This window comes from Kitasatospora sp. NPDC017646, assembly GCF_044329365.1.
Classification (GTDB): domain Bacteria; phylum Actinomycetota; class Actinomycetes; order Streptomycetales; family Streptomycetaceae; genus Kitasatospora.
Window position 1 is genome coordinate 57,162 of the sequence record NZ_JBIRJC010000006.1, and the last position, 57,671, is coordinate 114,832.

The 57,671-nt window shown below is 72.5% G+C and carries 45 protein-coding genes (2 of these 45 cut by a window edge); 22 read left to right on the forward strand and 23 right to left on the reverse strand.

Annotation, left to right across the window (positions count from 1 at the left end):
* Window positions 1-783 carry the 3' portion of an alpha/beta fold hydrolase gene (locus tag ACH4J0_RS12415; RefSeq protein ID WP_396239055.1) on the forward strand. 531 nt of this gene lie to the left of the window's left edge, so the window shows 783 of its 1,314 coding nt (coding positions 532-1,314); its start codon lies beyond the left edge, outside the window; its stop codon occupies window positions 781-783.
* Between the two features lie 31 nt (window positions 784-814).
* On the opposite strand, the gene ACH4J0_RS12420 is transcribed toward ACH4J0_RS12415, so the two are convergent.
* Complete coding sequence (locus ACH4J0_RS12420) at window positions 815-2,332, reverse strand: DUF4192 domain-containing protein (RefSeq protein WP_396239057.1); 1,518 nt, start codon at window positions 2,330-2,332, stop codon at window positions 815-817.
* Window positions 2,333-2,562: 230 nt separating this feature from the next.
* Here ACH4J0_RS12420 and ACH4J0_RS12425 point away from each other — a divergent pair, with 230 nt between their 5' ends.
* The gene (locus ACH4J0_RS12425) at window positions 2,563-4,758 is read left to right on the forward strand and encodes a RecQ family ATP-dependent DNA helicase (protein ID WP_396239059.1); all 2,196 of its coding nucleotides are present in this window, start codon (window positions 2,563-2,565) and stop codon (window positions 4,756-4,758) included.
* Between the two features lie 366 nt (window positions 4,759-5,124).
* Window positions 5,125-5,844: a hypothetical protein gene (locus tag ACH4J0_RS12430; protein ID WP_396239061.1), complete on the forward strand. Its 720-nt coding sequence runs from the start codon at window positions 5,125-5,127 to the stop codon at window positions 5,842-5,844.
* Window positions 5,845-5,970: 126 nt separating this feature from the next.
* On the opposite strand, the gene ACH4J0_RS12435 is transcribed toward ACH4J0_RS12430, so the two are convergent.
* The 3 genes from ACH4J0_RS12435 to ACH4J0_RS12445 form a co-directional block, all read right to left on the reverse strand.
* Window positions 5,971-6,645 carry a hypothetical protein gene (locus ACH4J0_RS12435; RefSeq protein ID WP_396239063.1) on the reverse strand — a complete coding sequence of 225 codons (675 nt, stop codon included), beginning with the start codon at window positions 6,643-6,645 and terminating at the stop codon, window positions 5,971-5,973.
* A gap of 100 nt (window positions 6,646-6,745) precedes the next feature.
* Window positions 6,746-7,444, reverse strand: coding sequence for a ribonuclease HII (locus tag ACH4J0_RS12440; RefSeq protein ID WP_396239065.1), 699 nt, complete (start codon window positions 7,442-7,444; stop codon window positions 6,746-6,748).
* A 219-nt stretch (window positions 7,445-7,663) separates the two neighbouring features.
* Entirely contained in the window at window positions 7,664-8,305 is a 642-nt protein-coding gene (locus ACH4J0_RS12445) for a TetR-like C-terminal domain-containing protein (protein WP_396239067.1), read from the reverse strand.
* Window positions 8,306-8,750: 445 nt separating this feature from the next.
* Here ACH4J0_RS12445 and ACH4J0_RS12450 point away from each other — a divergent pair, with 445 nt between their 5' ends.
* A complete protein-coding gene (locus tag ACH4J0_RS12450; RefSeq protein WP_396239485.1) occupies window positions 8,751-10,301 on the forward strand; it encodes an MFS transporter in 1,551 nt (516 codons plus the stop codon).
* 185 nt (window positions 10,302-10,486) lie between these two features.
* Here ACH4J0_RS12450 and ACH4J0_RS12455 read toward each other — a convergent pair whose 3' ends face one another.
* The 8 genes from ACH4J0_RS12455 to ACH4J0_RS12490 form a co-directional block, all read right to left on the reverse strand.
* Window positions 10,487-12,016 (reverse strand): DUF4153 domain-containing protein, encoded by a 1,530-nt coding sequence (locus ACH4J0_RS12455; protein ID WP_396239069.1) that lies wholly within the window; start codon window positions 12,014-12,016, stop codon window positions 10,487-10,489.
* 384 nt (window positions 12,017-12,400) lie between these two features.
* Complete coding sequence (locus ACH4J0_RS12460) at window positions 12,401-13,291, reverse strand: carbohydrate ABC transporter permease (RefSeq protein WP_396239071.1); 891 nt, start codon at window positions 13,289-13,291, stop codon at window positions 12,401-12,403.
* A gap of 140 nt (window positions 13,292-13,431) precedes the next feature.
* Window positions 13,432-14,454, reverse strand: a complete 1,023-nt coding sequence (locus ACH4J0_RS12465; protein ID WP_396239073.1) for a carbohydrate ABC transporter permease — start codon at window positions 14,452-14,454, stop codon at window positions 13,432-13,434.
* Window positions 14,455-14,594: 140 nt separating this feature from the next.
* Window positions 14,595-15,257: an O-methyltransferase gene (locus ACH4J0_RS12470; protein ID WP_396239075.1), complete on the reverse strand. Its 663-nt coding sequence runs from the start codon at window positions 15,255-15,257 to the stop codon at window positions 14,595-14,597.
* Window positions 15,258-15,264: 7 nt separating this feature from the next.
* A complete protein-coding gene (locus tag ACH4J0_RS12475) occupies window positions 15,265-16,080 on the reverse strand; it encodes a class I SAM-dependent methyltransferase (protein WP_396239077.1) in 816 nt (271 codons plus the stop codon).
* Window positions 16,077-17,414: a LuxR C-terminal-related transcriptional regulator gene (locus ACH4J0_RS12480; RefSeq protein WP_396239079.1), complete on the reverse strand. Its 1,338-nt coding sequence runs from the start codon at window positions 17,412-17,414 to the stop codon at window positions 16,077-16,079. Before ACH4J0_RS12480 ends, ACH4J0_RS12475 begins: the two co-directional genes overlap by 4 nt.
* A 396-nt stretch (window positions 17,415-17,810) precedes the next feature.
* Window positions 17,811-18,482: an SDR family oxidoreductase gene (locus ACH4J0_RS12485; RefSeq protein ID WP_396239081.1), complete on the reverse strand. Its 672-nt coding sequence runs from the start codon at window positions 18,480-18,482 to the stop codon at window positions 17,811-17,813.
* Between the two features lie 236 nt (window positions 18,483-18,718).
* Window positions 18,719-19,261 (reverse strand): transcriptional regulator, encoded by a 543-nt coding sequence (locus tag ACH4J0_RS12490; protein WP_043481043.1) that lies wholly within the window; start codon window positions 19,259-19,261, stop codon window positions 18,719-18,721.
* 83 nt (window positions 19,262-19,344) lie between these two features.
* On the opposite strand from ACH4J0_RS12490, the gene ACH4J0_RS12495 reads away from it, so the two are divergent.
* The 4 genes from ACH4J0_RS12495 to ACH4J0_RS12510 all read left to right on the forward strand — a co-directional run bounded on the left by ACH4J0_RS12495 (window position 19,345) and on the right by ACH4J0_RS12510 (window position 25,180).
* The gene (locus ACH4J0_RS12495) at window positions 19,345-20,670 is read left to right on the forward strand and encodes a M20/M25/M40 family metallo-hydrolase (RefSeq protein WP_396239083.1); all 1,326 of its coding nucleotides are present in this window, start codon (window positions 19,345-19,347) and stop codon (window positions 20,668-20,670) included.
* Entirely contained in the window at window positions 20,667-22,442 is a 1,776-nt protein-coding gene (locus tag ACH4J0_RS12500; protein ID WP_396239085.1) for a S9 family peptidase, read from the forward strand. Before ACH4J0_RS12495 ends, ACH4J0_RS12500 begins: the two co-directional genes overlap by 4 nt.
* A gap of 476 nt (window positions 22,443-22,918) precedes the next feature.
* Window positions 22,919-24,391, forward strand: coding sequence for an MFS transporter (locus ACH4J0_RS12505; protein WP_396239087.1), 1,473 nt, complete (start codon window positions 22,919-22,921; stop codon window positions 24,389-24,391).
* 195 nt (window positions 24,392-24,586) lie between these two features.
* Window positions 24,587-25,180, forward strand: a complete 594-nt coding sequence (locus ACH4J0_RS12510) for an NADPH-dependent FMN reductase (protein WP_396239089.1) — start codon at window positions 24,587-24,589, stop codon at window positions 25,178-25,180.
* 524 nt (window positions 25,181-25,704) lie between these two features.
* Here ACH4J0_RS12510 and ACH4J0_RS12515 read toward each other — a convergent pair.
* Window positions 25,705-25,905: a peptidoglycan-binding protein gene (locus ACH4J0_RS12515; protein WP_396239091.1), complete on the reverse strand. Its 201-nt coding sequence runs from the start codon at window positions 25,903-25,905 to the stop codon at window positions 25,705-25,707.
* A 60-nt stretch (window positions 25,906-25,965) separates the two neighbouring features.
* Window positions 25,966-26,115 (reverse strand): hypothetical protein, encoded by a 150-nt coding sequence (locus ACH4J0_RS12520; RefSeq protein ID WP_396239093.1) that lies wholly within the window; start codon window positions 26,113-26,115, stop codon window positions 25,966-25,968.
* A 438-nt stretch (window positions 26,116-26,553) separates the two neighbouring features.
* On the opposite strand from ACH4J0_RS12520, the gene ACH4J0_RS12525 reads away from it, so the two are divergent.
* From ACH4J0_RS12525 to ACH4J0_RS12540, 4 genes are all read left to right on the forward strand, one after another.
* On the forward strand, window positions 26,554-28,851 hold the full coding sequence (locus tag ACH4J0_RS12525; protein WP_396239095.1) for a heavy metal translocating P-type ATPase: 2,298 nt from the start codon (window positions 26,554-26,556) through the stop codon (window positions 28,849-28,851).
* Between the two features lie 336 nt (window positions 28,852-29,187).
* On the forward strand, window positions 29,188-30,252 hold the full coding sequence (locus ACH4J0_RS12530; RefSeq protein ID WP_396239097.1) for an iron ABC transporter substrate-binding protein: 1,065 nt from the start codon (window positions 29,188-29,190) through the stop codon (window positions 30,250-30,252).
* A 23-nt stretch (window positions 30,253-30,275) separates the two neighbouring features.
* The gene (locus ACH4J0_RS12535) at window positions 30,276-31,817 is read left to right on the forward strand and encodes an ABC transporter permease (protein ID WP_396239099.1); all 1,542 of its coding nucleotides are present in this window, start codon (window positions 30,276-30,278) and stop codon (window positions 31,815-31,817) included.
* A complete protein-coding gene (locus ACH4J0_RS12540; protein WP_396239101.1) occupies window positions 31,814-32,848 on the forward strand; it encodes an ABC transporter ATP-binding protein in 1,035 nt (344 codons plus the stop codon). Before ACH4J0_RS12535 ends, ACH4J0_RS12540 begins: the two co-directional genes overlap by 4 nt.
* A 138-nt stretch (window positions 32,849-32,986) precedes the next feature.
* On the opposite strand, the gene ACH4J0_RS12545 is transcribed toward ACH4J0_RS12540, so the two are convergent.
* The 3 genes from ACH4J0_RS12545 to ACH4J0_RS12555 form a co-directional block, all read right to left on the reverse strand.
* Window positions 32,987-33,367, reverse strand: coding sequence for a VOC family protein (locus ACH4J0_RS12545; RefSeq protein ID WP_396239103.1), 381 nt, complete (start codon window positions 33,365-33,367; stop codon window positions 32,987-32,989).
* A 109-nt stretch (window positions 33,368-33,476) separates the two neighbouring features.
* A complete protein-coding gene (locus ACH4J0_RS12550; RefSeq protein WP_396239105.1) occupies window positions 33,477-35,264 on the reverse strand; it encodes a hypothetical protein in 1,788 nt (595 codons plus the stop codon).
* A 72-nt stretch (window positions 35,265-35,336) separates the two neighbouring features.
* Entirely contained in the window at window positions 35,337-36,335 is a 999-nt protein-coding gene (locus ACH4J0_RS12555) for a helix-turn-helix domain-containing protein (RefSeq protein WP_396239107.1), read from the reverse strand.
* Between the two features lie 354 nt (window positions 36,336-36,689).
* On the opposite strand from ACH4J0_RS12555, the gene ACH4J0_RS12560 reads away from it, so the two are divergent.
* The 7 genes from ACH4J0_RS12560 (at window position 36,690) to ACH4J0_RS12590 (ending at window position 47,207) form a co-directional block, all read left to right on the forward strand.
* Window positions 36,690-40,832, forward strand: a complete 4,143-nt coding sequence (locus tag ACH4J0_RS12560; RefSeq protein WP_396239109.1) for a hypothetical protein — start codon at window positions 36,690-36,692, stop codon at window positions 40,830-40,832.
* Window positions 40,833-40,930: 98 nt separating this feature from the next.
* Entirely contained in the window at window positions 40,931-41,356 is a 426-nt protein-coding gene (locus ACH4J0_RS12565; protein ID WP_396239111.1) for a hypothetical protein, read from the forward strand.
* Window positions 41,353-42,114: a nucleotide exchange factor GrpE gene (gene grpE / locus ACH4J0_RS12570; protein ID WP_396239113.1), complete on the forward strand. Its 762-nt coding sequence runs from the start codon at window positions 41,353-41,355 to the stop codon at window positions 42,112-42,114. Before ACH4J0_RS12565 ends, grpE begins: the two co-directional genes overlap by 4 nt.
* 31 nt (window positions 42,115-42,145) lie before the next feature.
* Complete coding sequence (locus ACH4J0_RS12575; protein WP_396239115.1) at window positions 42,146-44,740, forward strand: Hsp70 family protein; 2,595 nt, start codon at window positions 42,146-42,148, stop codon at window positions 44,738-44,740.
* Complete coding sequence (locus ACH4J0_RS12580) at window positions 44,737-45,090, forward strand: hypothetical protein (RefSeq protein WP_396239117.1); 354 nt, start codon at window positions 44,737-44,739, stop codon at window positions 45,088-45,090. Before ACH4J0_RS12575 ends, ACH4J0_RS12580 begins: the two co-directional genes overlap by 4 nt.
* 92 nt (window positions 45,091-45,182) lie before the next feature.
* A complete protein-coding gene (locus ACH4J0_RS12585; RefSeq protein WP_396239119.1) occupies window positions 45,183-45,419 on the forward strand; it encodes a chaplin in 237 nt (78 codons plus the stop codon).
* 147 nt (window positions 45,420-45,566) lie between these two features.
* Entirely contained in the window at window positions 45,567-47,207 is a 1,641-nt protein-coding gene (locus ACH4J0_RS12590) for an AMP-binding protein (protein ID WP_396239121.1), read from the forward strand.
* Window positions 47,208-47,280: 73 nt separating this feature from the next.
* Here ACH4J0_RS12590 and ACH4J0_RS12595 read toward each other — a convergent pair whose 3' ends face one another.
* Window positions 47,281-47,685 (reverse strand): YccF domain-containing protein, encoded by a 405-nt coding sequence (locus ACH4J0_RS12595; protein ID WP_396239123.1) that lies wholly within the window; start codon window positions 47,683-47,685, stop codon window positions 47,281-47,283.
* A 490-nt stretch (window positions 47,686-48,175) separates the two neighbouring features.
* On the opposite strand from ACH4J0_RS12595, the gene ACH4J0_RS12600 reads away from it, so the two are divergent.
* Window positions 48,176-49,291 carry a metalloprotease gene (locus ACH4J0_RS12600; protein WP_396239125.1) on the forward strand — a complete coding sequence of 372 codons (1,116 nt, stop codon included), beginning with the start codon at window positions 48,176-48,178 and terminating at the stop codon, window positions 49,289-49,291.
* Window positions 49,292-49,816: 525 nt separating this feature from the next.
* Here the strand turns inward: ACH4J0_RS12600 and ACH4J0_RS12605 are convergent.
* Window positions 49,817-50,794: an Lrp/AsnC family transcriptional regulator gene (locus ACH4J0_RS12605; RefSeq protein ID WP_396239127.1), complete on the reverse strand. Its 978-nt coding sequence runs from the start codon at window positions 50,792-50,794 to the stop codon at window positions 49,817-49,819.
* 116 nt (window positions 50,795-50,910) lie between these two features.
* On the opposite strand from ACH4J0_RS12605, the gene ACH4J0_RS12610 reads away from it, so the two are divergent.
* Window positions 50,911-52,353, forward strand: coding sequence for a carboxylesterase/lipase family protein (locus ACH4J0_RS12610; RefSeq protein WP_396239129.1), 1,443 nt, complete (start codon window positions 50,911-50,913; stop codon window positions 52,351-52,353).
* Window positions 52,354-52,730: 377 nt separating this feature from the next.
* Here the strand turns inward: ACH4J0_RS12610 and ACH4J0_RS12615 are convergent, their stop codons facing one another.
* Both ACH4J0_RS12615 and ACH4J0_RS12620 read right to left on the reverse strand, forming a co-directional pair.
* Entirely contained in the window at window positions 52,731-53,339 is a 609-nt protein-coding gene (locus ACH4J0_RS12615) for a hypothetical protein (RefSeq protein ID WP_396239131.1), read from the reverse strand.
* A 133-nt stretch (window positions 53,340-53,472) separates the two neighbouring features.
* The gene (locus ACH4J0_RS12620; protein WP_396239133.1) at window positions 53,473-54,519 is read right to left on the reverse strand and encodes a YncE family protein; all 1,047 of its coding nucleotides are present in this window, start codon (window positions 54,517-54,519) and stop codon (window positions 53,473-53,475) included.
* Window positions 54,520-54,648: 129 nt separating this feature from the next.
* Here ACH4J0_RS12620 and ACH4J0_RS12625 point away from each other — a divergent pair, with 129 nt between their 5' ends.
* Entirely contained in the window at window positions 54,649-55,536 is an 888-nt protein-coding gene (locus tag ACH4J0_RS12625) for a LysR family transcriptional regulator (protein ID WP_396239136.1), read from the forward strand.
* A gap of 65 nt (window positions 55,537-55,601) precedes the next feature.
* On the opposite strand, the gene ACH4J0_RS12630 is transcribed toward ACH4J0_RS12625, so the two are convergent.
* Both ACH4J0_RS12630 and ACH4J0_RS12635 read right to left on the reverse strand, forming a co-directional pair.
* On the reverse strand, window positions 55,602-57,308 hold the full coding sequence (locus tag ACH4J0_RS12630; RefSeq protein ID WP_396239139.1) for an alpha/beta hydrolase: 1,707 nt from the start codon (window positions 57,306-57,308) through the stop codon (window positions 55,602-55,604).
* 3 nt (window positions 57,309-57,311) lie between these two features.
* Window positions 57,312-57,671 carry the 3' portion of a hypothetical protein gene (locus ACH4J0_RS12635; RefSeq protein ID WP_396239141.1) on the reverse strand. The gene runs 48 nt beyond the window's last position, so 360 of the gene's 408 nt are visible here — the last part of the coding sequence; its start codon lies beyond the right edge, outside the window — the gene reads right to left on this strand; it ends in the stop codon at window positions 57,312-57,314.

A 57,671-nucleotide genomic window follows, 5' to 3' on the forward strand; every position in this document is an offset into this window, starting at 1 on the left:
GCCGACGACGTCTACCGCGCGGCCTACCCGCGCGTCGTCCGCAAGAACGAGGACCACTACCGCCGCTTCCCGCAGGACGTCGAGGCCGTGCGGCGGATCGTCGCCCACCTCGCCGACTCCCCCGCCACCCTGCCGGACGGCGGGCTGCTCACCGTCGAGGCCTTCCAGGTGCTCGGGATGATGTTCGTCGGCGGCAGTGGCTCCGCCTCCCTGCACTACCTGTTGGAGGAGGCCTGGGTGGAGGGCCCGGCCGGGGCCGAGCTCTCCGACACCTTCCTGGCCGGTGTCCAGGCCCGGCTCTCCTTCGCCGAGGGCCCGCTGTACGCCGTGCTGCACGAGTCGATCTACGGCCAGCGCTCGGTGGACCAGGGCGGCACCGCCTGGTCTGCCGAGCGGATCCGCAAGGAATTCCCGGAGTTCGACGCCCGTGCCGCGCTGGAGACCGACGCTCCGGTGCTGTTCACCGGGGAGATGATCTACCCCTGGATGTTCGACGCCGACCCGGCGCTGCGCCCGCTGAAGGAGACCGCGGACCTGCTCGCCGCCCGCACCGACTGGCCCGACCTCTACGACCCGGCGCGACTTGCCGCCAACACGGTGCCCGTCGTGGCGGCGGTGTACCACGACGACATGTGCGTCGACACCGCCGACTCGCTGGAGACCGCCCGCGCGGTGCGCGGTCTGCGGACCTGGATCACCAACGAGTGGGAGCACGACGGCCTGCGGGTGAGCGGTGGAAAGGTGCTGGACCGACTGATCAAGATGGCGCACGGCGAGGCGTAGCGGACTTCCGGCCGGCGGGGCGACGAGCGGTTCAGTGGGCACGGCGGGCTCCTCTCGCGGCCTGCCGGGTGCCCCGGCACCGGTGGAGCCCGGTGCCGGACCGGACGACGGCCGAGGCGCAGGCCCCCGCCCGGCCGAGCCGCAGTCCCCGGGTGACCCGCGCCCCGGTCACCGGGCCGTGCCCGGGCGCAGGGAGCAGGGCGACCGGCCCGGGGCCACTACCCTCCGGCCTCGGCTCGCCGGGGACGGAGGGATCGCCGGGGCTGGCAGGGCTGCTGGAACCGCGGGCGGCCGGGACCGAGGCCGTGGCCCCGCCCCTCCGCCGGCCGCCCCGCCGCCGGCGGCGCGCGCCGCCCGGCGACTGAGCGGGCGCCGGCGGCACCGGTCGGCCGCCCGTCGCGGGCCCGGGCTCCGGCTCAGGCCAGGACTGCGGCTCGACCCTGGACTGCGCGGTGGCCGCGCGCTCCTCTCGCCGTCGTCGCTGGGCCTCGACGGCGGCCAGCAGCGGCCCTGGCGTCATGCCGTCGTTCATCGACTCGTACATCAGCTCCGCCAGCAGGTAGTTCGGAGAGAGCCGCAGGACGTGGCCGAGCACCACCCGGGCGGTGGCCGTGTCCCCGGCGACCCAGGACGCCCAGGCCAGCAGGGTGAGCGGGGCCACCGCGCAGCCCTCGTACGGCGGCACGGCGCGCCGGGCGAGGAAGCGCCAGAGGCGTTCGGCGGGGGCGAGTTCGGCGGGCCGGACGTACTCGACGCCGCGGTCCCGGGTGAGGCGGTCCCGCAGGGCGAGGAGCAGCCGAGCCGTCCGCTCCTCGTCGAGCTCCCTGGCGCCGGCCGCGAACTCCGCGAAGGCCTGCTCCAGCAGTTCGAGGCCCTGCGCCCTTGAGACGGCCCCGGCGAGGGGCTCCTGCCGCACGAGTGCCTCGCGCTGCGGGGCGTCCTGTGGCGGGCCGACCGGGGCCAGCCCGGCGACGATCGCCTTCCGGCTGCCGCGCGGCACCAGGCCGGCCACCGTCGCGGCGGCGGCCGCCGGGCCGGGATCGGGCCCGCGTCGCACCGGATTGCCCGCCGGATCGCAGCACCCCTCGCGGCGGCAGAGGAAGGACCACCAGCGGTCGTCCGAGACGCACAGCGACTCCTTGACCGCTACTCCCCTGCGCCCGAAGGCCGCGCGCAGGTCGTCGGCCAGCGGGCGCAGGCGCTCCACCGGCGGCGGCGCGTGCGCCGTGACCGGATCCTGGCAGAGGTAGAGGAGCACCTGGAGCGGCCGGCCGCCGTGCCGCTCGGAGAGGGCGACCAGCAGCGCGGCCGTCTCCTCCGCCGCGGCGGGCCACTCCGCGGGCGAGACCGGGAGGTCCGCCCGGATGACCCCGCCCTGGTGCAGGTCGGGGCCCTGGAGGCCGACCGCGACGATGCTGTCGTCGGGGTAGAACCCCAGGAAATAGGGCAACAGTTCGGCCATGTCGGCCGGACCGCGCATGATGACCGGCCGCTGCTCGGAAGCCGGGCCGAGGGACAGGATGACGTGTTCGTTGTTCATCGCGTTCATGGCCGCAAGAGTGCGCGCTGTCCGACAACGACCGCGGGATTTTCTTTTTCCCTGTGGATAACTCGGCCTCTGATTTTTCCTTCGCTCATTCGGATCACGCGAAACTCGCTCCGAAGAGTGGATTTCGACAGCCGTTCAGCGGATCTCCGGATGAAATCCACTCCGTCTTCCCCTGCACCGTCCCCGCCCGCATTCGCCGCTTGTCGGCGGCATGGGGTTACATCGACGCCATGAAGCAGCCCGACATCCACACCACCGCCACCGCCGACCGCGCCGAGGTCCGGGCGCGGGCCGAGGCCGTCCTGCGCGAGCTGGCCGGCCCGGCCGCCAGCCTGCGCGAGGACCAGTGGACGGCCATCGAGGCCCTCGTGGTCGACCACCGCCGCGCCCTGGTCGTCCAGCGCACCGGCTGGGGGAAGTCCGCGGTCTACTTCATCGCCACCGCCCTGCTCCGCGCCCGCGGCGCCGGGCCGACGGTGATCGTCTCCCCGCTGCTCGCCCTGATGCGCAACCAGGTCGAGTCGGCGGCCCGGGCCGGCATCCACGCCCGCACCATCAACTCGGCCAACACCGAGGAGTGGGACGGGATCCAGTCCGAGGTCGCCGCCGGCAAGGTCGACATCCTGCTGGTCAGCCCCGAGCGGCTGAACAACCCGGACTTCCGCGACCAAGTGCTGCCGAAGCTCGCCGCCTCCACCGGCCTGCTGGTGGTCGACGAGGCCCACTGCATCTCCGACTGGGGCCACGACTTCCGCCCGGACTACCGCCGCCTGCGCACCATGCTCGCCGACCTGCCGCCCGGCGTCCCCGTGCTCGCCACCACCGCCACCGCCAACGCCCGGGTCACCGCGGACGTCGCCGAGCAGCTCGGCACCGGCACCACCGACGAGCACGCCCTGGTGCTGCGCGGACCGCTCGACCGGGAGAGCCTCACCCTGGGCGTGCTCGCCCTGCCCGATCCGGCGCACCGGCTCGCCTGGCTGGCCGACCACCTCGACCGGCTCCCCGGCTCGGGCATCGTCTACACCCTGACGGTGGCCGCCGCCGAGGAGGTGACGGCCTTCCTGCGCGAGCGCGGGTTTCCGGTGGCCTCCTACTCCGGCCGAACCGAGGACGCCGAGCGCCGCACCGCCGAGGCCGATCTGCTGGCCAACCGGGTCAAGGCGCTGGTCGCCACCTCCGCGCTCGGCATGGGCTTCGACAAGCCCGACCTCGGCTTCGTCGTCCACCTGGGCTCGCCCAGTTCGCCGATCGCCTACTACCAGCAGGTCGGCCGGGCCGGCCGCGGTGTGGACCGGGCCGAGGTGCTGCTGCTGCCCGGGCGCGAGGACGAGGCGATCTGGCGCTACTTCGCCTCGCTCGCCTTCCCGCCGGAGGAGCAGGTGCGCCGCACCATGGACGCGCTCGCCGAAGCCGGCCGCCCGCTCTCCACCGCCGCCCTGGAGCCCCGGGTGGACCTGCGCCGCGCCCGGCTGGAGACCATGCTCAAGGTGCTGGACGTGGACGGCGCCGTCCGCCGGGTCAAGGGCGGCTGGACGGCCACCGGGCAGAGCTGGGAGTACGACACCGCCCGCTACGCCAAGGTCGCCGCCTCCCGGGAGGCGGAGCAACGGGCGATGCGCGACTACGCCGCGGCCACCGGCTGCCGGATGGAGTTCCTGCGCCGCCAGCTGGACGACGAGCAGGCCGCGCCGTGCGGGCGGTGCGACAACTGCGCGGGGCCGTTGCACACCCCGGAGGTCTCCGACGGCACGCTGGCCGCGGCCCGGGCCGCGCTCGGGCGCCCGGGCGTGAGCTTCGAGCCGCGCCGGCTCTGGCCCACGGGGATGGACGCGCTCGGAGTGCCGCTGAAGGGCCGGATCCCGGCGGACGAACAGGCGGAGACCGGCCGGGCACTCGGCCGGCTGTCCGACATCGGCTGGGGCAACCGGCTGCGCACCCTGCTCGCGGAGCAGGCGCCGGACGTGCCGGTGCCCGGCGAGGCGGTGGACGCGCTGGTGGCGGTGCTCGCCGACTGGGCGCGCGGCCCGGGCGGCTGGGCCGGCCCCGCCACGGCGGAGGGCACCCGGCTGGACCGGCCGGTCGGCGTGGTGACCATGGCCTCCTCGACCCGCCCCCAGCTGGTCGGCAGCCTCGGCGCGCGGATCGCCGAGATCGGGCGGCTGCCGCTGCTCGGCCGGATCGAGTACGCCGACGGGCGGCCCCCGCACGGTGCCCGCAGCAACAGCGCCCAGCGGCTCCACTCGCTGGCCGGGGCCCTGGTCCTGCCCCCGGAGCTGGAGCAGGCGGTGGCGGCCGCCGGCGGGCCGGTGCTGCTGGTGGACGACCTCGTGGACTCGGGGTGGACGGTCACCGTGGCCGCCCGGCTGCTGCGCCGGGCGGGAGCCGGGGCGGTGCTGCCGCTGGTCCTGGCCGTACAGGGGTGACCGGACGGCGACCGGCTGACGCGCGCACGACCGCCTTCACTCGAATGGCCTAACGGAAAGGAGCCGGCAGGGCGATTTCGATCACGCCGGAGATCCGACCCGAGAAAGGAGTGCCCACCATGCCCACGACGGTTCGCGATGGCCTTCACGCAGTGTGGATCAAGGTCGGGTGGAGACCGAACCGTGCTCGGGTCGCTGTGGAACATATCCGGCAGACCATGGGCTATCGGGTGGCGTTCGTCATTTCATCATTGCCGCTCCGGCCCCGTTGCCCCGAGAATTGGGAGGTACCCGAAACCCGGTCCGCCGGACCCGCCCTTCGGCGTATTCAGGCACCCGCCTGCCCACGGGCCAGGAAGGAGGATCGTGATCAACGGTATCGGCCGAGGTCAACATCCCCTCTCCGGGAGTCCGACGCCCAGACGGCTGCTGGACCTGGAGACCTGGACCGCCTCGGGGATCCCGTTGCTGCGCGATCCGCGCGAGTTCGTCGTGGAACTGCACCAGCGTCACCTGCCCCAGCCGGGCACGGTCGTGGTGGCGGTCCTGGACGCGCTCCACCACCTCGCAGCCTCGGCCTCGTTCACGCCCTGGCCACACGACACCGACGGCTGGCAGCACCGGAACGCCCTGCTGACGCACCTGCGCCGGGTCATCCCGCACGACCTGCGACTGCCCGCGCCGACCCGGACGGCCCTGCTGCTGCGCTGCCGCGACGGCGCACCCGGCTGGACGGAGCAGGACGGCGCCTGGATGTGGGCGCTGAGGGACGCGGCCGGACTGCACGGGCTGCGCTGCGGCTCGTACATCGGGCTCACCCCGGCGGGCTGGCAGATCCTCGGCGACGGACGAGGCGGACGCAATCCGCACGCGGGCTCATGGGCGGACGGGCCGGTGCACACCGTGACGGAACTGCCGCCGCGGTCGGCGCTCGACGACACCCCGCGCAGTCAGCGTGCCCGGCAGCGGGCGGCCGAACAGGCCAAGCGGGTCGACGCACCGTCGCACTCCCAGCAGTCCGAACCCACGTGGAACCCCGCGCGGGTCACGGCCGTCGAACCCGGCCGCCGCACCGGTACGCGCTGAGCGGCACGGGCAGCGGGAGAGCAGTACACGCGGGAACGGCCGGCGGAAGAGCGCACTGCGGACGGACTCCTGGCCCGGCGCCGTACGGCGCCGGGCCAGGAGGGAAGACGACTGCCAGCACTCGGGTCAGGCCTTGACCGGACGCTCCGGTGCGGCGGCGGCCGCCGCCGTGGCAGCCGGCCCGGCCTCCCCGCAGACCACCAGCAGCGCGGTCGCGCGGCCGAGCGCCCCGGTGTACGCCTCGGCGGCCCGGGCGGCCGAACCGCCGTTGACCACCAGGACGACCACCTCGCGGCGGATCGGCCGGGTCAGAGCGGCGTCGGCGTAGAACACGTCCCCGCCCTCGGTGAGCTGCGCCCAGTAGCGCTCCTCACCGAAGGACAGCTCGTGCTGCTGCCAGGGATGTGCCTCACCGACGGTCAGCACCAGGATGTCGCCCGGGTTGCGGCCCGAGTCCAACAGGCGGTCGACCGCGTCATCGGCGCGCTCCAGCGCCTGGGCCGGGGCGGCAGCGATGCACTGGACCTCGACCTGCGGGGTGGTGGGGGCCGGGCGGCGCGGTGCCGGACCGGGCTTGGGGATCAGGCGCGGCGGTCCCGGGCGGACGGCACGCGGCGGTGCCGGACGGGGCGCCGGACGCGGGCCGGGCACCGGGAGCGGTGCGGCGGCGGTGGGTGCGGTGGCAGGCGCGCCGCCGGTGGCAGGCGCATGGAGGGCTTGTGCGTCCGACTCGCGGGGGAAGGGAACGCCGGGGCCCGGGAGGCTCTCTTGAATCTCCGGCTCCTCGGGGAAGACAGGCATACCCGGATATCTATCAAATGCCGGTCGAACGCGCACGGGCACCCCACCCATTGGGCACCGGGCATCCCCATCCCCACCCCGGGCAATTCCAGACGGACTGTCAGAAACCGAGCGTCAACTGTTCGTCGGCGGATCCCTCACCCACGCCCACGCCGTCCCGACCGCGCTTCAGATGGCGCCACTTGGGCAGTGCGTCCAAGTACGCCCAGGAGAGCCGGTGGTGCTCCGTCGGGCCGAACTCCTCCAGCGCGGCGCGGTGCACCGGGGACGGATATCCGGCGTTCGCCGCGAAGCCGTACTCCGGGTAGGCCTCGCCCAATTCGGCCATCAGTCCGTCGCGGTGGACCTTGGCGAGCACCGAGGCGGCGGAGACGCAGATGCAGGACTGGTCGCCCTTGATCACGGTGCGCACCCGCCAGGGGCCGCCGAGGTAGTCGTGCTTGCCGTCCAGGATCACCGCGTCGGGCTCGACCGGCAGCGCCTCCAGCGCGCGGACGGCGGCCAGCCGCAGGGCTGCCGTCATGCCGAGCTCGTCGCACTCCTGCGGCGAGGCGTGACCGAGCGCGTACGCGGTGACCCAGCCGGCGAGCACCGGCGCGAGGGCCTCGCGGCGCAGCTCGGTGAGCAGCTTGGAGTCGGTGAGCCCCTGCGGCGCCCTGCGCAGGCCGGTGACGGCCGCACCGACGGTGACCGGTCCGGCCCAGGCGCCGCGGCCCACCTCGTCCAGCCCGACCACGACCTTGGCACCCGCCCGGCGCAGCGAGCGTTCGACGGAGTGCGTCGGCGGGACGATGGGCATCACGGACTCCGTTCGGCAAAGCAGCCCCGGCGGGCAGGACAGCCCGGTTCGGGCAAAGGCGGCCCGCTCCAGTGGGGCAGTCTCCAGCCTAAGCCCGCTCACGGACGCTCCCGGACGCCGCCCGCCGCCCGCCGCCCGGCCACTCTCGCCCCGGCCAGACCGCCCCTGGCCCGACCCCCCTGCTCGGCTACACCACGGCCACCGCTACAGCCACCACGGCTACGGCTGCGGCTGCCGGACCATCGGAACCAGCACGTCGTCCACCAGCCGGACCGCGAAATCGGGGGCCATTCCCCCGTCGAGGACCTTCACCTGGAACATCAGCATCGCCGGGACGACCTCGGCGACCAGTGGGGCGACCGCATCGGCCCGGACGTCGCCGCGCTCGACGCCGCGGCGGAGGATGTCCAGGACGCTGTCCTTGGTCGGCCCGATCACCCGCCGCACGATGAAGTCCTTGCACACCTCGGCCTGTTGCTGGGAAAGCTCGGCCATCAGCGCGTGGAGGGCGGCGCCCGCGCGGGAGCAGATCGCATCCGTGAACAGCTCGATGAGCTGCAGCAACTCGGCCCGGGCGGACCCGAGATCGGGGACCCCGTGAGGGCGTGGCAGAGTGGAGTCCAGGGCGTCGATGACGAGTTCGACCTTGGACGCCCAGCGCCGGTAGAGCGCGGCCTTCCCGGTCCGCGCCGCAGCGGCGACGCCTTCCATCGTCAGTCGCGCGTAACCGCCGGAGGTGAGCTGGTCGAGCGCGGCTTCGAAGATCGCGTTCTCCAACTCCTTCCCCCGACGCCGCACCGGTCGCGCCAGCGCCTCCCGGGCGGCCCGCACCACACAGTGCGGCTCGGGTTTCGCCGTCACGGCGCAGTCCACAGGCGCGCTGGACGCCACCGGCACCCCGGACACCGCGGTCAACCCGGGCGCCCCCGGCTCCACCAGCTCCACCGGCTCCACCGGCGCCGGTCCCGAGACGGGCCCCGCTCCCGGTCCCGGGACAGGCGGACTCACGTCCTCCGCAGGTCCGGCGGCTGCCCGACCGGACGTCCGGTCCGCCGACAGGCGCCGCATCAACCGATCCATCGCCAGCTCCTTAAGGAACGCTTGCGTTCACTATCAAGCCCAGGATATCGTCCAGATTAGTGAACGGCACCGTTCCTTCCTAGGCTGCGCCATCGCGCAGCAGCACGTTCGGGCCAGCGGATCCGCGGCAGACCCGAGCACTCGAAGCACCAGAAGCGCCGAGCACCCGAAGCATCCGAGCGCCAAGCACCCAAGCACGTAGCCAGCAGGGGGCACATTCGTGGCTATCTCCGACACACTCAGCAAGAACTCACCACCGAAGGACGGCCAGAGCCGGGGGAAGGGCATCACCCTGGCCGTCATCGCGGCCACCCAGCTCATGGTGGTGCTCGACGCGACCATCGTGAACATCGCGCTGCCGCACATCAAGGACGCGCTGAACTTCTCCACCACCGACCTGTCGTGGGTCATCAACGCCTACACGCTGACCTTCGGCGGACTGCTGCTGCTCGGCGGACGGGCCGGCGACATCCTCGGCCGCCGCCGGGTGTTCATCTTCGGCACCCTGCTGTTCGGCCTGGCCTCCCTCCTGGGCGGCTTCGCCCAGGACAGCACGCTTCTGCTGGCCGCCCGCGCACTCCAGGGCATCGGCGGCGCGATCTGTTCGCCGACCGCCTTCGCCCTGATCGCCACCAACTTCGAGGAAGGACCGGAACGCAACAAGGCGTTCGGCGTCTTCTCGGCGGTGGCCGGTTCGGGTGCCGCGATCGGCCTGCTGGCCGGTGGCCTGCTCACCGAGTACCTCGACTGGCGCTGGGTGTTCTTCGTCAACGTGCCGATCGCCGTGCTGATCGCGATCGCCGCACCGCGCTACATCGCCGAGTCCGAGCGCCACCCGGGACGCTTCGACCTGCCCGGCGCCTTCACCTCGACGCTCGGCCTGGTCGGCCTGGTCTACGGCTTCATCCGGGCCGCCAACCCGGACTACGGCTGGTCGGACGGCCTGACGATCGGCTCCTTCGTCGGCGGCGCGATCCTGCTGGGCGCGTTCTTCGTGATCGAGCGGCGCACCGCCCAGCCGATCACCCCGCTGCACCTGTTCGCCAACCGCAACCGCACCGGCGGCCTGGTGATGATGCTCTGCCTGGCCGCGGCCATGTTCGGCATCTTCTTCTACGTCGTCCTGTTCGTGCAGGGACCGCTCGGGTACAGCCCGCTCAAGGCGGGTGTCTCGTTCCTGCCGATCAGCGTGTCGATCATCATCGCCGCACAGATCGCGTCGAGCCTGCAAGCCAAGTACGGCCCGAAGCCGTTCATGGCGGGCGGCGCGCTGCTGGTCACCGTCGGCCTCACCTGGCTGACCCAGATCCACAAGGACAGCGGCTACCTGGACGGCGTGCTCGCCCCCACGGTGATCTTCGGCTTCGGCATGGGCCTGATCTTCGTCCCGGTGATGCTGCTCTCTGTGGCGGGGGTGCCGGGCGAGGAGACCGGTGCCGCCTCCGGCCTGCTCAACTCGATGCAGCAGATCGGTGGTTCGCTCGGCCTCTCGATCCTGACCACGGTCTTCGCGCACTACGCCGTGCCCGAGTTCAAGGCGCAGGTACCCACGTTCCTGCACACGGCCTCACCGGACCAGCTGGCCTACTTCCACGCCAAGAGCGACTTCCCGCCGGGTTCCGACGCCGCCAACTCGGTGCTCGCCCAGGGGATTTCGCACGGATTCATCGTCGGCGCGGCGCTCGCCGGGGTCGCGCTGCTGGTCGCGGTGTTCGCGATCAAGGCGAAGCCCGGCGACCTGCCGAGCGGCGACAGCGCCGGCATCGCGGTGCACTGACCCCGGCCCACGCCGGAATCGCCACGGGCCGGCCGGGAGCAGCACGCTCCCGGCCGGCCCGACCGCTTCCCATCACGCCCTCGCCACACCCCCGACCACGCCCTCGCCACACCCCCCGGCCACGCCCTCGCCAGCCCCCTGCCAGTGCTACCGCCAGCCCCCGCCGCCCCCGACCAGTGCTACCGCTACCAGAGACCCCCGGACACCAACCCGGCCTGCTCGCAGGCGCCCCGCCCCAGCACCGGCCCCTCCACCGGCGGCCGCCCGACCAGGACTCCGCGGGCCCGGGGGACCGAGGCGCCGACCGCGTACCAGGGGCGGACGTCCCGGTCCAGGTCGCGCCGGATCAGCTGCAGCGCACAGGTCCGCTGCGGCTCGGGCAGCCGGTCCAGGGCGGGCACCGCGTCCGCCGACAGTTCGCGGACATTGCGCAGATCGATCTGGTGCGAGCGCTCGTACCGGGCCACGTTCTGCTGTGCGACGATCGCGTCCGGCCCCATCAGCCCGTACACCGCGACGGTGAGCATGCCGCTCAGGACGGCGGCGCGCGGCAGCCAGCCGGTGCCGCGGGTGAGCCCGGCGGTGATCAGCAGCAGGAAGACGACACCCAGCCAGATCTCGACCACCAGCACCCACAGCCGCAGCCGGGTGAGCCCGGAGGCGTCCACGTAGAACCACATCCGGCCGAGTGCCGAGGCGACCACCGCCAGCGCGAGCAGGCAGAGCAGCCCGAGCAGGATCCGCGTCAGCCGGCGGTCGGCCGGGGTGGTGCGCGGGGCCCAGCGCTTGGCGACGGCCACCACGACCAGGGTCAGCGCGGTGATCACGCTCAGCTGCCAGAAGCCCTGCCGGGCGTATGCGGAGCGGCTCATGCCGGTGTTGCTGAGCACGGCGTCCGCACCGCCGAGCACCACCACCGCCTGGATCACCGCGAAGGCGCCGAACATCAGGTTGAGCGCGACCAGGGGCAGCGCCCACTCCAGCCGCCGGCGCTCCCGCCCCGGGCGGACCGCCATCCGGTCCCAGCGGCGCGGACCGGCCGCGATGTGTGCGAAGCCCAGCGCGGTGAGCGTCCCGAGCACGAACAGCAGCCCGCGCAGGGGCAGCTGGTGGACGTCGATGCTGGGGCTCAGGCCGGTCAGCAGATCCGCCATGGCGGCGTCGGCACTGGCGAACAGCAGACCGAAGACGGTCAGCAGGACGGCGGCGACCGCGAGCGCCTTGAGCACCGGGACGATCCGACCGCGTCCGGGCAGCGGCCGCCCCTCCATGGCGTCCCAGACCCAGCCCACGCCCGGCACCAGCTGCCAGAGCACGGCGGGCAGCGCGAGCAGCACGCCCGACCAGCGGCGGCCGCCGTGCAGGGCGAGCGAGGCCAGGCCCAGCGCGCAGCCGGAGGCCAGCAGCGCGGGCCAGCCCGCGTCCCAGCAGGCCGGGACGGCGAGCAGGGCGAGGGCCAGCAGGCTCCAGACGACCGTCCAGGGCCGGATCCGACGACCGGCCGCACGGGCGACGAAACCGGCGACGACGGCTGCGGCGGCACCGCAGATCAACAGGTTGGCGCCCACTCCGTCGTACAGCAGCCAGGCCGTCAGCAGGCCGTTGAGCAGCGCGAACAGGAGGACCCGGGGCGTGGCCGCCGCCCGCCGCTCGGGGTTGGTGGCGTGCCACCGGTCTCCGATGGCCGGCCCGGATACTCCGGACGCTCCAGACATTCCAGATGCTCCGGACGCTCCGGATGAGCCGCGCGGCTCGTACGGTCCGCGCGGGGCGGCCGACGCGTGCGGCGACGCGGACCGGTCCGCCGACGCGTACGGCGCATACGGGTCCGCGGACGCGTATGCGCCGTACGCGTCCCCCGACCCCTGCGGGTCGGACGTGGGCTGCGGATCGGTCGGGGCAGGCGTGGACGGGCCTGTCATCAGTCCCCCTCGATGGTCGACGGGCAGGCGGAAGCCGCCCTTCGGGCGGTCCGCGGGCGGGCGCGTCAACGCCTTCGCCGCTGCAGACTGTAGACCATTCTGAACAAGTTCAAAACCTGCTTCTGAACATGTTCAGGAGACCCTGACCGCCGGAGCTTCCCTCCACGACCGCCCGGACTACCCCTTCACCGATCCGGCCAGCAGCCCCCGGACGAAGTACCGCTGCAGACTGAAGAAGACGATCAGTGGCACGATGATCGACAGGAACGCCCCGGCCGTGAGCAGCTCCCAGCGCCCGCCGAGCGAGCCCGACAGCTGGGCCAGTCGGACCGTCATCGGCGCCACCTCCGGCGTGCCGCCGGCGAAGGTGAGGGCGACCAGCAGGTCGTTCCAGACCCACAGGAACTGGAAGATCGCGAAGGAGGCCAGCGCCGGTGCGCACAGCGGCAGCACGATCGAGCGGAAGATCTTGAAGTGCGAGGCGCCGTCGACCACCGCGGCCTCCATCAGGTCGCGCGGCAGCTGGGCGATGAAGTTGTGCAGCAGGAACACGGCCAGCGGCATCGCGAACATGGTGTGCGCCAGCCAGACCGGCGCGTAGCTGCCCTTCAGGTCCACCGCCGGGATCAGCGTCAACGAGCCCAGGTGCGCGCCGCTGGAGAACAGCCGCAGCAACGGGATCAGCGCCATCTGGAGCGGCACCACCTGGAGCGCGAACACCGTGAAGAACACCACGTCGCTCCCCCGGAACCGCACCCAGGCCAGCGCGTACGCCGCCATCGCCGCGAGGACCAGCGGGAAGAGGGTGGCCGGGATGCTGATCGCCAGCGAGTTCACCAGGAAGGGCATCAGCCCGGTGGAGCCGCCGGAGCCACCCTCGAACAGCACCGCGTGGTAGTTGCCGAGGCCGAAGTCCGGGTGGAGCAGGGCGTTCCACCAGCCGTCGGCGGTCACGTCCTGCTTGGGGCGCAGTGAGGTCACCAGCAGGCCGAGGGTCGGGATCGTCCAGAGCACCGTCATAGCGATCACGAACGCCGAGGCCAGGGGGCTGCTGAAGGACTTCCTCACCGGACTCCGGTGAGGGCCGGTCCCCCCGTCACCCACCGCGCCCCGAACACCCACCGCACTTCGACCACTCGCCGCGCCTCCCTCACCCACCACACTTCGACCACTCGCCGCGCCTCCCTCACCCACCGCGCTTCGATCGCTCACCGCACCTCACGCTCCCTCCGCAGCTGGATGATGTTGTAGGCCACCAGCGGCAGCACCGCGAGGAACAGCAGCACCGCGAGGGCGCCGCCCCGCCCGTCGTCGAACTGCACGAAGGACTGCGAGTACATCTCGTTGGCCAGCACCTGGGTGCCGAAGTTGCCGCCGGTCATGGTGCGGACGATGTCGAAGGCCTTCAGGGTGATGATCATGACGGTGGTCAGCACGACCATCACCGTGGTGCGGATCATCGGCACGGTGACGTGCCAGAACAGCCGCACCCCGGTCGCGCCGTCCAGCCGGGCCGCCTCCACCACCTCGTCCGGGATCGCCTTGATCGCCGCCGAGAGCACCACCATCGCGAACCCGGTCTGCACCCACACCATCACGGCCATCAGCAGGAAGGTGTTCAGCGGCTGGGTGAGGAGCCAGTTCGGCGGGTCCGACCAACCCGCCGCGTGGGCGAGTTGGCTGAGCAGGCCGATCTGCGGCTGGCCCTTCCCGCGCGCCTCGTAGACGAACTTGAAGATGATCGAGGCGCCGACCAGTGAGATCGCCATCGGCATGAAGATCAGTGACTTGTACACGGCCTGGCCGCGCATCCGGTCCACCAGCAGCGCCAGCACCAGGCCGAGGCCGGTCGCCGCCAGCGGCGCGACCACCAGCCACAGCAGGGTGTTGACCAGCACCTTCTGCACCGAGTCTGTGGTGAAGGCCCAGCCGAAGTTCTCGCCGCCGACGAACTCGCTGCCGTCCGCGTTGTGCAGGCTCAGGTAGACGGTGCGGATCAGCGGCGCCACCAGGCCGACCAGCAGCAGCAGCACGGCCGGGCCGAGGAAGACCAGCACGGCCAGCGGCCGGGCCAGGCGGCCCCGGGCCCGGCCTGCCACCAGGAAGACCACCAGCAGGATGCCGAGGAAGCCCGCGATCGCGCCGATGCTGTTGCCGAACTTGACCGCCGCGTCACCCCAGGCGCCGACGGCCAGGGGGCCGGCGGCCGGCGGGGAGCCGGATACGGACATGGCTGCACGTCCCTTCGGGTCCGGTGGGAGGGGGGCGGGGGGGGGGGGGGGGGGGGGGGGGCCCCCCCCCCCCCCCCGCGGGGGGGGGGGGGCGCCCCCCCCCCCCCCCCCCCCCCGCCCGACCGGCTATGCCCGGGGGTCTACTTCTTCCGGGCGAGGGTGATCCCGTCGGCCATCGTGAGCATCGAGACCTCCACGCGCGGATCGTCGCGCAGCGAGGCGTTGAGCGCCCGGACCGCGGTGGTGTCCGGGTCCTGGCTGTCCGGGTCGACCACGCGGCCGAAGAAGAGCGTGTTGTCGATGACGATCAGCCCTCCCACCCGCGTGAGGTCGAGCGCGGCCTCGTAGTAGGTCCCGTAGTTGGCCTTGTCCGCGTCGATGAACACGAGGTCGAAGCTCTCGCCGCCGCGCTCGTCGGCGAGGGCGGCGAGGGTCTTCGTGGCGTCACCGATGCGGGCGTCGATGCGGTCGGCGACCCCTGCGCGCTTCCAGTAGTCGGCGCCGATCGCCGGCCACCGCTCGTTGACGTCGAGGGTGACGACCGTGCCGCCCGCCGGCAGCGCCCGCGCCATGCACAGGGTGCTGTAGCCGGTGAAGGTGCCGATCTCCAGCACCGACGTGGCACCGCACAGGCCGACGAGGAGCGCCAGCAGCTGACCCTCCTCGGCCATGAGCTGCATGGCCGTTCCGGCCGGCAGCCCCGCGGTCTCCTCGCGCAGTTCGGTCAGGATCGGGTCCTCCCGCAGGGAGACGGCGCGGACGTACTCGCGGATCTCCGGTGTCGCCTCGATCTGATCTGCCATGCCGGGCTCACTTCCTCGCGACGCAGGCGAAGGACAGCGGGATCGGGTCGCCCTGGATCCGCCAGTTGTGGTCGCCGTCCGGCACCATCAGGGGCAGGCGCTGGCGCGCGTCGTAGGGGACCTCGCGGACGCGCTCGATGGTCAGGCCGGCGTCTATGAGCGAGTTCAGCACCTCCTCGATGGTCCAGCGCCAGCCGTAGATGGAATGCGTCTCGACCTCGACCTCGTCCTCGATCCGGTCGGCGTAGGTCGCGGACATCTCGTGGTGCACGTCCCGGGACTGGAACAGCGAGCGGGCCACCCGCAGTTCCCCGTCGACGTCGCCGAAGAGGGTGAGGATCGGGTGGATCTCGACGATGGTGAGGGTGCCGCCCGGCTTGACGTACTGCGCCGCGATCTTGGCCCAGCCGGCGATGTCGGGCAGGAAGGAGAGGGTGCCGTACCCGGTGAAGACCATGTCGAACTGGCCGTCGAGCACCTTCGGCAGGTCGTAGAGGTTCGCCTGGACGAAGTTCGCGTCGAGGTCGAGCTCGGTGGCGAGGCCGCGGGCGATGTCGATCGCGTCGTCCGCGATGTCGGTGCCGGTCACCTTGGCGCCCATGCGGGCGAGCGAGAGGGAGTTGACGCCGATGTGGCACTGGAGTTCGAGCAGGGACTTGCCGCGGACGTCGCCGAGCTCCTCCTGCTCCAGCCGGCGCAGCATGTTGTGCCCCTGCTTGAACCTCTCCACGTCGTAGTAGGAGGACTGCATATGCGCTCGTGCTCGCAGGTTGAAGCCTTCTCGGTTGGCCGAGATCTTGTCGAGGTCGCTCATGGAGGTCATCGCTGTTTCCCTTCGGCGTGGATGGGTGGGTGTGGACGGCCGCCGACGACCAGCGGCGCCAGGTCGCGGCGGCCGGTCACCCCGAGCTTCTGGTAGGCGCGGCCGAGGTAGTTGTCGACGGTGCGGGCGGACAGTCCCAGCCGGTGTCCGATGGCGGGGCTGGTGAGTCCGTTGGCGGCCAGCAGCGCCACGTCCCGCTCGCGGCTGGTGAGTTCGACCAGCGGGGCGGTGAGCTGCAGCAGCGGGGTCGTCGCGTTGGGGCACGCGATGGTGCTGGGGCAGACGCGGGTGTGCCGTACGGCGGCCGCGGCGGTGGCGGTCTCCGCGGCGAGCAGGTCCATCCCGAGTTCGGTGAACTTCGCCGTGGCGACGTCCAGGGCGCCGGGATCGGAGCGGGCCAACGCGGCCGCGGCGCCGGCCATGGTCGGTACGACCGGTCCCGGTACCAGGTCGGCGAGCGCGGCCAGGCGGTGCCGTACGGCGTTGGGGTTGCCGAGACGGGCCACGTCGTAGCTCGCCGTGGCTTCGACCGCGTACTGGCCCAGGGCCATGGCGATGTCGGCCGCGGCGAGTGCCTGCCGGGCGGCGAGCGTGGTGTCCCCGCCGGCCGCCGTGGTCCAGGCCTGGCTCAGGGTCAACCACGGGACGAACAGGCGGCTCTCGGGTTCCTGGTCGGCGAGCCGCCGGGTCTGCTGGTTGCCGGCCTGATCGCCGAACACGGCGAGTTCGGCCAGCCGCGGCGCCACCATGAGGCACGAGTTGCCGCCGTCGAACAGGAGTGAAGCGGCCTCCGCGTCGGCGATGGCGGTGGCCACGTTGGCGACCTGGCCGCGCAGTGCCAGCCAGCCGCCGGCCACCGCGGTGTTCCCGGCGGCCACCTCGTCCCGGTACCCGTTCTCGGCTATCCGGCAGGCGTGGCGCACCTGGCCGGCCATCAGCAGCGCGAAGCAGTGCGCGTAGCCGATCTCGGCGAACCAGGGCTGGCCCGGGCCGGGCCGGTCGGGCGCCGCCGAGGCCTGGTCGAACCGGCCGGCCGGGCTGGCCGCGACGACCACGGTGGTCACCGCCGACCGGATCGCGCCGTCGGGCACCTGCCAGCCGCGCAAGCCCTTGCGGCCCGAGGCCGTTGCCGCGTGGGTGGGGCCGTCCAGTAGCAGCAGGCCGGCCCAGGGTGTCTCGGCCGCCGCACTGCCGGCGTCCTCCAGCCTCCGGTGCGCGGCCTGGACATCGTTTGCCGCCCAGTGCGGGATGGTCGCCGCGGTCACCGCCCAGTGGGTGCACCGCGCTGCCGGGGCGGCGCCCGAGGGCTGGCGGTGCGGTGGGTCGGCGGCCACCACGGAAGGTAATCGGCGTCCGGCCGATGAGCTCGCCAGAGCCGTGCCGACGGTGTTCCCGCCGGCGATCACGACGCCGGCTCGCGCCGCCGGTCTTGTCTTTGCACATGACTGCACAACAAAGTAACCCCCCTGTGTCGAAAAAAAGAGATCCTTCGTGCCGAGCCCACCGTCCGGAACCGGACAGTGTGTGCGTGAACGACGCCGTACCCGCCCGATTGTTCGGGCGGAGTCTGTGACGTCATCATTCGTGACGGCGTCCCGAATCGGTCTCCCGAGTTCCGCAGCCGACCCGGGACGCCGGAAATCACGACCGGTATTCGCGGATTCCCCATGGCGCGGCCCGGAATCCCCACTGATTCCCGGAGCACACGGCCGTGATCCGCGGGACGGGTCCTAGATGTCGACGGCCTTTTCGATGGGGGTCCCGCCGCCGACCACGATGTAGATGCGGCCGGCGGTCTCGGGCCGGTCGATGAGTGCCACGAGCACGGCGGCGACGTCCTGCCGGGCGACCTGGTCGAACCTGGCGTGCTTGGGCCCGACCCTGGTGCCGACGGTGAGTTCGACGGTGCCCTCGCCGTTCCCGTCGGTGAGCACGCCGGGCCGCAGCACCGTCCAGTCGAGCTCGGTCCTGGCGAAGATGTGCTGTTCCGCGGCGCGCTTGGCCCGCAGGTAGATGGCGTACCCCTCGCCGATGCCGCGGTCGTCGGCGCAGCCCACGTTGATGGAGCTGACGTGCAGGAACCGTCGCACACCGGCCTGTTGCGCCGCGTCCATGACGAGCACGACGGCCCCCCGGTCCACCTTGTCCCGGCGCGCGGAGGTGGCGCTGTTGCCCGAGCCGGCGGAGAAGACGACGGCGTCCGCGCCGACCATGGTCGCGGCCACCTCGTCCACCGTCGCGCGCTCGAGATCGAGCACGACGGCCTCTGCGCCCGCCGCCCTGACGTCGTCGACGTGGCGGGGGTTGCGCACGATGCCCACGACGGATTCGCCACGGTTGGCGAGGAGCCGGGTTAACCGCAGGGCGATCTTGCCGTGGCCGCCGGCGATGACAATCTTCATTCGATACCCTTTTTCCGGATTCGGTGCTTCGGGTTTCCCCGGATTCGGTGCTGCGGGCATGTGGTGCCGTCCCGCCAAGCCTGCGCCGTGCCGAATGATCAGTGCCGGCGACGTTGCCCAGGCCGGTCATTGACGTACAGGTTTCTGACAAGCAACTGGTGCAATCGTCCTGCCGGCCGCCACGGCGACCCCAGACGCGTCACTCGAATGGTGAATGAGTCAAGCATCGCTCGTGCCTATTGGTCAATCGGGTCTTCGGCACTCTCCCGGGAGTCGGGGTCGGGCTGGGGCCGGGCCGCGAGAGACCACAGGTAGCTCAGCGGCTCGCCGTCGGGTTCGTCGGGGTACTCGGCGATCAGGTCCTGGATCCGGCGGCGCAGTGACTCCACGGACTCGGGCCGCAACCGCAGTACGCCCCGGTTGGCCCCGCGGCCGGAGTCCTTGCCGGCCGCTATCAGTTCGGTGCGATGGGCGCCGAGCACGGCCAGGTCGACCTGCTGGGCCAGACCGGAGTCGTCGGGCGTGATGATCAGGCCCCGGGTGCGCGCGGTCGCGCGGTAGGGGCGCTGCAGCGCGCCGTGCTCCCCGGTGCTGACCGGTTCGGCGACCAGGAAGTCCGTCTTCACCAGGGCACGGACGTGGCGCAGGGTGGTCGCGGGAGCGAGGTCGAGTTCGACCGACAGCTCCTTGTTGGTGAGGGCGCGGTCCAGGCACAGCCTCAGGATGCGCCAGCGGAGGGGATGCCCGAGTGCCTTGAGATCTTCGATCGTCGCTTCCACAACCCGGACTGTACCTTGCCAAACCCCGCTCTGGTTTGCTTGACTGCTATCGATTTCATTCTGTGCAATCGGTTGGAGGGTCTGTGATCGAGCAGCTCCGGGACTGGGTGAGCGCCCAGGATCTGGATCGTGAGCTGGCGGACTGGATCTCCCGGCCGAGCGTGAGCCGGACCGGTGAGGGCATGGCCGAGGCCGCGGCCCACGGTCTGCGCCTGTTACGTGCCTCGGGTCTGCAGGCGCGAGAGGTCGAGACCGGCGGCTGGCCCGCCCTGGTGGGAACGGCGGACGGGCCCGGGCCGCACGTGCTGATCTACGGTCACTACGACGTGCAGCCGGCCGGGCCGCTGGAGCTGTGGACGACGCCGCCGTTCGTGCCGTCGATCCGCAACGGCCGGATGTACGGGCGCGGCACGGGCGACAACAAGGGGCAGCACCTCGCGCAACTGCTGGGGCTTCGTGCCCTGCGGGAGCTCACCGGCGGATTTCCCTGCCGCGTCACGGTGTTGCTCGACGGCGAGGAGGAGATCGGCAGTCCCAACCTGGCCGAGGCGGTGCGCCAGGTCGGTCAGCCCGATCTGGTGATCTGGAGCGACGGGCCCGTGCACGACTCGGGCCGGGCGTGCGTGGTCCTCGGTGTGCGCGGGATCCTGACCTTCGAACTGCGGGCGCGAGGCGCGGACCGGCCGTTGCACTCGGGGAACTGGGGCGGGGTCGCGCCGAACCCGGCGTGGAGGCTGGTGCAGCTGCTGGCCACCATGAGGTCGCCGGACGGGACCGTGACCGTGCCCGGATTCGCCGACGACGTACCGCCGCTGACCGACGGCCAGCTGGCCGCGCTGGCGGACCTGCCGGTCGACGTGGCCGGAGCGCTCGCCTCGATCGGGGCGGCCGACATGGAGCCGCCGGCCGGGCTGGGGTTCCACGAACGCCTGGCCAGACCCACGCTGACGGTGAACTCGTTGAGCTGCGAGGACTCCGGCGATCATCGCGCGGTGATCCCCGACGTCGCGATCGCCCGGTGCGAGGCCCGGCTGGTCGGCGGCCAGACACCGGAGCAGGTCGCCGAGGCCATCCGGCGCCACGTCGCCAGGTACGCCCCCGATGTCGAGTTCGTGCCGGACGCGGCGATGGCGCCGTCCACCACGCTGCCCGAGACCCCTTATACGGCGACGATCCTGAAGGCGGTCGAGGACGTGCTCGGGCAACGGCCGCTGCTGGTCCCCTCACTCGGCGGAAGCCTGCCGATCGCCGTGCTCAGCGACGGGCTCTCCTGCCCCTGCTACGGCGTGCCGCTGGCCAACGTCGACGAGGCCAACCACGCGGCCGACGAGAACCTCGAACTCGACCGGTTCCGTCACGGGATCGTCGCCGCGGCGACGATCCAGCTCGCACTGGCGGCGCACTCATGACCGTCTGGGGGGCCTGGCCCGCGAAGGAGGGCTTCGCGTACGTCAGCGACGAGTGCGGTCGGCCGCAGCCCTGGTTCCAGACCTGGGCGGGGGAGCGGCGGATGTTCCCGGTCGACGGCGCGGTCACCCGGCTGGCATGGCGGCCCGACGGGACACGCCTGCTCGTCGTGACGGACGTGACCGGCGGCCAGGACTACCGGCTGGCCGAACTCGACCCGGACACGGGCGAGTTGGAGTGGATAGCGACGGAACCCGGGATCCGGCGCGAGATAGGCGTGCCGTACTCGAGCGCGAGCCAGCCCTACAGCCCGGACGGCCGACTGCTCGCGTACGCGACCAGCGCGCGCGACGCCACCTGTCTCGACGTCTACGTGCGGGACCTGACGACCGGCGCCTCCCGGATGGTCCTGGAGGGCGATGACCGGTACGTGCCGGTCTGCTTCTCGCCGGACTCCCGCCACCTGCTCGTCCTGAAGTTCCACCAGAACACCGACCAGGACCTGTTCGCCTGCGACCTCGTGACCGGCCTCACCCGGCACCTCACCCCGCACGAGGGCCCGGCGAAGTACCAGCCGGGCGGCTGGAACGAGGACGGCATCTACGTGTGCACCACCGAGGGCCGCGACTTCCTCGGCGTCGCCCTGCTCGTCCCCGGCCGGCCGCTGAAGTGGATCGCCACACCGGACACCGACGTGGAGAACGTGATCGTGGGCCCGCAGGTCGTCTGGGCCGTGCCCCAGGACCAGCGCACACTGCTGTGCACGTCGGAGACCACGCTCGAACTGCCCGGGTTCGCCTCCCAGCCGTTCGGCTACGACGGCTTCGTGCCGCGGTTCGCCGAAGGCCGTCTGCTCGCCCAGGTCGGCGCCGGCGACCGGGCGACCGAGTTCTTCCTGGCGGACCTCGCGTCCGGCCGCACGCACCGGCTCACCGACTTCGGCGGCGAACTGCCGGACGACCTCGTCGCACCGGAAACGGTCTGGTTCACCGCGGCGGACGGACTGGAGATATCGGGCCTGCTGTACCGCCCCCGTTCGACGGCCGGTCCCGTCCCCGCGGTGCTGACCATCCACGGCGGTCCGGAGTGGGCCGCGCTGCCGGTCCACGACCCGTTGATCCAGCGGCTGGTGCGCGCCGGATTCGCCGTGCTGGCACCGAACGTGCGTGGCTCGACCGGGCGGGGGCTGGCCTACCAGCGGCTGATCTACCGCGACTGGGGACGCGGCGACCTGGCCGATTTCGAGGCCGCCGCACGGTTCCTGCGAAGCCTGGACTGGGTGGACGGCGAGCGCCTCGGCGTCCACGGGATGTCCTACGGCGGGTTCGCGGCGCTCAGCTGCCTGACGAGGCTGCCGCACCACTGGGGGGCCGGTGTCGCGATCTGCGGGCCGGCGGACCTCGAATCGGACGTCCGGGCCCTGCCACCGACGTGGAACAGACGGGTCGTGGAGTGGATCGGGGACGTCGACGACCCGCAGGACCTGGCGAGACTGAGGGCGGCGAGTCCGCTGACCCATGTGGCGAACACCCGGGCACCGCTGCTGCTGGCACACGCGGAAGGCGACACCACGGTCGTCATCAGCGGCACCGAGCAGCTCTACCGGACACTGACCGAACTCGGCAAGACCGTGCGGTTCATCCGCCTTTCCCGCGGTCACCTTCCGGACGACCGGGAGGAAAGGGACGACCTCGACGCCGCTGTCGTGCAATGGTTCCGCGACTACCTCGGGCCGCGCCCCAACGGCGCGGAAACGACCGGCGAACACCAATAGCCGGACTGTGAAAAACCTCGGCCCCGCCGACGGAACACGGCTAGGGTTGAATGCCGCGCAAAGCAACGGGTCAAGAATTCCGAACCGGCCGCCGGAAAACCGGCGTAGCCACCCCGCACCGAAAACGACCGAGGGGTACGCAGTCATGGCGCAATGCGGAGCGGACCGTCGAAGAAAGCCGTGCGCGGTGCACCCGCCGGTCGAATTCCGCTGACCGGAACCGAATATTCCACCGGCCCCCTCACGCACGGTCGAGCGTGGCGCCTCCGGGCCGAACCGCCGGCCCCTTCGAATCTCGATTCCTCCTACCCAAGGCGCACCCATGAGACGCGGCACAAGCATCGAAGCAGACACATCCGGCGCCTAATCGGCCGGCACGAGCACGACCACCGGGGCGCTGTCGATCGCCACCGGCCTGTCCTGCTCCCTGCGTCACTGATCAACACCCGAAAAACCCAGAAGGGATAGGCACACAAATGCCTCCTGCAGTCGCCGGCGCCGGGGCGCCGCCCCGTCGACGCCTCGGCTTGATCCTGGCACTGCTGGCTTTCGCCCAGTGCATCTACGCCATTGACTACAGCATCGTTTTCGTGGCATTGCCCGAGATCCGTACCGGTGTCGGCTTCTCCGCGCAGAACCTCCAGTGGGTCGTCAGCGCCTACGCGGTCGCCTTCGGCGGCTTCCTGCTCCTCGGCGGCCGTGCGGCGGACCTCTTCGGCCGCCGCCGGATGTTCGCCTTCGGCCTGTTCCTCTACGCGGCCTCCTCGCTCGCCGGAGCGCTCGCGGGCGACCCGACGACCCTGATCGTCGCGCGCGCCGTGCAGGGCATCGGCGGCGCCTTCCTCGCCCCCGCGACGCTCTCCCTGGTCACCACGACCTTCGCCGAAGGCCCCGAGCGCAACCGCGCCCTGGCGATCTGGGGCGGTGCCGGCGGTAGCGGCATGATCCTCGGCTCGCTGCTCGGCGGTGTGCTGACGGGCGCCTTCGGCTGGGCGTCGATCTTCTACGCCAACGTCCCGCTCGCCGGCGGCGCCATGCTGCTCACCTTCGTCATCATCCCGAAGGACAGCGACCAGGGAACCTCCGGGCGCAAGTTCGACCTGCCCGGTGCGCTGACCGCGACCATCGGTTCGACGCTGCTGGTGTTCACCCTCGTCCAGGGACCGGTGTCGGGCTGGACCTCGCCGACGATCCTGATCACCGCGGCCATCGCGGTGATCGTCCTCGCGGCGTTCTTCACCATCGAGGGCCGCGGCCGCGACCCGCTGCTGCCGCTGCGCCTGTTCCGCAACCGCAACCTGAGCACCGGCTCGGTCGTCACCTTCATCTTCATGGGGACGTTCGGTGCGCTGCCCTACTTCTACACCCTCTACTTCCAGAGCGTGCACGGCTACTCCGCGACGAGGAGCGGTCTGGCCTTCCTCGTGCCGTGTGTCGGGGTGCTCATCGGCAACCTGTCCGGCGGGAAGCTGGCCACCCGCTTCGGGGTGCGCGCCACGCTGATCGGCGCGCTCCTGACGGGTGTGGTCGGCACCGTGGCCTTCGCCTTCTCCGTCTCGCCGAGCGGCACGTACCTGGAGTTCGTCCCGGGCGTGCTCGTCCTGAGCCTCGGTCAGGGCACGGTGTTCACCGCGATGTACGCGGCGGCGACCACCGGCGTCGCGGCGGAGGACCAGGGCATCGCCTCGGGTGTCGCGTCCACCGGCCAGCAGGTCGGTGCCGCGGTCGGTCTCGCCGTCCTGGTGGCGATCGCCAACTCCGGTCACGAGGGACTGACCGGCGAGGCGCTGCGCGTGGCCACCTCCGACGGTGTACGCACGGCCATGTGGGCCAGCGTGGTCGGCATGGTGGCGATCGTGCTGGTCGCGCTGAACTTCAGGCGCAGCACGGCGGTCCCGGCCGCCGAGGTGTCCGAGAAGCAGGACGACGTGGCGTCGTCGGCTGTCTGACCTCCTGACATGAATAAGTAAAAGCACGGGCGGGGGGGGGGGGGGGGGGGGGGGGGGCGGCGGCCCCGCCCGCCCCCCCCCCCCCCCCCCCCCCCGCCCCGCACCCTGACCGCACCGCCGTACGGACCCGCACCACCCCGAAGACCGCACCGCGAACACCCTCAGGCAGCCGAACAGAGAAGGAGGCGCAACTCCATGGACCAGATCGTGAACGTGGTCGGTGTCGGCGGTTCGAGCCGACCCGGATCAACCGCCGAGCAGGCCCTGCGGGTGGTACTGGACGCGGCGCAACGACGCGGCGCGGCAGTGCAGCTGATCAGCGGCCCCGCCCTGGCCATGCCGCTGTACGACCCCCGGCACGGCGCCACCGCACCGCAGGCCAGACGGCTCCTGGCAGCCGTCGCCGGCGCCGACGCCCTCGTGCTCGCCAGCCCCGCCTACCACGGCGGGATATCCGGCCTGGTGAAGAACGCCCTGGACCACGTCGAGGAACTGCGCGAGGACATACGGCCCTACTTCAGCGAACGGGCCGTGGGGTGCGTGGCGGTCGCCAACGGCTGGCAGGGCGCCGTCTCCACACTGGCCGCGCTGCGCGACGTGACCCACGCGCTGCGCGGCTGGCCCACACCGCTGGGCGCCGCGATCAACACGTCGGCGGCGCGCTTCTCACCCGCCGGAGCCTGCATGGACGCCCACGTCCAGGGACAGCTGGAGGAAATGGCGGCGCAGGTCGTCGAGTTCGCCACCATGCGCGCCCTCGCGACGTCCAGGGCGCAAAGCGCCCGGTGACCGTCACCGCCGCCCGCCGCACACCCGACTTCACGGCCCGGCGGTGAGGAAGTCGGTCAGGGCGAGTGGAAGACCGGGTGGTCGTCGTGGTGGACCGGCAGGACACAGCGGGGGCTGAGCAGCAACGCGGCCCCGGCCCCTGGCCGCCGTCCACGGTGAGCGCCAGCCCGGCGATCCGGGTCCCGTCGAGGCGCAGGACACCGAGGTCGCGGGCGGGGCCGGTCCCCGGATTCGCCGAACTCGAGCATCGTGCGGCGTGATGTGCGACGTGGCGGCCGGGCCAAGGAGGTGACCCGCGGCGGCTGTCGGCCCGGGCGCGGCGGTCGAAGTGCTCTCGTGCAGGGGGACGGGACGACCGCGGTGAGGGCGGGTTCGGTGCGGCGGGGGGGGGGGGGGGGGGGGGGGGGGGGGGGGGGGGGGCGCCGCCCCCCCCCCCCCCCCCCACGCTCGGGTGGTCAGGCCGAGACGTGGTACCAGTAGCCGCCGGTGCGCAGGGTGACGTAGTGGACGTTGGAGCCCGTTTCCTAAGTGGTGGGGATGTACTGCCAGCAGTAGGCGTCGTAGCTGCCGACGTAGTACGGGTCGCCCTCCCCGACGATCATGTCTCCGGTGAGCGGGCCGACGATGCCGTCGACCTGGAGCTTCTGGCCGCCGTCGTAGGCGTCGGTCTGCAGCCACTCGACGGCCGCCTTGGTCTGCGGGCCCCAGATGCCGTCCTCCGCCAACAGGGCGGGGTGGTCGGTCTTGGTGGTGATGCTCAGGAAGTGGTTGAGGTTGTGCTGGACTCACCACACGGCGTGACCGTTGTTGGCATAGCCGTCACCGAGAGTCGGGGCGCTGGGGCTGGCGCTAGCGGGGCCGGCCAGGGTGAGGAGGGCGGCGCCGGCGACGGCGGTCGCAGTGGCGGCCTTGGCGATACGCGACTTGAGGCTCACGTGGGTGTCCCTTCCAGGGAGCGGTCTCGGGTGTCGGCTCGTCATCACCGAGCCGCGGCAGAACTGTGCCCCACTCAGTTGTCCGACCATCAGGCCGATTTGCCGTCCCACCTGCGGTGAAACGCGTCTCACCCGCCGCGGGACGCGCCCCATGGCGCCGACCTGCGCCATGAGACAGGCGTTTCCATCTGGGTGTGAGACCCGTGAGATCTCTGTGACGGAACATGCGCTTTCCCGGGACCGGTCCGGCCGTGCCCGGTGCAGGCGGGGACACAGTGAAACTTACCCACTGGGGGTATAGTCCAGGGCTTGCGACTGCTACCCCCGGGGGGTATAAATGAACCCGGCACCGTCCGGTACCCCCCAAGGGTATGAAGGGTCCGGTCGCGGACGTACCTCGCACGAACCTCGAAGTACCGACTGTCACGAGGAGCAACGATGACCACGCAGGCACCCGTCTCCACGGAGGTGGAACTCTCGATCGGCGGAATGACGTGCGCCTCGTGCGCGGCCCGCATCGAGAAGAAGCTCAACCGCATGGACGGCGTCTCGGCCAGCGTCAACTACGCCACCGAGAAGGCGAAGGTCACCTTCGAGGGCGAGGTGGAGGTCGCCGACCTGATCGCCACCGTCGAGGCCACCGGCTACACCGCCGCCCTGCCCGAGCCCCCGGCCACCGCGGGCGGATCCGCCGACCAGGCCGAGGCCGTCGACGAACTGGCCCCGCTGCGCCGGCGGCTGTTCACCGCGCTGGCCCTGGCCGTCCCGGTGATCGCCATGGCGATGGTGCCGGCCCTCCAGTTCGACAACTGGCAGTGGCTCTCGCTGACCCTCGCCGCCCCGGTCGTCACCTATGCCGCCTGGCCGTTCCACAGGGCCGCCTTCACCAACGCCCGGCACGGCGCCGCGACGATGGACACCCTGGTCTCGCTCGGTACGGGCGCCGCGTTCCTGTGGTCGCTGTGGGCGCTGTTCTTCGGCGACGCCGGGATGCCGGGCATGCGCCACGGCTTCGAGTTCACCATCGCCCGCAGCGACGGCGCCTCCGACATCTACCTGGAGGCGGCGGCCGGCGTCACCGCCTTCATCCTGGCCGGGCGCTACTTCGAGGCCCGCTCCAAGCGCACCGCCGGAGCCGCTCTCAAGGCGCTGCTCGAACTGGGCGCCAAGGACGTGACGGTGCTGCGCAACGAGGGGAACGGGCGCGAAGCGCCCTCGGACAAGGGTGGCGGTGGGCGACGGGCGGGAGTCGAGGTGCGGATCCCGATCGCCGAACTCGCCGTGGGCGACCGCTTCGTGGTCCGGCCGGGCGAGAAGATCGCCACCGACGGCACCGTGGTCGAAGGTGCCTCGGCCGTCGACGCCTCCATGCTGACCGGCGAGTCGGTGCCGGTCGAAGTCGGCGTCGGCGACAGCGTCACCGGTGCGACCGTCAACGCGGGCGGCCGGCTGGTCGTCGAGGCGACCCGGGTCGGCGCGGACACCCAGCTGTCCCGGATGGCCAAGCTGGTCGAGGACGCGCAGAACGGCAAGGCCGCCGCCCAGCGCCTCGCCGACCGGATCTCCGCCGTCTTCGTGCCGATCGTCATCACCCTCGCCGTCGCCACCCTCGGCTACTGGCTGGGCACCGGCGAGGGCTGGACCGCCGCCTTCACGGCGGCCGTGGCCGTGCTGATCATCGCCTGCCCGTGTGCCCTGGGCCTGGCCACCCCGACCGCCCTCATGGTCGGCACCGGCCGCGGCGCCCAGCTCGGCATCCTGATCAAGGGCCCCGAGGTGCTGGAGACCACCCGCAAGGTCGACACCATCGTCCTGGACAAGACCGGCACCGTCACCACCGGCCAGATGACCCTGCTCGGCGTGCACACCGCCGAGGGCGTCACCGAGACCGAGGTGCTGCGCCTGGCCGGCGCCCTGGAGCACGCCTCCGAGCACCCGATCGCCCGGGCCATCGCCACGGCCGCCGCCAAGGCCGGCGAACTGCCCGCCGTCGAGGGCTTCGAGAACGTGCCGGGCCTGGGCGTCCAGGGCGTGGTGGACGGCCACGCGGTGGTGGCCGGCCGGGAGGCGCTGCTCAACGAGTGGTCGCAGTACCTGCCGGAGTCCCTGGCCGAGGCCAGGCGCAAGGCCGAGTCGGCCGGCCGCACCGCGATCGCGGTCGGCTGGGACGGCGAGGCGCGGGCCGTGCTGGAGGTCGCCGACGCGGTCAAGCCGACCAGCGCCGAGGCCATCGCCAGGCTGCGCGCCCTGGGCCTGACCCCGGTGCTGCTCACCGGTGACAACACGCTGGTCGCCGAGGCGGTCGCCGCCGAGGTCGGCATCAGGCCGGAGCACGTGATCGCCGAGGTCATGCCGCAGGACAAGGTCGACACCGTCAAGCGGCTCCAGGCCGCGGGCCGGGTGGTGGCGATGGTCGGCGACGGCGTCAACGACGCGGCCGCGCTCGCCCAGGCCGACCTGGGCCTGGCCATGGGCACCGGCACCGACGCCGCGATCGAGGCGGGCGACCTGACCCTGGTGCGCGGCGACCTGCTGGCCGCGGCGGACGCCATCCGGCTGTCCCGCAAGACCCTCGGCACCATCAGGAGCAACCTGTTCTGGGCGTTCGGCTACAACGTCGCCGCCCTGCCGCTGGCGGCGGCCGGGATGCTCAACCCGATGATCGCGGGGGCGGCCATGGCCTTCTCCTCGGTCTTCGTGGTCGGCAACAGCCTGCGGCTACGCCGGTTCCGCTGAGCCGCCCTTCTCGACCGGGCCGAGGCCCCGGCATCGGTTCCAGGGCCTCGGTGTGTTCCGGGCCCGTCCGGTAGTCGTTACGCACGGTGGTGGTGGTCCGTGGGCGGAAGCGGACCGCTCCATCCTGTTCTGACCGGTACTTGGCGGGTGTTTTGCCTGTACTTGGGGCAGTGTTCACCGAAGCCCTACCCCGCCGCGACCGGACCGAGATGTGACGCTCCGAAACTTGTTAGGCAAGCCTTTCCTGTCCTAGGTTCTCGTGCCGTCAGGCCGGTGCCCTGCTCACACGGCAGGTCCGTACGGCCGACCCCCGCCACCCTCGGAGGAACCCACACCATGCCCGGAACCGTCCGGCCCCTCGCCGCCCTGTCCCTCCTCGGCGTCTGCGCGCTCGCCCTCACCGCCTGCGGCAGCTCGGGCGGCAGTGCGGACGGCGCGTCCGCCGGGGCCTCCGGCGCGGCGGTGGCGGGCCAGACCATCACCGTCTACAGCGGCCAGCACGAGCAGACCGTCAAGGCCCTGACCGAGGACTTCACCAAGCGCACCGGCATCAAGGTCGACCTGCGCTCCGGCGACGAGGCCGAGCTGGCCAACCAGATCCTCCAGGAGGGCGACGCCTCCCCGGCCGACGTCTTCTACGCCGAGAACCCGCCCGCGCTCACCGTCCTCGGTGACAAGGGCCTGCTCGCCAAGGTCGCCGCCGACACCCTCAAGTCCGTGCCGGCGGAGGACAGTTCGGGCCGGGGCGACTGGGTCGGCGTCTCCGCCCGGACCTCCGCCTTCCTCGCGGCCACCGGCAAGGCCGCCGACACCGCGCCGCCCGCCTCCGTGCTCGACCTCGCCAAGCCCGAGTGGAAGGGGCGCCTGGGCATCGCCCCCAGCGAGACCGACTTCGCCCCGGTCGTCACCCAGGTCCTCAAGGCCAAGGGCGAGGACGCCGCCAAGCAGTGGCTCAAGGGCCTCAAGGACAACGCCAAGGTCTACGACAGCAACGAGACCCTCTCCGCCGCCATCAACAGCGGCGAGGTCGAAGGCGGCGTCATCGACCACTACTACTTCTACCGGATGCGCGACGAGAAGGGCGCCGCCGGAACTCGTGCGACGCCGCACTACTTCCCCAAGGGCGACCCGGGCTCGCTGGTGGACGTCTCCGGCGCCGCCGTCCTCAAGCACGGCAAGCACCAGGCCGCCGCTCAGGCCTTCCTCGGCTACCTCGCCTCCGCCCCCGCGCAGACCGTCATCGCCAACTCGGCCAGCTACGAGTACCCGCTGGTCACCGGCGTGCAGGGCAAGCCCGAGCTGCCCGCCCTGGACACCATCGGCACCGTCGCCGACCCGGCCCAGCTCGGCGACGGCAAGCAGGCCCTGGGCCTGCTCCAGGACGCCGGTCTGCTCCAGTGACGACTCCTGTGCGGACGGCTCCCGTGGTCCGGTCGCGGTGGCCATGGGGGCCCACCGGCCTGCTCGCCCCCTTCGCCGTCGCCGTCGTCGCGGTCGTCGCCTCGCCGCTCGGCTTCGTCATCGCCCAGGCCGCCCAAGCCGGCTGGGACCAGACCCGGCGGTTGCTCGGCCGTCCGCTGATCGCCACCCTGCTCTGGCACACCCTGAGCCTGGCCGCCGCCGTCACCCTCGCGACCGCAGTCCTCGGCTTCGGCGCCGCCTACCTGGTCGAGCGCACCACCCTGCCCGGCCGCCGCGCCTGGACCGTCGCGCTCGCCCTGCCGCTCGCCGTACCGGAGTTCGTGCGCGGCTACTCCTGGGTCTCGCTGTTCCGGTCCGTCCACGGCTACTGGGGCGCGGTGCTGGTGATGACCTGCTCGCTGTACCCGCTGGTGTTCCTCCCGGTCGCGGCCGCCCTGCGGCGCGGCGACGCCGCCGCCGAAGAGGTGTCCCGCTCCCTCGGCCGCGGCCGGCTCGCCACCCTGTGGCGGGTCACCCTCCCGCTCACCCGGCCCGCGCTCGCCGGCGGCGTGCTGCTCGTCTCGCTCTACCTGCTCGGCGAGTACGGCGCCTTCGCGATGCTGCGCTACACCACCTTCGCCACCGCCGTGTTCACCCAGTACAAGCTCGGCTTCGACGCGGCCTCCGCCTCCCTGCTCACCCTGGTGCTGGTCGCGCTCGCCCTGCTGCTGGTCACCCTGGAGGCCTGGGCCGGCCGCCAGGCGCGCGTCACCCGGCACGGCGCCCTCGCCCGGCCCGCACCGCCCGTACGCCTCGGCGGCTGGACCGTCCCGGCGCTCGTCGTGCTCGCCGCAGTGGTCGGCGTCTCGCTCGGGGTACCGCTCTACGCGCTCACCTACTGGCTGGTCAAGGGCAGCTCCACCACCCTGCCCTCCGCCTCCGTCCTCGGCGCCACCCTGGCCACCCTCGGGTACGCGCTCGGCGCGGCCCTCGTCGCCACCCTCGCCGCCGTGCCGGTCGCCCTGTACGGCTGGCGGCGCGGCACCCGGCCGGCCCGGGCCGTCGAGCGGGTCGCCTACCTCACCCGCGCCCTGCCCGGCATCGCGGTCGCCCTCTCGGTGGTCTTCTTCGCCGTCCGCTGGGCCCAACCCCTGTACCAGCAGCCGCCGATGCTCGTCCTCGGGTACGTCCTGCTGTTCTTCCCCCTGGCGCTGACCGCCGTGCGCGCCGCCCTGGCCCAGGTGCCGCCCGGTGTCGAGGAGGCCGCCCGTTCGCTCGGCACCCGGCCGCTCGCCGTCCTCGGCCGGATCACCCTCCCGCTGGTGCTGCCCGGACTCGGCGCCGCCGTCGCCATGGTCGGCCTCACCGCCTCCACCGAGCTGACCGCGACCCTGCTGCTGCGCCCCACCGGCACCCAGACCCTGGCCACCCAGTTCTGGGTCTACACCAGCGGCCTCGCCTACGGGGCGGCCGCGCCGTACGCGGCCCTGATGGTCGCGCTGTCCGTGCCCTCCGTCCTGCTGCTGACCCGCCGTACCCTCGGCCGTCCTGGGGAGAACCAGTGACCGGACTGTCCGTCGTCGACCTCCACGCCGCCCACGGGCGCAGCCCGGTCCTGCACGGCATCGACCTGCACGTTCCGGACGGTGCCCTCGCCTGCGTCCTCGGCCCCTCCGGCTGCGGGAAGTCCACTCTGCTGCGCGTACTGGCCGGCTTCCACCCGGCGGCCGCCGGGCGGGTCTCGCTGCACGGACGCGTCCTGGACGACGGCCGCAGCCGGCTCGCCGCCGAACACCGGGGCATCGGCCTCGTCCCCCAGGACGGCGCGCTCTTCCCGCACCTGAGCGTCGCCGCCAACATCGGCTTCGGCCTGCCGCGCTCCCAGCGCCGCGCCCGGGTCGGCGAACTGCTCGACCTGGTCGGCCTGCCCGGCCTCGGCGAACGCCGCCCGCACCAGCTCTCCGGCGGCCAGCAGCAACGCGTCGCGCTCGCCCGGGCACTCGCACCCCGGCCCCGACTCCTGCTCCTCGACGAACCCTTCGCCGCCCTCGACGCCGCCCTGCGCGCCGAACTGCGCCGCGAAGTCGCCGCCACCCTGCGGCAGTCCGGCACCACGGCGGTCCTCGTCACCCACGACCAGGACGAGGCCCTCTCCTTCGCCGACACCATCGCCGTCCTGCGCAACGGCCGGATCGCCCAGTCCGGCACCCCGCACGAGCTCTACCACCGCCCGGCGGACGCGACGGTCGCCACCGTCCTCGGCGAGGCCAACCTGATCCCCGCGAAGGTTGCGGAAGGCGAGGCCCACACCCCCTTCGGCCCCCTCCCACCGGCCACCCCCGACACCGCCGACGGAAGCGCGCTCGCCCTGCTCCGCCCCGGCCAGCTCCGCCTCACCGCCGACCCGGTGGACGGTTCCGCCCCGGCCAAGGTCATCGGCAGCGACTTCCGCGGCCACGACCACCGCGTCGAACTCCGCCCCGAAGCCCCCGGACTGCCGGACGTATTGATCGCCTCCGCGGACCGCCCGTGGTCCGTCGGTACCGAGGCCCACGTGAGCGCCCTCGGTCCGGTGCACCTGCTGCCGGAGGCCTGAGCGGCCGGGGTGTCGTCGCGCGGAACCGGCGCGGGCGATGCCGCCGCTCGGGGTGGAGACGATCACGGCCCGGCGGCCGGCCCGGTAGCGGCCGACGTCCGTGGGGGACTTCCGGAGACCCGACGGCCGCGCGCTCCGTCAGAGCGGGTTGAGGCGCGCCTTGAGCAGGCAGAACTCGTTGCCCTCGGGATCGGCGAGCACGTGCCAGGACTCCTCGCCGGTCTGGCCGATGTCGGCCGGGCGCGCGCCGAGCTCCAGGAGGCGTTCGAGCTCGGCCTCCTGGTCGCGGTCGGTGGCGTTGACGTCGATGTGCAGGCGGGACTTGCCAGGCTCCGGCTCGTCCCGGCGGCTGAGGAAGATCGTCGGCTGCGCGCCGCCGAAGCCCTCGCGCGGCCCGATCTCGATGCTGCCGTCGTCCTCGCGGCCGAGCACCACGAAGTCCAGGACCTCGCACCAGAACCGCGCCAGCACCTCGGGTTCGCGGCAGGCGAGGACGAGTTCGCCGATGCGACATGCCATGGGACGGGACCTGCTCTCGGTCGGAAGTACGGCCGCGAGCGACGGTGCAGGGTGGGAAGGAGCGGAGGCGAGGGGTTTTTCCCGCCTCGCGGCAGGTGCCGCGTCCGGCCTACTCCTCCGGCAGCTCCACCGCCTGCCAGCGGTAGGCAGCGTCCTCCTGCCACACCTGCAGCTCGCCCTCCACCACCGCGGCCAGGCACAGCCGCCAGTCGTCCCCCATGGTGAGCGCGACCCGGGTGGCGGGCCGCAGGGTGGGCCGCCACCAGCGCGGGCGCCGGGAGGCGCCACCCGCCGGGAGCCGCAGCCGTACGCCGCCCGCGCCGGCCAGGGCGATGGTGGGCCCGCCGCGGTGGCCGACCATGGCGATGCCGAGGGAGGGTTCGCCGTCGCCGATCTCCGTGCCGGTGCCGGAGGTGCCGAGGGTGTGGAGCTGGACGGAGCCGTCCGCGCGCAGGGTGGCGGCCTGCGGGCCGGCGGAGGCGCGGGCGAGTGCTCCGGCGCGCAGGGCGCCGGGCGGGCCGAGCGGGACGGGCGGTTCGCCGGATCCGGGCCGCCAGCTGAGCACCCGTTCGCGGTGCTCGACCAGGAGCAGCCAGGCGCCGGGCCGTTCCTCCTCGGCGGCGACCACCCGGTCGGCGGGGCAGCCGGGGTGTTCCTGGCCGGTGAGTGTGAGGCCGGGGGCCCAGCGGTAGGAGCGCAGGGCGCCGGCGGCGGCGGTCCACACGGTGAGTTCGCCGGCCGCGCCGACGGCCCCGGCGAGGCCGTTGACGCCGCGGGCCGCCTCCCACCAGCCGGTCGCGGTGCCGACCCAGAGGGTGCCGGAGCGGTCCTCGGCGCAGACCACCAGTTCCCCCTGGCGGCCCGCCCAGCCCGCCGCCAACTCCCTTACGGCCCCGGGGCCCTGGCCGGCGGGCAGCCGGTGGCCGGCGCGTCCGGGGCCGGCGAGGGCGGTGCCGTCGGCGCCGCCGGTGACCACCAGCGGCCGGCCGGTCCGGTCGGGCAGGACGGCCAGGCCCGCGGTGCGTGCCACCGGGCGGTGGGCGCGCAGGAGTTCGCGGCCCCGGGCGGCCCAGGGGCCGAGCGGGGCGGGGCGGCGCTCGGGTTCGCGGGCGAGCGGTTCGCAGGCCCAGCGGGCGAGTTCCTCGCCGTAGCCGGCGGCCAGCAGTTCGGCGCGGGCCTGTTCGGCGGCGAGCCGGTGGTCGAGCCGGCCGTGGTCGGGCAGCAGCAGGGTGCGGGCGAGGGTGCCGACCGCGAACAGGTCCTTGGCGGTGGTCGGGAAGCCGCCGACCTGCTCGGCCTCCGGCGGGACGTGGCCGGGGGTGAACACCGCGACGGTGAGGGTGTGGTCGAGCGGGGCGAGGAAGGTCAGGTCGATCAGCTTGACCAGGCCTTGGGCGTCGACCAGGACGTTGGCGGGGGAGATGTCGCGGTGCACCCAGCGCTTGCGGTGCAGGTCGTCGACGATCCGGCAGAGCCGGGCCAGCACGTCGGCCACCGCGGTCGGTCCGCCGCGCTGGCCGCGGGCCCAGGTGTGCAGCGGCACGCCCTCGACCCAGGGCGAGATCTGGTAGCCGAGCAACCCGCCGGAGGGCACCGTGCCGGGCCGGTGCGGGGAGGGGCCGAGCAGGAAGCTGGGCACCACCAGGTCGGTGACGCCGAGCCGGTGGGCGTTGTGCGACACGTCGTCCCAGCGGCCGAGCCAGCGCCGGACCTCGGACGGGTCCCGCTCCAGCATGATCTTCGCGGCGACGAGTTCCTTGATCCCGTTGTGCCCGGTGCGCACGGCCCGCCACACCTCGGCCTCGCCGCCCCGGTGGTGGAACTCCAGCAGTTCGTACTGTTCGGGGTCGAACTCCGGCCCGAAGCGGAGCCCGGGCACCCAACGAGACTCGGACACTCGACCGTTCCTGATTCTGTAGTAGAACTATCAGCAATCCCGACCTTTCGGCCGGAATGGTCCGTACCGGTGTCACCGCAACGTGGTGTCCTGATGACGGTCTCGCGCTTCCTTCCGCTGCTGCGGCACTGCGCCACCTGCCCGCCCACCCGTGGCCTTGCGCCTGTGGGCGGTGGCGCGGGTCCTCCGGTTGGCTCCGCGCGGTTTCGACGCTTGTGCGTCCGGGGCTCCGGCCACTCCGGTACCCGTGGTGCGGGCCGACGCGAGGTCGGCGAGGTTGCGGTCCGCGTTCTCGTCCCGATCCATGACCGGGCCGCAGGCGTCGCAGGTGAACACTCGGACGTCGTGGTGAACAGGGTTCGGCACGTACCTGACCACACCGGTGCTGTCGGCCATCACCGCCAGGCACTTCACGCCCAGGTCCACGCCCACCGCGACATCGGGCCGCATCGCCACCCGCTCGTTCTTCACGACCTCGACCCGGAAGGAGACGAACCAGCGGCCCCGCTCGGACCGCACGGTCGCCGACAGAATGCGTGCCGTGCCGTTGCGAGTCCGTCGTTCGAGTTTGCGCGTTGACTCGTGGGTACGGATCGTCCCGAGCCGAGGAGGCGTCACATGCCGCCGGTCCGCCTCGACTCGGATGGCACCGGTCGTGAACCTGCACGACAGTCGGGCCCTGTGCTTCGACTTCCGGCGCGGCATCCCCACCAGCCCGCCCTTGCGCCGTCCACGTTTGGACTTCGTGTAGTTGTCGAACGCGGCGGCGGCGTTCGCCGGACCGGTGGAGTACGCCTCCTTCGAGTTCTCCTCCCACCAGTCGGCGAACCGGGGGTCGGTCTTCTTGACCTCGTTGAACGTCTTTCGCAGAGCGGGCAGCGACCACGGCCGCCACGCGGTCAGCTCGGCCTCGGGGATGCCATAGGACTCTTCAGCCTTTCGTTGCCACCACGATGCCTTGACCCATGACACCGCCCAGTTGTACGCAGCGCGAGCGGCGCCGCAATGCGACCGCAACCGACCGTCCTGCTCGGCGTTCGGGTCGAGCGCGAAACGGTATGCCTGGAGCACGTACCCAGGACGCTCCTCAAACTTCCGCACGACCCCCCCAGCCAGAGCCGGATCAGCAACATCCCGGACCATACCGGACAGCACTGACAATCAGTCCAAACGGTCGAATCGCTATGACTCGCCCAGAGAGGTGGAGCAGTGATCACCTTCTCCCGACGCTTCTCACCGCTGTGGACGCGCAGCTGCGGAGCGGCCTGCGCCTGCTCAGGATAGTGCTCATTTCTGTTCGTCTGCCCGGAGGAGGGCCTATTCTGATGGGCGCCCGAGCAACATCACGAAACAACGTCAACTCATGGTCGTACGGGGAATGTTGATCATGGAGTGGGACGCTCTCGAAGCGCAGGGGGACGGTGCATGGCGCAGCTCGCGGTGCTGCTGATCATCGTGGCACTGGCCGGTGTGGCCGCAGTGGTGCTCGCCCGCAGGCGAACCACCCTGGACGCGGCCGGAGTCGCCAAGGCCCTCGGCGCGGCCGCCGAGCAGCTCGCGGCCGGCAAGGCCGCGCAGGCCCGCCGCCGCTACGCCCGACTGGCCCGCCAACTGGCCACGGGGCCCGAGGAACTGCGCGCCCAGCGCGGCCTCGCCCTGCTCGGCCAGGCCGAGGCCACCATCCCCACCGGCGACCAGCGGGCCACCCTCGCCCTGCACCGCGAGGCCTTCCCGCTGCTCACCGACCCGGCCCGCCAACTGCCCCGGTGGAGCCTGCGCCGCCTCGCCGAGGAACGGATGCAGGACCCGGACGGCGACCTCGGACCGGTCCTCGTCCTCCTCCAGGCCACCGCCACCGGCGCCGAACCCGGCGAGGAGGCCGAAGCCGCCGCCCGCGCCCGCCAGTGGCTGCACCAGCTGTGCCGCGACGGCAGCCCCGAGCAGCGCGACCACGCCACCGTCCGGGCCATGGCCGCGCTCCCAGGCCAGGACTGGCCGGTGCTCGCCCGCGCGGCCCTGCTGCGCGCCACCGACCGGGCCGCCGAGGCCGAACCGCTGCTCGCCGCGGCCGCCCCCGCCGGCAGCGGCGAACTCTGGTTCCGCTGGGGCGCCCAGCTGTTCACCCTGCACCGGGACGAACCCGCCGTCGCCGCCTTCGACGAGGCCCTGCGCCGCGGCCCCGGCGAGCCCTCCCCGTGGGGCCGCGGCCCGGCACTGCGCACCGACAGCCTGCTCTTCCGCGGCCTCGCCCGGCAGCGGCTCGGCGCCACCGACGCCGCCTGGGCCGACCTCGCCGCGGCGGCCGGGGAGAGCCCGGGCGACCCGCGCCCCCGCTACGCCCTCGGTCGGCTCGCCCTGCTGCTCGGAGCCGACGACCAGGCCCGGGAGCAGTTCACCGCCGCGCTGACCGTCCAACCCTCCTTCGCCCCGGCCCGGTTCGGCCTCGCCCTGGTCCACGAACGGGCCCAGCGGCACGCCGAGGCCGCCGCCGACTACCGCACCGGCCTCGGCCAGGCCCCTGACTGGCGCCCCGCCCGGGTCCGGCTCGGCGCCGCCCTGACCGCCGCCGGGCAGGCCGCCGAGGCCGAACCGATCCTGCGCGCCGAGGCCGACGAGCGGCCGGACTCCCGCTGGAGCCGGATCGCCGCCTACCACCACGGCCTCGCCCTCGCCCGCACCGACGACCCGGCCGGCGCCCTCGCCCGCTGGGAGCCCCTGGACGACCCCGAACTGAACGACCGCCAGGCCCTCGCCCGCGATCGGCTCGCCCGCACCCTGCTGGCCACCGACCCGGCCGCCGCCCGCGCACTCTGGGAGCGGGCCGCCGCCGAACACCCCGCCGCCCCCGGCTACCGCCTCGCCCTGCGCGAGGCGGCCCTGCGCGAGGCCGCCCACCTGCTGATCACCGGCCGCGACCGCCCCGAGGCCCGCGAAGCGGCCGCCGCCGCGCTCGCCCTGGCCGACACCCTGCCCGGCGCGCTCACCCACCGGCAGGCCCGGCTGCGCGCCGCGCTCGCGCTCGCCGCGGGCTCCGCCGACCAGGTCACCCCCCTGCTCGACGCCGCTGCCGGGCTCCGCGACCGCTACCACCTGGCCGCCGTCGCCCTGCTCGCGGGCCGGCCGGTCCAGACCATCGCCCTGCTCGGCCCGCTCGACCCCGACCCGGCCGGGGACCCGGCACTCGCCCGGCTGCGCGCCCTGCTCGCCGAGCGGGCGGGCAACTGGGGTACGGCGCTGGACTGGTACCGGCACTTCCTGAGCGCGGGTACGGCGCCCGCGCCCGCGCCCGCGCCCGCGCCCGAGCCTGCCGCCGCCGCCCGCGCCGCCGATCCCGCCGGGGACTGCGCCGTCTGCGCCCGCCCCGCCACCGGCGCCTGCGGCGGCTGCGGCCGCGAGGCCTGCGCCGACCACCTGCACGCCCCCGGTGAGGCCGCCCCGCCGCGCTGCATACGCTGCGCCGGCCCGGCCCTGCGCGCCGTACTGGACTGCGCCCGCCGGGCCGGTACCCCCGAACAGGCCGAACCCGTTCTGGCCGCCTGGGCCGAGGCGCTCGGTGACAGCGCCGCCGCCGCGTCCGTACGGCTCGACCTCGCGCTGCTGCGCGCCGAACTCGGCCGCCTGGACGAGGCCCTGGCCGACCTGCCCGCGGAGGCCGGCGCCGCCCGGGCCGCCGTACTGGTCCGCCGGGCCGGCGCCGCCCTCGCCGCCGAGCGGCCCGGCCACGCGGCCGGTGACCTGCGCCAGGCGCTGATCCTGGCGCCCGACCACCCGCAGGCCGCCGGGGCGCTGGTGTTGCTGGGCGAGCACGAGGCCCACCAGCACGCCGCCGAGGGCCGCCACCGGGAGGCGTACCAGGCCTACCGAGAGCTGCTGCTCGAGGACCCGGCCCACCCCCGGCTGCTGCACGCGCTCGGCTTGGCCGGTTACCGGTATGCGGCGGCCGCCGAAGCGCCGGACGAGCAGGTCTGGGCCTGGACGGTCGGCTGCCTGGTCGCCGCCCTGCACCGCGAGGAGCTGTGGGCGGAGACCGCCCGGATCACCGGCCGCCCGGCCGAACCGCAGCGGATGGCCGCCGCCCGTACCGCGCTCTCCGACCGCCTCCGCGAGGACCTTCGCGCCCTCGACCGGGCCGCCGGGCGCAGCGGCGACGAGGTCACCGCCTGGACGCTGCGCCTGGGCATGGAGGCCCACGCCGCGGACGCCTTCGCCCAGGAGGACGTCCGGATCACCCTGCCGGGCCGCCCGGCGCGCCGCCTGGTCGTCGGCCCCGTACTGGACGGGCTGCTGCGCACCGAGCCCGGAACCACCGCCTGGGCCGAGGCCTTCGAGCAGGCCGTACGGGCCTGGCGGCGCCCCGCGGGCCCCGACGCGCCCGCGCTCACCCGGGCCCTCGCCCTGTTCGGCACGCTCGGCCCCCAGCAGTACCTGCACCTCCAGGGCCGCGAGGCCGCGGCCGTGGCCGCGCTGGACACGGTGGCCGAGGGCGAGCGCGACGCGGCCTGGGAGGCGCTGCTCCGCGCGGCGCTGGTCAACCAGGCCCGTGAGCACCACCGCAACCAGGACTGGCGCGAGGCGCTGGACTGCCTCACCCGGGCCCGGACCGTGCCCGGCGTCGTGCTGCCGGCCGACACGGCCCGGATCGCGGCCGAGTCCGGCGTCCGGGCCGCCCGCGCACTGCTGAAGAACACCGTGGACGACCAGGCGGGCGCGGCCGAACTGCTGGAGAAGGCGTACGCGCTGGCCCCGGACGACCCCGAGGTGCGCGGCGACCTCGGCGCGACCTACGCCCAGTGGGCTCGCAAGATCAACAACGAGGAGAAGGACTACCCGCGCGCCCTCGACCTGCTCGCCAAGAGCCTCGAACTCGCCCCCGGCGACCCGACCGCCAAGCACTTCCTCCAGGCGGCCCTCGGCAACCGGGCCGGCCAGCTCAGCCGCGTCGACGCCTCCGACGAGGAGCTGACCGAGGCCGTCGGACTGTGGAAGCAGCTGATCGACCTCAGCGACGACCCGGAGCACCGGCACGGCATGGCCTTCGTGCTGCGCCAGCTCGCCCGCTCCGCCGCCTTCGCCGACGACCGCGCCCGCGCCAGCGGCAACATGATCCAGGCACTGCTCTGGGACCCGGAGTGGGAGGGCGATGCCGGAAGGGAGGCCGACCGCCGGATCTCGGTGATGCTCGCCAACCACGTCATCGACAACATGCAGGACGAACCGTTCGAGGCCCAGGCCGCCATGCTCCAGAAGGCCATGTCCTACGACGACTCGACCGACATCCGCCGGCTGATGGTCAGCGTCTGGCGCGGCGAGGCGATCAGCCACTTCGAGGCCCGCCGCTACGCCGTCGCGGTCAGTCTGCTGGAGGATGCGCTCCAACTGGCCGCCAGCCCGGCGGACAACACCAAGCTGCACAGTGAACTCGCGGTGGTCTACAGCTCCATGGCCGTCGCCGAGGCCAACGCCCGCCAGTACCACCTGGCCCAGGCGGCGATCGCCAGGGCCGTCTCGCACAACCCGCGCGATCGTGAGCTGCGCGCCCTGCAGCAGCGCATCGCGAAGCTCAACTGAACGCAACCGCCCGACGAACGGCGCCGTCGGAACAGCCGGAACAGCCGGAACGAAGAGCGCACGTGAATCCCGAGCCGTGAGGAGCGAGACCACCCGCCATGCCACTGCACGAACCGTCGCCGTACGAGGTCCTGGGCATCCCGCTCACAGCCGGGGTGCGCGAGATCAACCTCTCGGTCGGGAAGGCGCTGAAGGCGGGCCGGTTCAGCCGCCAGCAGATCCAGGACGCCGCGGCGCTGCTGCGCAACCCGGACCGCCGCCTGGAGGTGGACCTCCAGCAGCCGCTGCCGCCCGAGCCGGTCGACCAGGCCGCCGACCTGCTGGCCCCCGCGCTCGCCGAACCGCTGCTGGTGATCGAGCGCCCCGGACTGCCCCCGGCCCCGGCCCTGCTCGCCCTGCACCGGGCCGAGGCGGCCGCCGACTTCGCCGAGCCCGCCCCCGGCGGCGCCGACCCCGAACCGCCCGTCCCCGCCCGCTACGCGGCCGACCTGTCCGTACTGCCGCAGATCGAGGTCCCGGAATGACCGACGCACCGACCGCATCCCTGCTCGACGGCCACCGGCCGCTGGAGATCCCGCCGGGGGTCGAGTCCGTCGACCTGGAGGCCAAGTTCACCCAACTGCTCTTCCGGGCATCACTGCTGGGGAACAAGCTGGCCGAGCAGAAGCAGCAGGCCCGGGCCGCGCAGCGGGAGCTGCTGGGCGTCCTGGTCGAGGTGGACGACGCGCTCGCCGCGCTCGGGCTCGACCGCGAGCTGGTCGCGCACGGTCGCGGCGCGGGGCTGGAGGCCACCCGCCGGCGGCTGCTCGGCCGGCTGGCCAGGGCCGGGGTGAAGCCGATGCGGCTGGAGGGGCTGGCGGCGGACCCCGCGCTGACCGAGATCGTCGGCACCGAGGTGCGGCCGGGGGTGGCGCCGGAGACGGTGGTGCAGACGGTGGTGACCGGGTTCTTCTGGGAGCAGGAGGTGCTGCGCCGGGCCCAAGTGGTCGTCGCCGCACCGGAGTCGGCGCTCCCACCGGCCGAGGACCCCCGGATCGGGCTGATCGGATCCGAGCGGCCCGAGCAGGTCGCGCAGCCCGAGCAGGCCGAGGAGCTGGAGAAGCCCGAGGAGCTGGAGAAGCCCGGGGAACCGGACGCCGTCGCGACCGGGTCCGCGCCCGTACCCGAGCCCGAGCCCGAGCCCGAGCCCGTCGAGGCCCCGGCCAGGCCGGTCCCGCCCAGGGCCCGTCGCCAGGCCAAGGCGCCGGGCCGGCCGGCCAAGCGGGCCAAGCGCAAGAAGTAGCCAGGACCACGAGGGGCAAGAGGGGAACGACATGTACCGCACACTCGGCATCGACCTGGGCACCACCAACTCGGTGGTGGCCCACCTGCGCCGGGGCGAGCCGGAGATCATCTTCAACCGGCAGAACCAGGAGGCCACGCCCTCCGTGGTCGGCAGCGGCCGCAAGGGCGAGCTGCTGGTGGGCTCGACCGCGCGCAGCCGGATCGCCATCGACGGCGCCAACGTGATCCGCTCGGTCAAGCGCTTCATGGGCCGCAAGTTCAAGGACCCGCAGGTGCAGGCGGCCCTCAAGGAGGTCGACTACAAGGTCACCGCGGGCACCGACGGGGATGTCAACGTCTGGTTCAACGGCCGCTCCTACACCCCGATCGAGATCTCCGCGATCATCCTGCACCGGCTCAAGCAGGACGCCGAGCAGCGCCTCGGCGAGCCCTTCCACCGGGCCGTCATCACCGTCCCCGCCTACTTCGGGGAGCGGCAGGTCGCCGCCACCCAGGAGGCGGGCCGGATGGCCGGCCTGCACGTGCTGCGGATCATCAACGAGCCGACGGCCGCCGCGCTCGCGTACGGGCTCGCCAGCGAGGCCGGAGACGAGGGCCGCACCGTCCTGGTGTACGACCTCGGCGGCGGCACCTTCGACATCTCCATCCTGCTGCTGGTTCCCGGTTCGGTCTCGGTGCTCGGCATCGAGGGCGACAACCTGCTGGGCGGCGACGACTTCGACCGCGCGATCACCACCGCGCTGCTGGAGGACATCCGCGAGGAGTACGGCTCCGACTACCAGCCCGACCTGCGCGACCGCCCGAAGATCGCCTCCACGGCCGAGACGGTCAAGATCGAGCTCTCCAACCAGCAGTCCTCCGAGGTGATCCTGCCCGGCCTCGGCGCCGGACAGCTGGTGCTGGAGACGGAGTTCGAGCGGGCCCGCTTCGAGGAGCTGATCGAGGCCCAGATCGAGCGGACCATCGAGCTGACCCACAAGGCCATCATGCAGGCCAACCTGACCGTCGGGGACATCGACGAGGTGGTGCTGGTCGGCGGCTCGACCTCGATCCCGCTGGTCGAGCGGCGGCTCGGCGAGGTGTTCGGCACCCGCCGGATCAAGCGCGGCGTCAACCCGATGCAGTGCGTGGCGCTCGGCGCGGCCGTGCAGTCCGCGCTGGTCGGCGAGGTGGAGTGCCCCGAGTGCAGGGCCCCCGGGGACCTCTCGGCCTCCAACTGCGCCAACTGCGCCACCTCCCTGCTCGGCGGCGACCGGGTCTCCTGCCCGACCTGCCACATCCCGGTGGACGCCGAGGCCCCGGCCTGCCCCAAGTGCGGCCAGGACATGGCCGCTTCGGCCACGGCCACGGCCGGAGCCGGAGCCGGAGCCGGGACGGCCATCCCGAAGCAGTCCCAGGCCGCCACCGTGGTGCGCGGCGACAACTGCCCGCGCTGCGGCACCCCGGCCGCCCCCGGCGTCACCGCCTGCGAACTGTGCGGCGAGTCGCTCAACTCGGCCGCCCCCGGCCACACCAAGGTGGCCTCCACCGCGGCCGAGGACGTCGGCCTGCGCTGCGCCTCCTGCTCCAGGGTGAACCCGCCCGGCAGTGAAGTCTGCGCCGGCTGCGGGGAGTTGATGCAGGTCACCAACCCCTTCGACATCACCCCGAAGAACCTCGGCATCGAGCTCAACGACGGCCGGCTGGCCGTCATCATTCCCAAGAACACCAGCTACCCGACCAGTTCGCCGGTCAGCCGGGAGTTCGTGGTCTCCGGCAGCGGCCGCCAGCGGCTGGAGATCGCGGTGTACGAGGGTGAGCACGAGATCGCCCAGCAGAACGAGCTGATCGGTCACCTCACCCTGCGCCTGCCGGAGGGTCTCGGCGGCCGCACCCCGGTCGAGGTCTCCTTCGGCCTCGACCGCGACCGCACCATCACCCTGTCGGTGCGGATCCAGGGCGGTGCCGAGAAGACCGTCAAGCTGGAACGGGTCACCCTCGACCCGGAACTGAAGGTCCAGGTCGAGGAGCAGCAGCGGCAGATCGAGACCTTCACCGACCGCTGGGGCGGCGAGCTCACCGAGGCCGAGATGCGCGAGGCCCAGCGGCTGATGGACACCCTGGACGACCTGGCGGCCGGGCAGACCCGCGGCCAGTCCGTGGACGAGGCGCTGGAGCGGGCGCAGCGCCAGCTCAAGGCCCAGCGCTGGGTGCGCGGTTCGGAGGCGTACCTGAGCCTGTTCATCCACTACTGCGAGAAGCACCTCGACCCGAGCGACCTCGACCGGCTGCGCTCGGTGGCCGCCGAGCTGCGGCTGCGCCGGGAGGCGGCCGACTGGGAGGGCGCGATGCGCGCGGCCCAGAGGGCGGACGAGCTGTGCGACTCGCTCGGGCACACCTTCCGGATGCTCACCATGTGCAACGTCTACGTGAGCCAGAACATGATCTCGCCGGCCCTGTCCCAGCGGATCATGGCGGAGCTGCGCGGGCTGGACGACGCGGTGGAGGCGCCCAACATGGAGGCGGTCAACACCCACATGTCGAACCTGCTGGCCCTGTACGCGCAGGCGCAGCGGGAGCTCGGCAGCGAGCCGGCGGCCGAGTCGCTCGGTCCGGTCCGTCCGGAGGAGGCGGGTCCGCGATGAGTGCCGCGACGAGTGCCGCGACGGGTGCCGTGACGTCCCTGGACGTGCTGTGCCCGCTGTGCAAGGTGCCGGCGGACCGGGAGACGCTGGGCTGCCCGTCCTGCCGGGAGGATCTCGGCGTGCTGTTCCGGCTGCGTTACGCCGCTCGGATCGACTACAACCGGGCGCTGGAGGCCCTGGCGGCGGGTGACGGGGGGTTGGCGCTCGGGTTGCTGCACCGTGCGGTGGTGGCGGAACCGGGGCTGGAACCGGCCCGGGAGCTGCTGGAATCACTGAGCGTGTCCGGGTCTGCGGGGTCGGCGCCGGGGTCGGCGCCGGCGGCGTCGGAGCGCGACACGCCCTCTGGGTGACCAATCCGGACGCTCCCGGCCTGCCTTCGCGTTCGATCGGTGCGAGTGTGATCGTCACACGGACGTCTGCTTCCCTCACAAGGAGTCACGCAATGCGTATTCGCACCACCCTCGCCGCCACCGCGCTCGCCGCGGTGGCCGTCCTGGCCGGTGCCGGCACCGCCGCCGCAGGCGACGCGACCGCCAACGGCGTGGCCGCCAACTCGCCCGGTGTGTTCTCCGGCAACCAGATCCAGTTCCCGATCAACTTCGAGGCCAATGTCTGCGGCAACTCGATCGGCGGGGGCCTGCTGAACCCCGGGTTCGGCAACATCTGCATCATCGGCTGACCCGAGCGCCGGGGCCGCCCGTCGAATCCGACGGGCGGCCCCGGCGTCGTGTCGGTACCCCCGTTCGGGGGTGGCGGCGCGGATCCGGGACCGCGACCATGGTGGCCTGTCCCGCACCGCCGCACCGCCGCACCCAGGAGCCCGCCCGTGCCGACCACGCCGTCCCCGCGCAGCTACGCCTCCGGCACCTCGGACGTCCCCCTGCTGGGCGACACCATCGGGGAGAACCTGGACCGCGCGGTGCGCGCCTTCCCCGACCGCGACGCCCTGGTCGACCGCCCCACCGCCCGCCGCTGGACGTACGCCCGACTCGCCGCCGACGTGGACGCGCTGGCCCTCGGCCTGCTGGAACTCGGGATCGCCAAGGGCGACCGGGTCGGCATCTGGGCCCCCAACTGCGCCGAGTGGACGCTCACCCAGTACGCCACCGCCAAGCTCGGCGCGATCCTGGTCACCGTCAACCCGGCCTACCGGGCCCACGAGTTGGAATACGTGCTGAACCAGGCCGGGATCCGGCTGCTCGTCGCGGCGGAGAGCTTCAAGACCTCGGACTACGCCGGGATGATCGCGCAAGTCCGGCCGCGCTGCGCCGGGTTGGAGCGGGTGGTCCTGCTGGGCAGCCCGGCCTGGGACGGTCTGCTGGCGGCCGGCCGCAAGGCCGGTCCCGAGCTCCGCGCCCACTTCGCGGAGATCCAGGGCGAGTTGGCGCCGGACGATCCGATCAACATCCAGTACACCTCGGGTACCACCGGCTTCCCCAAGGGCGCCACCCTCTCGCACCACAACATCCTCAACAACGGCTACTTCGTGGGGGAGCTGCTCGACTACACGGAGCAGGACCGGATCTGCATCCCGGTGCCCTTCTACCACTGCTTCGGCATGGTGATGGGCAACCTGGCCGCCACCTCGCACGGCGCCTGCATGGTCATCCCGGCCCCCTCCTTCGAACCCGGCGCCACCCTGGCCGCCGTCGCCGCCGAGCGCTGCACCTCGCTGTACGGCGTGCCGACCATGTTCATCGCCGAACTCGCCGATCCGGACTTCGCCCGCTACGACCTCGGCAGCCTGCGCACCGGCATCATGGCCGGCTCGCCGTGCCCGACCGAGGTGATGAGGGAGGTCATCGAGCGGATGGGCATGGCGGAGGTGTCTATCTGCTACGGCATGACCGAGACCTCGCCGGTCTCCACCCAGACCCGCACCGACGACCCGGTCGAGCGCCGGGTCTCCACGGTCGGCCGGGTCGGCCCGCACCTGGAGGTCAAGGTCGTCGACCCGGCCACCGGTCGCACCGTCCCGCGCGGCGAGCCCGGCGAGCTGTGCACCCGCGGCTACTCCGTGATGCTCGGCTACTGGAACGAGCCCGAGCGCACCACCGAGGCCGTGGACGCGGCACGCTGGATGCACACCGGGGACCTCGCGGTGATGGACGGGGACGGCTACCTCGCCATCACCGGGCGGATCAAGGACATGGTGATCCGCGGCGGGGAGAACCTCTACCCGCGCGAGATCGAGGAGTTCCTCCACACCCACCCGGACGTCCTCGACGTGCAGGTGATCGGCGTCCCCGACCCGAAGTACGGGGAGGAGCTGATGGCCTGGATCCGGATGCGCGAGGGCGCCGAGCCGCTCACCGCCGAGACCGTGCGCACCTACTGCGAGGGCCGGCTCGCCCACTTCAAGGTGCCGCGCCACGTGCACGTGGTCGAGGAGTTCCCGATGACGGTCACCGGCAAGATCCGCAAGGTCGAGATGCGCGAGATGGCCGTACGGATCCTCGGCCTCTGATCCGCGCGGACGCCGACGGGAACGACGGCGGCCCGCCCCGGTGGGGCGGGCCGCCGTCGACGTCACCAGGCGCTCAGTACCGCCCGGCGAAGTCCTGGTCGGTGGAGACGATCTCGCGGCCCAGGGGCATCAGCGAGACCGGGATCATCTTGAGGTTGGCCCAGCCGAACGGGATCCCGATGATCGACAGGAACAGCGGGATGCTGGTGAGCAGGTGCCCAAGCGCCAGCCACCACCCGGCGAAGACGAGCCAGATCACGTTCCCGACGCAGGACGCCGCCCCGGCGTCCGCCCGCTCGACGGTGGTCCGCCCGAACGGCCACAGTATGAACCCGGCGATCCGGAACGAGGCGATGCCGAACGGGATGGTAATTACAAGCAGGCAGCAGATAATTCCGGCGACAGCATAGGCCAGCGCCATCCAAATCCCACAGAAAAGCAGCCAGACGATATTTAGAATGAATTTCACTGCACTCATACCCGGTACCTTCTCACGGCGCTGATGGCGTTGCACTACGACCGTTGCCATGCCCGCTGGCGAGTGTGTCTACGCCCCCTACAGCCACGAGCACCGGCGCTCGGGCATCGGCCTGCACGCCCCCCGCCTCCGTGCTCACCGCGTCGCGGCACAGTCTCGGCCCGATCGTGGTGGCCGACGGGCAGGTGCTCGTGCCGGTCGACTCCCGGAGGTATGACGAATCGGACGTGCTGGGTCACTGCGAGGACCAGCGGTGGGGTTCCGGGAAGCGTCGCCTGGTGGAACCGGCCACCGACCACTTCGATCCGGTGGGCGGGTCGCTCAACCGTGCGGCAGGACTCGCCGTGCGCCGGTTGGCGCCTTCGCGTGATCCGCGTCGCTTGTGCAGTCAGTATCATCCTATGGAACGTCAATCCATATGAGAGCGCCAGCATGTGGCTTCGTCCGTCTCTGTTTCTCTGAAAGGAAGTTCATGGGCATAGGAGAGAGAATGTCGCGCCGCTTCGCCGCTTTCGGCGCGGCCGTTCTTGCCGGTATGGCCGCAGTCCCGCTGTCAGCCACCAGTGCGGCGGCAGTTGCGGCTCCTGTCTGCTTGAGCGGAAATCTCCTGTACGACTACCAGTCGGCCGACGCGGGAACGTCGAAACCGACGATGACCAAACCGGTCCGTAGCGCGAACGTCGAGCTGTGGGGCAATGAGAAGCCCACCGACTCCCCGCACCAGCTCACTGCCGATTTCCAGTACACGGCGGGTGACGGAGGCTTCAGACTCTGCTACACGCCCACGACAACGACGTCGATGAGCAGCATGTGGGTGCGGTTCAACGCCGAAAGTACGAAACTGTGGAGGGTCAACGACACCCGCGGCGCAACTTACACGCTGGACTCCCAGACCCTGCACAACGTCTCCTCCAGCGCTTCGCTGGGCGCGATCAAGCCTTCCTCCGACACCGCTCGGGCCTGGCACGCCTTCGACACCGTCAACCTTCTTTGGTGGAACCGCAACAACCCCGCCAGCATCTGCTGGTCCTCTCACGAGACAGACGGAAACCACTGCACTGAGCTCAACATCCAGTGGACCGACACCTCGACGGACGGTCCGTACTACGACATCGGCAGCCACACCATCCATCTCTCCGCCGCCGACCCCGACTCCGAGCACACCGTCCTCCATGAGTCCGGTCACTTCTTCATGAACCGTTTGTTCAACGGCTTCCCGAGCTACACCATCTGCAGTTCCCAGTACATCTACAACCGCGCTGGCAGTGGTACGTGTGCATGGGTCGAGGGCTTCGCCGACGCCGTCGCTGCCTACCTCCTGGGTGACTACCGCTACGTCTGGCCGAACGGCACCGAGATGTCCTTCGCGCACTCACCAGGCTGGGGTACCGGAGACCAGGTCGAGGGCAACGTGACCGGTTCGCTGCTTGACCTGTGGAGGAACGTCGACGGTGGCAACTGGAACCGCACGATCACCCTGTTGACGTCTACCGCCCCGTCCACCTTCTCCGAATACTTCAATACCGACCGGCCGAAAGCCGCCCCCTCGCTTTCCACCGGTTCGGACGCGCTTTCCTACCTCCGCAGCCATTCCATCCAGTACTGAACCCACTAATCCCGTGCTTTCACGAGCAGGGCTGTCCGGGGTGTGATCAAACGAACCGGCGAACAGCAGCGGCAGGCGCGGTGTCTGCTGGCGGATGCCTACCGGTGCGGGTACCCGGTCTGGATCGCGATCGGCCCCCTGCCCACACGGCAGGGGGCCGGTGCGCAGCGCGCAAGAGATCCAGGAAGACAGTCCGTAACCGGCTGACTCGGGCTGGACGGGGACGCGGGCGGGCCGGTGAGCCGGTGCACCGGCGTGGACCACCATGCTTCGCGGGCAGCCACCTGCGAGTGATGGCCGGTGCTGACGAGGAACTCCATCAGATGATGTCGGCGAGGCTCAGTCGCCTTGAGGTTCGATCACAAAGCCGAGGCACAAGGTCGCCCGGGGCATCTGTCACGACAGGCGTGGGCTGATCATGCGGGCACGCAGGTCGGGACAGGGACAGGGCCGGGCTCCTCGTGCGGCGTTCCCCCCCGCCGGGGAGAGTCCTTCGCACGGCGGAGCGGGTGCCGGGTGGCCGGATCAGTGGCTGCCGGGGCGTAGGAGTCCGGTGCGTTTGATTCCGCTGAGGATGGGAGTGGCCTCGGCGGTGTTGATCTGGGTGAGTGCGCCGACGGTCTCGCTCATGAAGCGGTAGAGAGCGTCGAGGTCGGCTGCGGCGACGGCGACGAGGAGGTTGGCGGGGCCGGTGGTGGCGGCGGCGAAGCGGACTTGGGGGTGGCGGCTGAGGTGTTGGCCCGCCTCGTCCATGCGGCCCGGTGCGGCGGTGACCCACAGCAGGGCCTCGGTGCGGATGCCGAGGCGGGCCAGGTCGACTTCGGTGGCCAGGCGCAGGACCTGGCCTTCGACGATTGCCTCCAGGCGGCGGCGGGCGGTGAGGGCGGTGGTGTCGGCGCGTCGGGCGAGGTCGATGTAGGAGGCGCGGCCGTCGTCGGTCAGCGCGTTGATCAGTTTGAGGTCGGCGGGGTGCGCGGCGGGGGGTGTGGGGGCCTGGCGCGGGTGCGGGCGCAGGAAGGCGAGTTCGTCCGCGCTGAGCAGGCCGCCGCTCCAGTTGAACGCGGCGGGGAAGACTCGTAGCAGGACGTGGGAGGTCCATGAGGAGACGGCGGGGGTGGCGGGCAGGTCGCGCAGCAGCAGGGTGTTGCGGGCCTCGGGGCCGTCGAGGAAGAGGATCGTGCAGATCTCGTCGCCGCCGCCGAGGATGTCGACCCAGACTGTGTCGGGCCGCTGGGCGAGGGTGGCGGCGACGGCCGAGATCCGATTGGGCTTGCAGCGGATGCGCAGCGCGAGCGGGATCAGATCGGGGAAGTGGGCGGGGTTGCGTACGGCGGTGGCACGCAGAATGCGGTCGCCGTACAGAGGGGCCACGCGGCGCACGACGGTGCGCTCGGAGATGCCCAGTGCTTGGCCGACGGTGCGCCAGGAGGCGCGTGGGGCGGCCATCATCGCGGCGGCGATCCGCCGGTCAGTCTCGTCGAGCAGATGGCGCGCTTTCTCCATGAAACAAGATCTTATGGCGCGCTTCTTCTGTTTTGATGCCACTTTCTGGCCGGGATTCTCGTACGGGCATAGAAACGTCCCGGAGCAACCGAGACGGATGAGAGCAGGTGGGACGGATGCCGGCGGAGGGGTTCGAGGTCGTGGAGACCGGGCGGGGCAGGGTCGCCGGGGTGGCGGAGGGCGGGGCGTTGTGTTTCCGGGGCATCCCGTACGCGGCGTCGCCGGTGGGCGCGCTGCGCTTCGCGCCGCCACGCCCGCACGCGGGCTGGAGCGGGGTGCGGGAGGCTGCGAAGGCGGGGCCGTCGGTGCCGCAGGCGGCTTCCCGGCTGGAGCGGGTGCAGGGCCGGCGGGCGCCGGACTGGGACGAGGCGGGCAGTCTGAGCGTGAACGTGTTCACCCCGCGCCGGGCCGTGCGCGACGGCGCGGGGCGCGCGGTGCTGGTGTGGTGGCACGGCGGCGGTTTCACCAGCGGCAGCGGCGGCTGGGACTGGTACGACGGGGCCCGCCTCGCCGCGTTGGGCGACATCGTGGTGGTCACCGCCAACTACCGGCTGGGGCCGCTGGGCTACCTCCACCTCCCGGAGATCGGCGCCGCCAACCTCGGCTTCCAGGACCAGGTCGCGGTCCTGCGCTGGGTGGGGGACAACATCGCCGCCTTCGGCGGCGACCCTGGCCGGGTGACGGTGGGCGGGCAGTCCGCGGGGGCCTACTCCTCCCTGATGCTCGCCCTGGACGCGGCCACCGGACCCTTGGTCGCGCAGGTCCTGCTGCAGAGTGGCCCCTTCGGCCTGGCCCCGCAGGACCCGGAAGAGGCCGCCGAGCGCGCCGAGGACTACCTGCGCCTGCTGGGCATCGCTCTCCGCGCCGACCACTTGGCCCTGTTGTCCGCCGTTCCGGTCGGGCGATTGCTCGAGGCCTACGGCGCCCTGTCCGCCCGCCTCGCGGCCCCGGGCAAGGCGGCTCCTCCGATGTACCCGGTCCTCGGCGCGCCCGGCTTGGCGCGCACCTTTCAGCAGGCGCACGCCGGCGGCGGCCTGCGGGGCAAGCCCCTGCTGATCGGCACCACCCGCGACGAGGCAACGGCGTTCTGCGGCTTCAACCCCCGCATCCAGCAGCTCACCGAACCGGAAGCCCTGGACCTGCTCACCGCCCAGGTCGGCCCGCACGCAGCCCCCGACCTCTACCGGCGACACGCCGCCGGCCCAACGCCGGCGGAGGTCTTCACCGCGATCCAGACCGACAACCTGTTCGTCGACGGCTCCCTGGCGATCGCCGACCGGCACGCGGCCGGCGGCGACGCCACCTACGTCTACCGGTTCGACCACGCACCCGCCGAGGACCCCCACCGCCTCGGCGCCACCCACTGTGCCGAACTCCCTTACCTCTTCGGCACGTTCGACGCCTATCCCGACAGCCCCGTACTCGTCGGAGCCGACAACCGCCGCAGCGCGCTCAGCCGCGAATTCGCCACCGCCCTGGCCCAGTTCGTCGCCACCGGCACCGCCGAGGGCTGGAGCCCCCACGTCCCCGGCGCCGCCGGCATCCGCCACTTCGGCTGAGACCGGGAGAAGGCCGTGCCGCCCAGTGGCGCGCCCAAACCGGCACCGCCCCCGCTCCAGCAGGTAGGAGATCCGCGGGCGTTGGAACGTGTCTCCCATGGTCATGTCCGCCCAGCTTGAGTAGTTGCGGCCGTCCACCTCCACCGTATTGCCGGTACCGCCGTTCCTGGTCTGGAAGGCCAGTCGGGTCAACGGCGACTCCTCCCCGTGTGCTTTGTGCTCCTCCAGGTTGGGCGGTGGCGGCCCGGACACCCGTGATGCCCACGGCCGGACCTCAGGTCCCGGGCCGGATTCCATGAGATCACCGCCGCGGGCCCCGCGCGTGCCGCCGAGGGGGCCCGGGTCCACCGGGGGTCCGACAGACCCCCTCTCCGGGGTCAGTGGGCGTCGCGGCAGGGGCCGGTCGGGGTGCAGAGGGTGAGGGACAGCGGCTTGCCGGTCGACGGGATCCGGTAGTGGTACGCGGCGAAGGTGACGAGGTCGCCGAGGCCGAGGTCGACGGTGAGGTGCCGGACGGGGCTGACGAGGTGGTCGGGGTCGCCGGAGACCTCGATGTCGTCCACCCGGCCGCGGTAGGCCGTGAAGGCGTAGGAGTCCACGCCCGCCGTGGTGTCGGCGGGCATGGGGGTGCGCGTGACGAGGTCCTCGACGGGGGAGAACCAGATGGTCGTGGGCGTCTCGCCCCGGTGGTTGATGACCGCGTAGCAGACGTCGAGGTTGTCCACCGGCCAGAACGCGACCGCCCGGTACCCGCCGTCGGTGTCGAGGACCGCCATGGTCGGCAGGGTCGGTTCCGGGCACTGGGGCGGTGCGTTGAGGGTGGCGACCAGGTCCACGATCCACTGGGCGGACGGCGGGGCGGGTTCGGGGAGGAGGACCGGGGGGCGTAGCGCGCCCGGGTCGAGGACCGGCTCGCACGCGGTGGCGGCGGTCAGCGCCGCCGTCAGCGCCACCGCCGAACAGAACGCACCGAAGCGGCGTCTCATCCTGGTTCCCCCGAACGAAGGGTGAGCCTCAGGATCCTCCCGGCGCCCGCAGCCGGCAAGACTCCGGGCGCCGGCAGGCCTTCTGGTGCCCGCAGGACTCCGGGCGCGCCCGCGCCCGGAGTCGGGGGGCGTGTCAGGCCGGGCGGGGGAGGTAGGCCAGCCCGTGGGCGCCCGGTTCGGCGAGCTTGGGGACGGTGAGGCGGCTGACGGGGGTCAGGGACTGGAGGTCGATGACGTCCACGGTCGAGGAGACGACGGAGGAGACGTAGCCGAAGCGGCCGTCGGGGGAGGAGGTGACGGTCAGCGGGAACTGGCCGACCTCGACGGAGCCGAGCGGCCGGTGGGTGGCGGCGGAGAAGACGGTCAGGCGCCCGGGGGCCTGGCGGCCGAGGGGGGAGTCGGGGCCCGGGGTGGCACCGATCTCGCCCGCCAGCAGCCGGCCGGTGGAGGTCAGATGGACCGGGATGACGGCGGACCCGGTGGGCAGGACCTCCACCACGGAGGCCGTACGGGTGTCGATGACGTGGATGCCGGGCTCGGCGCCGGGCTCACCGGCGAAGCCGAGGTAGGGCGCGGCCACGTACACCCGGTTGCCGTCCGGGGAGACGGCGAGGCCCTCGCTGCCGGGGACCTCCACCTTTGCGGTCAGCACGCCGCGGCCGAGGTCCACCACGGAGACGAACGGCGCCTCCTTGTTGGTGGCGTAACCGGTGCGCCCGTCCGGGGAGATGGCGAACCAGTGCGGGCCCGGCGCGTCGGTGTCGATCCGGCCGAGCGGGCGGCGGGTCGTGAGGTCCATGACCACGACCCCGCCCGGGCGGTCCGCCGAGGCCTCGACGCTGACGTAGAGCCGGTCGCGGGCGAGGTCCAGGGCGAGGCCGTGCGGGCCGTGCTCGGGGGCCAGGTCGATCACCTCGACGATCCGGCGGGTGTCGGCGTCGATCACCGTCAGCTTGGTGCTCCGGCCGCCGTGGGCGTTGTAGTAGCCGGAGTGGTAGGCGGTGGTGCACCAGAGCAGGCGCCGGGTCGGGTCGAAGCACAACTCGTGCGGCTGGGCGGCGACTTCGAGGGTGTCGAGGAGGGCGTCGGTGGCGGCGTCGAAGAACGAGACACTCGGTCCGCTCTGGCTGACGACGGCGAGGACGTCTCCGACGAGGTGGGAACGCGGGTCGTTCGGCACGTGGACTCCTTGAACGAGGACTTGTTGCGCGGACGGGCTCCACTCTCCGCGCCGGGCGGCGACCGAACAATGCAAGGATCAGCACAGGATCATTGACCACAGCGCAAAAACACAGTTCAGGAGCCACGGATGGACCTCAACCTGCTGCGGACCCTGGACGCCCTGCTCCAGGAGAACAGCGTGACCCGGGCCGCCGAGCGGCTCGGCACCTCACCGGCGGCAGTGAGCCGGACGCTGGGCCGGCTGCGCCGGGCCGTCGGAGACCCGCTGCTGGTCCGGGCCGGACAGGGCCTGGTGCCGACCCCGCGGGCGATCGGACTGCGCGAGGAGGTGGCGGACGTGCTGCGCAGCTGCGAGAACCTGCTGCGCCCCGGGGCGGGCTTCGATCCGGCGCAGCTGGAGCGGACCTTCACCGTGCAGACCGGTGACGCGGTGCTGGCCCGGGTGGCCGGCCCGCTGACCGAGCGGATCCGCGCCGAGGCGCCCGGGGTGGACGTGGTCTTCCTGCCCGAGGCCATGGAGGGCGGACCGGCACTGCGCCAGGGCGTGGTGGACGTCGAGGTGGGCGTGCTGGGGCAGTTGGACCCGGAGATCCGCACCCGGCCGCTGGTCACCGCGCCGGTGGTGGGCGTGGCGCGCAGCGGCCACCCGCTGTTCGAGGGGCGGATCACGGCCCGGCGCTTCGCCGCCGCCGACCACATCGGCGTCTCCCGGCGCGGCCGGCGGCACGGCCCGATCGACACCGCGCTGGCCGACCGCGGGCTGCGCCGCCGGGTCGCGGTGGTGCTGCCCAGCCACACCGGCGCGATGCTGTTGGCCCGGGACAGCGACCTGGTGACGCTCGGCCCCGCGGACTGGCTGCCGCGGACCTTCGAGGCGCTGGGCCTGCGCACCTTCCCGATCCCGCTCGAACTCCCGCCGCTGGAGGTGGGGATGGCCTGGCACCCGCGCAACTCGGTCGATCCCGGGCAGCGTTGGTTCCGTGCGCACGTGGCGGCGGCCATGCGGCAGGCCTAGGGGCTGTCCCCGGGGGCCGCGCCCCCGGCGGGGTGCGGCCCGGCGTCGGTTCCCGGGCGGCGGTCCTACCTTCCGGCGATGACCTGCCCCATGGCGGCCAGCGTGGGCGAGCCGTTGTTCCAGTAGTCGGAGTGCCCGGCGTTGGGGTCGGTGGGCAGGACGTTGGCGCCGAACTCGGGGACGGTGGTCTGTCGGCCGTGGATCAGGTGGTGGTCGTCGTCGCCGAAGCCGTACTCGCCCTTCAGGTTGTCCCAGAAGTTGTCCGCCAGCCCGCCGGGGTCGACGGCGCCGGCCATGCCGATCATGTCGGCCTGGCTCTGCGCCGCGTAGACGTGGGACGGGTCGATGTGGAGGTCCCGGGCGGTGTCGACGCCGGCGCCCGGACTGGCGATGAGGACGACGTTGTCGACCGGAAGGCCCTTGTCCTTCATGGTGTAGCCGATCGTCGTGGTGCCGTAACTGTGGCCGAGGATCGTGTTGTTGGCGATGTTCCCCTGGTGGGTGGCGTGGAGTCCGACCTCGAAGCCGTGCAGCTTGTCCTCCGCGTTCTTCGCGTACGTGTCGTCCGCGGCCTGGGGGACGAGGTTCTGCGGTGCGTCGTAGCCGACCCAGGTGATCGACGAGGTGGTGGTGGTGAAGTCGCCCGCCTTCCGGTTGGCGGCGTTGGCCGAGGCGACCATCGCGTCCGAGCGGTCGATGTCGCCGCTGATGCTGCCGAGCCGCGCGCCGGTGCCGGGGACGTAGGTCGAGACGTTGGTGGCGGTGTCGGGGTTGTTGACGGCGACGATGGCGTGCCCGTGGCCGGCGTTGTCGAAGCCCAGCAGGAAGGTCGGCGGGTGGGCGTCGTCGACCGGGGTGTTCAGCCGCTTCTCGATGGCGTTGATGCCGTTCATCTGGTCGACGAGGTCGTCGTGCTGCTTCTTCCAGTCGTCGTAGTGGGAGTTCTTGACCGGTATGCCGTTGCTGTCGGCCCCCCCGCTGAACATGTCCGGCTCGGGGCCGAGCGCGTCGAGCTGTCTCTGGAGGGTGTCCTTGCTGCGCTGCAGGTTGATCCGGTTGGCCTGGTCGCGACCGGTGGCGGGGATGCCGTCCAGGTTGCCGATCTGGTCGGGGTGGTTGAGGATCATCCGCCGCTGTTGCTCGTCGGTGAGGCCGTTCCACCAGTCCTGGACGCTGTTCGGGTCGGTGCCGGCGGCGGGGACCTGTTCGAGCGCGTTCGCGGCGGCCGTGTCGTTGGTGGCGACCGTCGAGTCGAGCCCGGTGGCGTTGCTCGCGTTGGTGGTGAAGTGGGCGAGCCGCTTGCTGATCGTCCGGTCCGCGTGGTCGGCCTCGGTGAGGGCGGCGCTGATCCGGTCCCGGATGTCCTTGGCGTGCTCCGGGGCGCCGTGCCCGGCGAAGGTGAGGGAGTTGGGGTCGTTGTCCCAGGTGATCCCGCCGTCGGGGGCGACGGTGAGGCCCTGGGCCTTGGCGTCGTCCAGGGCGCTGATCAGGTGGGCCTGGGCGGCGGCGAAGCCCTCGGCGGCGTCGTGGAGGGCCCGGCTGATCAGGCCGATCTCCTGCTGGGCGGCGTGGAGTTCGTCGTGCAGGGTCTGGATCCGGGTGGTGGCGTGGCCGGCGGCCGTCCCGGTCCACTCGGAGTGGTTGAGCCGGTCGACGACGTCGTGCTGCCAGTTCTCCACGTGCTGGCCGAAGGCGGTGGCGAGGGTGTCGAAGGCCGTCTTGGCGGTGGTGAGGTTGCCGAAGCCGGCGTCGTGCAAGGTCTTGATGTCCATCGGTCACTCCGCCGCCTTCGCGCTGCGGGGCTTCACCGGGCCGGGGACGACGGTGGTGCCGAACGGGTCCGGCTCCGGCTTGTCCGGGACGGGCGTGTCCGGGTGGATCATGTTCGTGTGGATGTCCTGCTCGACCTGGCGGTAGTAGGCGGCCGAGGTGCCGAGCTTGGTGCCCACCTCGCCCATGTCGCCGCCGAGCTTGTCCAGCAGGGTCTTCCAGTTGCTGCCGCAGGTGGTCAACGCGGCTGCGGTGAGCCAGCCTTGCAGGGTGCCGGCGGCCTGGTTGCAGGGATCGGTGATCTTCGCGGTCTCGCCCGGTATGAGTCCGCCGATGTGCTGGGCGCTCTGCCCGCAGCCGTCCAG

What these genes read in the sequence shown, in the direction of transcription:
- ACH4J0_RS12565 (WP_396239111.1), top strand. Translation starts at nt 40,931, where the DNA reads ATGCCACTGCACGAACCGTCGCCGTACGAGGTCCTGGGCATCCCGCTC.
- ACH4J0_RS12615 (WP_396239131.1), bottom strand. Translation starts at nt 53,339, where the DNA reads ATGAGACGCCGCTTCGGTGCGTTCTGTTCGGCGGTGGCGCTGACGGCG.
- ACH4J0_RS12630 (WP_396239139.1), bottom strand. Translation starts at nt 57,308, where the DNA reads ATGGACATCAAGACCTTGCACGACGCCGGCTTCGGCAACCTCACCACC.
- ACH4J0_RS12525 (WP_396239095.1), top strand. Translation starts at nt 26,554, where the DNA reads ATGACCACGCAGGCACCCGTCTCCACGGAGGTGGAACTCTCGATCGGC.
- ACH4J0_RS12420 (WP_396239057.1), bottom strand. Translation starts at nt 2,332, where the DNA reads ATGAACGCGATGAACAACGAACACGTCATCCTGTCCCTCGGCCCGGCT.
- ACH4J0_RS12505 (WP_396239087.1), top strand. Translation starts at nt 22,919, where the DNA reads ATGCCTCCTGCAGTCGCCGGCGCCGGGGCGCCGCCCCGTCGACGCCTC.
- ACH4J0_RS12610 (WP_396239129.1), top strand. Translation starts at nt 50,911, where the DNA reads ATGCCGGCGGAGGGGTTCGAGGTCGTGGAGACCGGGCGGGGCAGGGTC.
- grpE (WP_396239113.1), top strand. Translation starts at nt 41,353, where the DNA reads ATGACCGACGCACCGACCGCATCCCTGCTCGACGGCCACCGGCCGCTG.
- ACH4J0_RS12545 (WP_396239103.1), bottom strand. Translation starts at nt 33,367, where the DNA reads ATGGCATGTCGCATCGGCGAACTCGTCCTCGCCTGCCGCGAACCCGAG.
- ACH4J0_RS12435 (WP_396239063.1), bottom strand. Translation starts at nt 6,645, where the DNA reads ATGCCTGTCTTCCCCGAGGAGCCGGAGATTCAAGAGAGCCTCCCGGGC.
- ACH4J0_RS12510 (WP_396239089.1), top strand. Translation starts at nt 24,587, where the DNA reads ATGGACCAGATCGTGAACGTGGTCGGTGTCGGCGGTTCGAGCCGACCC.
- ACH4J0_RS12595 (WP_396239123.1), bottom strand. Translation starts at nt 47,685, where the DNA reads ATGAGTGCAGTGAAATTCATTCTAAATATCGTCTGGCTGCTTTTCTGT.
- ACH4J0_RS12455 (WP_396239069.1), bottom strand. Translation starts at nt 12,016, where the DNA reads ATGTCTGGAGCGTCCGGAGTATCCGGGCCGGCCATCGGAGACCGGTGG.
- ACH4J0_RS12485 (WP_396239081.1), bottom strand. Translation starts at nt 18,482, where the DNA reads ATGAAGATTGTCATCGCCGGCGGCCACGGCAAGATCGCCCTGCGGTTA.
- ACH4J0_RS12425 (WP_396239059.1), top strand. Translation starts at nt 2,563, where the DNA reads ATGAAGCAGCCCGACATCCACACCACCGCCACCGCCGACCGCGCCGAG.
- ACH4J0_RS12625 (WP_396239136.1), top strand. Translation starts at nt 54,649, where the DNA reads ATGGACCTCAACCTGCTGCGGACCCTGGACGCCCTGCTCCAGGAGAAC.
- ACH4J0_RS12500 (WP_396239085.1), top strand. Translation starts at nt 20,667, where the DNA reads ATGACCGTCTGGGGGGCCTGGCCCGCGAAGGAGGGCTTCGCGTACGTC.
- ACH4J0_RS12580 (WP_396239117.1), top strand. Translation starts at nt 44,737, where the DNA reads ATGAGTGCCGCGACGAGTGCCGCGACGGGTGCCGTGACGTCCCTGGAC.
- ACH4J0_RS12585 (WP_396239119.1), top strand. Translation starts at nt 45,183, where the DNA reads ATGCGTATTCGCACCACCCTCGCCGCCACCGCGCTCGCCGCGGTGGCC.
- ACH4J0_RS12600 (WP_396239125.1), top strand. Translation starts at nt 48,176, where the DNA reads ATGTCGCGCCGCTTCGCCGCTTTCGGCGCGGCCGTTCTTGCCGGTATG.
- ACH4J0_RS12575 (WP_396239115.1), top strand. Translation starts at nt 42,146, where the DNA reads ATGTACCGCACACTCGGCATCGACCTGGGCACCACCAACTCGGTGGTG.
- ACH4J0_RS12470 (WP_396239075.1), bottom strand. Translation starts at nt 15,257, where the DNA reads ATGGCAGATCAGATCGAGGCGACACCGGAGATCCGCGAGTACGTCCGC.
- ACH4J0_RS12440 (WP_396239065.1), bottom strand. Translation starts at nt 7,444, where the DNA reads ATGCCCATCGTCCCGCCGACGCACTCCGTCGAACGCTCGCTGCGCCGG.
- ACH4J0_RS12475 (WP_396239077.1), bottom strand. Translation starts at nt 16,080, where the DNA reads ATGACCTCCATGAGCGACCTCGACAAGATCTCGGCCAACCGAGAAGGC.
- ACH4J0_RS12605 (WP_396239127.1), bottom strand. Translation starts at nt 50,794, where the DNA reads ATGGAGAAAGCGCGCCATCTGCTCGACGAGACTGACCGGCGGATCGCC.
- ACH4J0_RS12530 (WP_396239097.1), top strand. Translation starts at nt 29,188, where the DNA reads ATGCCCGGAACCGTCCGGCCCCTCGCCGCCCTGTCCCTCCTCGGCGTC.
- ACH4J0_RS12560 (WP_396239109.1), top strand. Translation starts at nt 36,690, where the DNA reads ATGGCGCAGCTCGCGGTGCTGCTGATCATCGTGGCACTGGCCGGTGTG.
- ACH4J0_RS12465 (WP_396239073.1), bottom strand. Translation starts at nt 14,454, where the DNA reads ATGTCCGTATCCGGCTCCCCGCCGGCCGCCGGCCCCCTGGCCGTCGGC.